Genomic DNA, 56,973 nt, shown 5'->3' on the forward strand with positions numbered 1-56,973 from the left:
GCAAGCGCCATCGCGGCGCCGGCACTCGGCCCGTCCTTCGGAATTGCCCCGGCCGGAATGTGCAGGTGAAAGTCGTGCTCGCGGAAGTAGCCGCTCGGCGTGCCGCGCTCTACCGCAAGCTGCCTTGCGACCACGAGCGCCAATTCCGCAGACTCCCGCATCACGGCGCCCATCTGCCCGGTCGGCCGAAAGAGCCCTCTGCCGACATTGACCTCGACCTCAACCGAGAGTGCCACGCCGCCCGCCGCGGTGTACGCGAGCCCGTGGGCCACGCCGACTTCGTCCCGCCGGTGACTCCGTTTTGCCGGAAAGCGCGCCTTACCGAGGTAGTCCTCGAGATTTCCCGCCGTAATCGCGAAGCGCTCCCGCTTCTTTAAGAGAAGCTGCCTCACGCACTTTTCCGTGAGCGCGCGGAGCTCCCGCTCAACGCCGCGCACCCCCGCCTCCCGCGTGTAGCAGCGAATCAGCGTCCTGACAGCGCCGTCCGTCAGTGAAAACTGCTCTGCCGTGAGACCCGCGTTCCGGCGCGCCCGCGGCAGGAGATAGCGCCGCGCAATGTGAAATTTCTCGGCCTCCGTGTAGCTGCTGAGGTAAATCAGATTCATGCGATCCATGAGCGGCGCCGGTATGCCCTCGGTTGTATTCGCCGTCGCGAGGAAAAAGACCTGTGAGAGGTCCATCGGCAGTTCCACATAGTGATCGCGGTAGCTCCGGTTCTGCGAGCTGTCGAGCACCTCAAGAAGTGCCGCAGCGGCCGCCTGGCCCCGGTAGTCTTTCGAAAGTTTGTCGATCTCATCCAGCAGAATCAACGGGTTCTTGCTGCCCGCGCGCCGGAGAGCCTCCGCAATCCGCCCCGGCATCGCACCGACATAAGTTCTGCGGTGGCCGCGGAGTTCGGCTTCGTCCTGAATGCCGCCGAGGCTGATGCGCACATAACGCCGTCCAAGTGCGCGCGCGATGCTCTCGGCAATCGACGTTTTGCCCGTTCCGGGCGGTCCCACAAGGCAGAGTACATCCTGCGAAGCCGTCGGGTTCAATTTCCGCACGGCGAGGCAGTTCAGTATCTTCTCTTTGACAGTTTCAAGACCGTAATGATCCCGTTCGAGCACGCGCTTTGCCGCGGCGAGATTCGCCGTATCCTCCGTGACGCGGTCAAACGGCAGCGCCAGCACCGTGTCGAGGTAATTCTGCTGCAAGGCAAATTCCTGTGTTCCCTGCGGCAGATGCCGGAGCCGCAAAGTCTCCCGGCGAAGCGCCTGCTTCACCTCGTCCCCGGCGGGCAGCGCGTCAATCTTTTCCGCATAGGCTTTTACATCGTCCGCGGTGCCTGCATCCTCCCCGAGTTCCTCTTCGATGATGCGAAGCTGCTCCCGCAACATGAATTCGCGCTGGCTCCGGTCGAGACGCACGCGAAGCTTCTGCTCATACTCATGGCGCATCCGCACGACATCAATTTCGCGCGAGAGTTCACCGGTCAGAACCTCGTAAAACTCATCGCCCGTATTGCACTCGAGCAGGCGCTGCCCCGTGCCCCAGGCCCAGGGGAGCTGCGAAGAGCTGTCCCTGAGAAGCTGCATGAGTCCGGTCTGCGAGATGAGCCGCGGAAGGTACTTCTCCGCAAAGGCCTTGTCCTCCCGCGCGTAGAGCTGCAGATAACCCTTCAGCGCGCGGAGCATGGCTTCTTTCTCCTTGCTGTCCTTCTCGATTTCCCGAAGCGGCGCGTTATATAATTCCGCCTCGTAGATATCGCCCTCCAGAACCAGCTGTTCCACGCTGCAACGCCGTATACCGAACAGCATTGCGCGCCGCGTATCCCGCGAGGTCCGCGTGAGCGAGCGAATCTGGCACAGCGTGCCGTAGCGGTATGTGCCGCTCACCCCCGGATCCAACGCCTCCGGATTTTTTTGTGCCACCAGAAAAATCAGGCCGTCCCGCACCATGGCTTCCTCGACAGCTGCGACGGTCCGGCTGCGGCTCAGGTCAAAACGAGCCACGCCGCCCGGCAGGACAACCTGCGCGCGCATCGCAACCACAGGATATCTTCTCCTTGTCCTCATGACCTCCTCCTATCTTCGTGCCGCAAATGACTCAAAAGGCGGGCATATGCCCGCCTTCCTGTCACAAGTCTCGTGTTCACACACTATTCTGTTTCTGTACTCTTTTCTTTGGATATGCGCGCCGTCAGGCAATCTCGCCCGGCCGCGAGGGTTTCTCGCGATCCCGCTGAATGCTCGACTCGCGGTGCACAATCTGCGGTCCGGCCTCATGCCGTACCATCTCCTCCGTGACCGTGCAAATGCCGACGGACTCATCGGAGGGCACTTCGTACATCAAATCCATCATCACATCTTCGACAATCGCGCGAAGACCTCTGGCGCCGGTCTTTCGCTCCAGCGCGAGGTGAGCGATTTCGCGCACCGCCCCCTCCGTGAACTCGAGTTTCACATTGTCGAGCTCAAAGAGCTTCCGGTACTGCTTGATCAGAGCATTCTTCGGCGCAGTCAGAATCTGCACCAGTGCATTCTCATCGAGCAAATCCAGCGCGACCGTAATCGGCACGCGACCGATGAACTCCGGAATCAGACCGTACTTCACAAGATCCTGCGGCATGACCTGGTGGAAGAGTTCATCCACCTCCCGCGCATTCTTCGCGACCACCTGGGAGTTGAAGCCCAGACCGCCGCTGCCGAGACGAGAGTCGACAATCTTCTCGAGACCGTCGAATGCGCCGCCGCAAATGAAGAGAATATTGGTTGTATCGATCTGAATGAGCTCCTGGTGGGGGTGCTTCCGTCCGCCCTGTGGCGGCACCGAGGCAATCGTGCCCTCCAGAATCTTTAAGAGCGCCTGCTGCACACCTTCGCCCGAGACATCCCGGGTGATAGATACATTTTCGCTCTTTTTGGTGATTTTGTCAATTTCATCGATGTAAACAATGCCGTATTCGGCACGTTTCACATCATCTCCCGCCGCCTGAATCAGCTTCAGCAGGATATTCTCGACGTCCTCGCCGACATAGCCCGCCTCCGTGAGCGTCGTCGCATCCGCAATCGCAAACGGCACGTTCAGAATCTTGGCCAGCGTCTGCGCGAGATAGGTCTTGCCCGAACCCGTCGGACCGAGCATTAAGATATTACTCTTCTGAATCTCGACGTCGGAGTCCGTATTGGACATGATACGCTTGTAGTGGTTGTAGACCGCGACCGAGAGTACCTTCTTGGCCGTCTCCTGGCCGATGACATACTCATCGAGAAAGGTCTTGATTTCCTTCGGGCGCAGGAGGTTGATGCCTTTTAAGCCGCTCGCCGCCGCGTCGTCCTCCGGAAATTCCTCCTGCAGGATCTCGTTGCAGAGCGCCACGCACTCATCGCAAATGTAGACGCCGTTCGGTCCCGACAGGAGTTTTCTCACATGGTCTTCCGTCTTGCCACAGAAAGAGCAACGCACATGTTCCCCGTTCTTATTGGGCATGTTTCTTTTCTTCTCCTTTTACTCAGTGATGCGCAATGACTTCGTCGATGAGGCCGTACTCCTTGGCCTCCGCCGCCGTCATGTAGTTGTCACGCTCGGTGTCGCGCGCAATCACCTCGAGATCCTTCCCGGTATTCGCCGCGAGAATCTCGTTCAACTTATTGCGTGTCTTCAAAATCTGCTCGGCGACAATGCGGATCTCCGTCTCCTGCCCCTGAGCACCGCCGGAGGGCTGGTGAATCATAATCTCCGCGTTCGGGAGCGCATAGCGCTTGCCCTTGGTGCCGCCGGAGAGCAGGAACGCGCCCATGCTCGCCGCCATACCGATGCAGATCGTCGAGACATCGCACTTCACATACTGCATGGTGTCGTAAATGGCCATGCCCGCCGTCACGCTGCCGCCCGGGCTGTTGATGTAGAGGTTGATGTCCTTGTCCGGATCCTCGGACTCGAGGAACAGGAGCTGCGCGACCACGAGGCCCGCGCTCACATCATTGACCTCCTCATCGAGGAAGATGATTCTGTCCTTTAAGAGGCGGGAAAAGATATCGTAGCTCCGCTCGCCCCGGCTGGACTCCTCCACCACATATGGCACTAAACTCATCTGATTTCTCCTGACTTTCACTGGAGCTTTGCCTCCGCGACGAGGAAGTCGACTGCCTCCTGGATCTTTAAATCCATCGCCAGCTCTTCTCTCTGCTCCGCGCTGACATACTCCTTCATCTTCTCCGGTGCAATCTTGTAAGCCTCGGCCATCTTCGCGATCTCGGCGTCGATTGCCTCCTCGCTGACCGCGATATTCTCGGCCTTGACGACCTCCTCGAGCACCAGTCTGGTCTTTAAGTTTCTCTCGGCCTGCGGGCGGAACTGCTCTTTCAGCTTCTCGACCGTCATGCCGGTGTACTGCAGGTACTGCTCGAGCGGCAGACCCTGGGACTGCATGCGGCGCGCATAGTCATCGAGCATCTGCTCGCACTGCATCTCGACCATCGGTGCCGGAAGCGCGAGCTCTGCGTTCTCGACGACCTTCTCGACGACATTGTTCTCGTTCTGTGCCGCCGCGCTCTTTGCCTTTGCCTCTTCGAGCTGCTTCTTCAGATCCGCCTTGTACTCGTCGAGCGTCTCGAACTGCGAAATCTCGCTCGCGAACTCATCGTTCAGCTCCGGGAGATCCTTTCTCTGAATCTCGAGCAGCTTGCAGGCAAAGACCGCTTCCTTGCCCGCGAGTTCCTTCGCGTGATACTCGGTCGGGAAGGTCACATTGACATCGAAGCTGTCGCCGGTCTTGTGGCCCACAATCTGCTCCTCAAAGCCGTCGATGAAGCTGCCGCTGCCGAGAACCAGCGGATAGTTCTCACCCTTGCCGCCGTCAAAGTGCACGCCGTCAATGCTGCCGTCAAAATCAATCTTGACATTGTCGCCCATCTCCGCCGCACGGTCATCGACCGTCACAAGGCGGGCGTTCTTCTCAAGCTCCTTCTGCAGTGCCTCGTTGAGGTCCTCGTCGGTCACCGTCGCATCCGCCTTCTGCACCTCAACGCCCTTATACTGGCCGAGCTTGACTTCCGGCTTCGTCGCAACCGTCGCCGTATAGACGAGATCCTTGTCCGTGCCGATCTCTGTCACATTGATCTCCGGGCGGGACACAATCGTGAGGCCGCTCTCCTTAGCTGCCTCCGGATAGGTATCGTTGATGCAGCTGTTCACAGCGCTCTCAAAGAACACGCCCTGGCCATAGAACTTCTCAATGACTGCCTGCGGCACATGACCCTTCCGGAAACCCTGCACCTGATACTTGCCCTTCTCGCGGTTGTATGCTGCAGTGACTGCTTTCTGAAACTCTGCCTGCGGCACAGTCACCGTAATCACCGCCATGTTGTTTTCTTTCTGCTCTACCTGAAATCCCATCTGGACGTCCTCCTGGATAATCTGTTCTCTGAATTAGCATATTACTTGCAAAAGAGACATATTCAGTAGAACAGTATAGCACAGAGGCACGCTTGTCACAATGCTTTTCCGGCGTTGCGGGAGAGCATCTTCTCCGCGAGATAAAAGGCGCGCGCCGTGCGCTTCGCGTTGTCGTCGAAATGACCGCCCGGATTCCACTCGAGCACCAGGGTGCCCGGCTGCATGCGCTCCGACAGTTGTTCATGGTACTGCCGCATTAAGTTGCCGCAGCTCGCCATCATTTCGTTCCGGGCCTTTTCCTCCCTGTCGCCGAGACTTAAGGAGAGTACCTTGACGCGCGGGGTTCTGCCCCTCTGGTACTTCATGAACCCCTGAAACCAGAGCGAGGGTGAGGCCGCAGCGACCGCGGCGAACGCATCCGTCCGGTAGGACGCCCAGAGCGAGAAGAAACCGGCGAGCGAATAGCCGCCGAGCAGCACGGGGCAGTCCTCCGGCAAATCGTAGCGCGCGCGAAGCGCCGGAATCAGTGAAAGCAGCTTCTCGAGGAAAGCGGGCGCACCGTCTCCGAAGAGACTGTTGCCCGAGGGCTGGGGCGCTTCCCAGGGGGCAAGCTCACGCATCCAGTCATTGACCCGGACCGCGACCAGCAGGCCGCGATCGGCGAGCTTTTCCTTTTCTTCAAATGCGGCGAGAAACTTTGCCTCTTCTTCCATGCCCTCTAAATCGTGCTCATCTGCCGGCTGCAGGAGCAGATAGGCCGCCCCCGCGCTGCCGCAGGCAAAACACTCGCGCTGTAACAGCGAAAACTCTTCCCGTATGTTTGCCATCCCGCTTCACGCCTCTCCGGCTTCCCGGAGAATGCGCGCCCCCGCCTGGCAGGCGTCACAGAGGCAGTTCGGCTCTCCGTTTGCCTTTGCCGCTTCCGCTGCCGTTTTGGTTGCCGCCGCCGCTTCCTTGCCGAAAACTGCCTCGCCGTCCGGCGAGGACGCAAAAGCAATCAGATCGTCAATGCTGCAGACATCCTCCTTGAGCTCTCCGACCAGTGCTTCGCGCGCCGCCGCTTCGTCTGCCGTTCCGACTGCCTCTAAATAGCGCTTTCCCGCCGCAACGACTTCCGCGCAGGCGCTCGGCGCCTGAATCAGCTTTTCCACATCTTCTCTTACAATCTGCTCTGCCATGACTCTTTCCTTTCTCAAAACGGATCCATCTGTCCGAACTATCGTTCTATTGATATTGTACCCGTAAGCATACAAAATTACAAGACACCGCGGCAACGCGTCCATACAGACAGCGCCGGTCTTATTGTTTTTTGTTCTCCCACGAAAGAGAATCTCTGTCCTCGGTGTACGGCAAACATCTGTCCTCTCCGCTATCTTCTCTTTTCTTTTCCTATCTTCTATCAAACAAAGCACAGAGCGGCCGAACGCTCTGCGCTGTCGGCCCTGCGTCTCCGAAAAAGGCGGAAGAGCAAACACCGACTCAGGATATTGCGGAGGGCACCTCGTGCCTCCGGTATAAACGCCCTCACCGCTCCCGCGATAGGAAGCTGCGCCCTTCACGCTTCGGTCGAGCGGAAAGTCTGCTCATTCGCGCTATGGCTGCTTTGTCCCCTGCGGTGCGGGCAAATCCCCGCCGCAAAGAAAGCGCAAGGCGCACGGAACCGAACTACCGAAGCGTAACTCTCTCTGGAAAAACAGGCGGAAACCCTGTAAGCTGAAAGAAAAAGAACCGGTGTCCCCGTCACGCTGTGCCGGAAGACGGCAGGAAAGGATTAAACTCCATGGAACACATTGAAATCGAGCGGAAGTTTTTGCCGCCCGCTTTGCCGGACGGCCTCGAGCACTATCCGCACAAAGAATTTTTGCAGGGCTATCTCTCAACTTCGCCGACGGTGCGCGTGCGCCGCGAGGGCGAGGCGTATGTGCTCACCTATAAGGGCAGCGGCCTCCTGAAACGGGAGGAATATAATCTGCCGCTCACGGCGGAGAGTTTTGCCCACCTTCTCGAAAAATGCGACGGCCTCCGCATCCGGAAAACCCGCTACTTGATTCCGCTTCCGGGCACTGCTTACACCGCCGAATTTGACCGCTTTCAGGGAGAGCTCGCGGGACTTTTGCTCGTCGAGGTCGAATTTCCGGATGAGGCGAGTGCGCGCGCGTTCACGCCGCCCGCCTGGTTCGGCAGAGAGGTGACCGGCGACCCGCGCTATCAGAATTCGTCGCTCAGCCGTTTCGGGCTTCCCGGGGAGGAGAAAGCATGACACAGAAACGAAAACGGGAACTGATTCTCATCGCTGCTCTCTGCCTTGCAGCGTTACTCTTACTTCTTTGGCAGTGGCTCGGCAGCGGTAAACACGGCATGCGCGTCCTGGTCTCGCAAAACGGCACGGTGGTCGGCGACTATCCGCTCTCCAAAAACCGCGAGGATGTATTTCAAACCTCGGACGGCGGCACAAATACCCTCGTGATTCATGACGGCGAGGCCTGGATCAGCGAGGCCAACTGCCCCGATAAAGTCTGCGTGCACACCGGACGCATCTCCCGCCCCGGCGAGATCATCGCCTGCCTGCCGCACCGCCTGGTCGTGCAGATTTCGGAGCGGTAAATTTCTTTCCCACTGTGACAAGAACGGGAAGCGCTTTCCCCCACGTAGGGCAAAGCGCTTCCCGTTTCTCATTCTTCTCAGTATCAAATGTCAATCGTTTCACGCCCCTGCCCGAGCTGCCTGTGCGTGCCCCACAGCTGTGCCAATAGCACGCCCATCACCGTCAGCAATATCTCCCAGGGATACAGGAGGTATCCCTTCCAAAAACAAACGAGCAGGATGCCGTCCGCAAGCAAAAACGCATACCAGAGCTTCCGATTCAATCTCGCATATTTCACATGTAATGTGAGCAACATGCCGAGAATCAGAAAGCGCAAAAAGCTGTAACGCAAATACGGCCAAGCATTATACCGGTGCCTTCTCCACTGCTGAAAAACACCCATGAAACCACAATCCGCAGCGATAAACAAATGCAGAATCCAGATACTCGCGTTGGCCGGAATCTTGACTGTTTGTTTCATATCCCACCTCCAAGTATTTTGACGATTCCGTCTGAATTTTCAATGCCCTCTGCTTATTATACTGATAGTTTAGCACTTTTTTCTGTGGAATACGCACAACATTTGTCTGGTGATTACCGCCTTTCCTCTAATCGCTCCGGCTGATTCCGGCGCGCAGACTTCTCCCCGCTCCGAAAAAGAAGCGCCCTGTCCGCTCGGGACAGGGCGCTTCTTTGATATGTATGCGATACCGGCTTTTCTTGTTGCCGCAGCGCTTTAGTTGATGACGCCGACCGGGCACTTTCTCGCGCAGGCACCACAGTTCACGCACTTGTCGTAGTCAATCTGGGCCACATTTCCGTTCATGTGAATGGCGTCGAACTTACACTCCTTCACGCAGAGCGTGCAGCCGATGCAGCCCGCCTGGCAGACATCCTTGACTGCCTTGCCCTTCTCCTGCGACATACATCTCACGTGGTACTTTGCCTTGTAGGTCGTCATCTCGATGATGTGACGCGGGCAAGCCTTGACGCAGAGACCGCAGGCCACGCACTTGTCCTTGTCGACCACGGCAATGCCGTCGACCACATGGATGGCGTCGAACTCACAGACCTTCACGCAGGAGCCGCCGCCGAGGCAGCCGAAGTCACAGCCGAGATCACCGCCGCCCGGCATGACCGACATCTGGTTACAGTCGGTCGGACCCACGTTCTTGGCGCGCTTGATTGCCTTGTCGCAGGTACCGGAACAGCGAACCATTGCGACCTTCTTGACAGCCTCGCCAGCCTGGACACCCATGATGTCCGCGATTTTCTGCGCGACCGGCTTGCCGCCGACCGGACACTGGGTGACCGGCGCAGAGCCGCTCGCAATCGCGTGCGCACAGCCGTCGCAGCCCGGGAAGCCGCAGGCACCGCAGTTGTTGCCGGGCAGTGCCTCGCGGACCGCGAGCTCTTTCTCATCTACTTCTACTTTGAACTTCTCACTTGCAACGCCGAGACCCATGCCGCAAATCAGGCCGACGATACCGACAATCGCAAACGAGACAATGACAATGGTAAAATTCATTTCTCTCCCTCCGCTCAGCTGATCATGCCCGAGAAACCGGTGAATGCGATTGCCATGAGACCTGCGCTGATCAGGACGATCGGCAGACCGCGGAAGTACTTCGGAATATCGTTGCCCTCGCATCTCTCGCGGATACCTGCGAGGATGACAATCGAGATTGCGTAACCGACTGCGGTGCCGACGCCCCAGGCGAGGCCTTCCACAAAGTTATACTCCTTCTGCACGTTGTCGAGTGCCACGCCGAGCACGGCGCAGTTCGTCGTGATCAGCGGAAGGTAAATACCGAGGGACGCGTGCAGAGAAGGCATGCTCTTCTTCATGAACATCTCGATAAACTGCACGAGAGACGCAATCAGAAGGATGAAGACAATCGTCTGCAGATAGTCAATCTTGAGCGGGCGCAACACGAGCATGTAGACCAGCGAGGAAAGAATGGTCGCGAGGAAAATCGTGAAGATAACCGCGCCGCCCATGCCTGCCGCCGTGTCCTTTTTCTTCGAGACACCGACGAAGGAGCAGAGTCCGAGGAATCTGGAGAGCACGACATTGTTGACCAATGCACCGCTGACCAGGAGCAATGCTACTTTTGACATCACTTCGCCTCCTCTTTCTTCTCCGTTGCCGGGTTCTTTGCCTCAACCGCTGTGGTTGCAACTGTTGCCTGCGCCGCAGCTGCCGCTGCCGCCGGCTTTGCGACCGGCTTCACAACCTTGGTCTTTGCTTCTTCGAGCGAAATCGGCCTGCTCTTCTTGCCGCGCTTGTCGTCCTGGTAGTACTGCATACCCGCGACAAGGAACGCCATCACGAAGAAAGCGCCCGGGGGCAGGACGAAAATCGAAATGTGGTACGCATCCGGAATCAGCTTGATGCCGAAAATCGAGCCTGCGCCGATGATCTCACGGAAGGAGCCGAGCAGCAGGAGAGCCAGCGTAAAGCCGAGGCCCATGCCGAGACCGTCAAAGAGCGCCGGAATCGGCTTTGCGCCGAGCGCATACGCCTCCGCGCGACCCAGGATGATGCAGTTCACGACGATCAGCGGAATGTAAATGCCGAGTGCCGTGTAAATCGAGGGCGCGAAGCCCTGAATGAGAAGCTGCACTATCGTCACGAGAGACGCGACGACGACAATCTCCGCGGGGAGACGCACCCGTCCCGGAATCACGCCCGAGAGCGCGGAAATAATTAAGTTCGAAAACATCAAAACTACCAGAGACGAAAGTCCCATACCGATTGCATTGACCGCCGAGGTCGTAACTGCAAAGGTGGGGCAAAGTCCCAGCGCCATGATGAAGACCGGGTTCTCGGTGATGAGACCGTTCCTCAGGCGTTCCAAACAAACTTTCACGGAATCTTTTCCCCCTCTCACTGATTTAAGCCGTTGTTCACGAAGTAAAGCGCTGCGTTGACGGAATTGGTCACGGCGCGGGATGTAATCGTCGCACCGGAGATTGCGTTGATCTTGTCGTTGTCGAGCTCACCGTCGCCGGCCTTGGTGACCGTAAACTTCTCACCCTTCTTGCCGTTGAACTGTTTGTACCAGTCGGTGTCGCGCGCATTCATGCCGAGACCTGCCGACTCCGCGATGGTGAGGAACGCAATGCCGTTTACCGTCTTGTTGTCGGACTGGATGCCGACCGAAATCGAGACCAGACCGCCGTAGCCGTCTTTCGAACCTGCGTTGATGATGTGACCGACGACATTGCCGCTCGTATCGACCGCATCGACCACCTTGTCAATCATGACATTGCCGAAGCCCTGCTCCGCGAGAGAGGCCGCATCCGCCGCGATCAGCTTGTCGCTGTCCGGATTCTCCTTAAAGTCCGCGGCATCCGGAAATACCTTCTTGTAAGCCGCGATGGTCGCCGCATTCTGTGCTGCCTGAATCGGCTCGTAGGTCACCGTGTAGACGATGCCGAGCAGAAGACCTGCAATCACCGTGATCAGCATGAGGCGCAGTGCATCGCTCACAAACGAAGTCTCTTTTGTCTTGCTCATGCCTTTTTTGCCTCCCTTCTGCCGAATGCCTTCGGAATCGTAGCGCCCTCAATGAGCGGCGAAAGCATGTTGCCGATGATGATGGAGTAAGAAACGCCCTCGGCACCCGTACCGAAGATACGGAAGAGGCCGGTCAGAATGCCGATGATGACGGCATAAATCATCTGGCCCTTCTTGGTGAGCGGCGTCGACGCATAGTCGGTCGCCATGAAGAACGCACCGAAGATCAGACCGCCGCCGAGCACCTGCGCGAGAACGTAGTTCAGGCTGTGCTCGCCGAAGATGAACACAAAGATTGCGGTCGTCACAATGTAGATGACCGGAATCTCAAAGCTGATAACCTTTCTCCAGAGCAGATAGGCCGCGCCGAGGAGCAGGGCAATCGCGGAAACTTCACCGATGGTGCCAGGAATATGTCCCACGAAGAGCTGGAACAGATTCACATCCGCCGTCGCCGGGGTGCCGGCCTTCAGGGCGGTCTTCATGACAGCGAGCGGCGTTGCGCCCGTCGTCGCATCGAAGTTAATCGACTTCGAGGTGAAGTTGTTCATGTACTTCGCGAGCGAAATCAGCAGGAAACATCTGCCGGCGAGTGCCGGGTTCATGAAGTTCTGGCCGAGGCCGCCGAACATCTGCTTTGCGATGATGATGGCAAAGACTGCGCCGAGCGCCGGAATCCAGAGCGGAATCTCCGGCGGCATGTTGAGCGCGAGAATCAGTCCCGTGACAACCGCCGAGCAATCCGTAATCGTCACTTCTTTTTTCATGCCGCGCTGCCAGAGGTACTCGGAGAGCACCGCCGCCAGAACGGTCACCAGAATCACGAAGAGCGAATGGATGCCGAACTGTACCACGCCGTAGACCGCGGTCGGAATCATCGCGATACAGACATCCAGCATAATCTCCCGCGTCGAAGCGCGGTCTCTCACATGCGGAGAGGCGGAAACATTTAATACATTCATCGCTTACTTTGTCTCCTTTCCGCTCGCTGCCTTCTCTGCGGCAGCCTTCTGACGCCGCTCTTCGCCGATGCGGCGCTTCATCTGCTTGAACGCCTGAGTCAGCGGGCGTCTCGCGGGACAGATGTAGGAACAGCTGCCGCACTCGATGCACTCCATGCCGTAGAGCTTCTCATAGCCTGCGCTGTCGCCGTTCATGCAGCTCTTCATCATGAGCACCGGAACCAGGAACTCGGGACATACCTCGCCGCAGCGTCCGCAGCGGATGCACGGGCTCTCCGGATTCTTCTCGACCTCATCCTCGAGGAAGCAGGTCAGCGAAGAGGAATTCTTTGTGACCGGGACATCGGTCGTGTACATCGCCTGTCCCATCATCGGACCGCCCGAGAGAATCTTCTTCGGGTCCGCCTTGAAACCGCCGGCCGCCTCGATGATGTCGTTGTAGTTCATGCCGGTTCTGACCTTGAAGTTCTGCGGCTCCTTGATTGCGTCGCCCGTAATCGTGATGACACGCTCCAGAATCGGCGTCCGCTTACAGACCGCATCGTAGATTGCCATGACCGTGTTCACATTGTCCACGACACAACCCGCATCCGCCGGAAGCATCGAGGAGTTGATCTCTCTGCCGGTCACCGCGTAAATCAGCGAGCGCTCGCCACCCTGCGGGTACTTGGTCCGGAGTGCCTCCACCGAAATCTTCGGCTCGTCTTTGACGAGCGCGCGGAGCTTCTCGATGGCCTTCGGCTTGTTGTTCTCGACGCCGATCACCGCCTTCGCGTTCTCGAAGAGCTGTAACATGACCTTGAGACCGCCGATCAGCCGCTCCGGCTCCTCGATCATCATGCGATAGTCGCAGGTCAGATAGGGCTCGCACTCTGCGCCGTTCACAATGATGTAGTCGATCTTCGACTCGTCCTTCGGCGTGAGCTTTACATTGGTCGGAAAGCCCGCACCGCCGAGACCCACAATGCCGGCTTCCCGCACAATGTCCCGGATTTCCTGCTTGCTGAGCTTTGTCGCATCCCTGTCTTCGCCGAGACCCTCGACCGCCGTATACTGACCGTCGTTCTCGATCACGATTGAGATGCTCTTCGCGCCGCCTGCCGTGACGCGGGGCTCAATCTTCTTTACTTTCCCCGACACGGAGCTGACCACGACCGCCGAGATAAAACCGCCTGCCTCGGCGATTTTCTGTCCCACCAGCACCTCATCGCCGACCTTGACAATCGCCTTGGCCGGTGCGCCGATGTGCTGCGAGAGGGGATATACCATCTCGCCGGAAGTCGGTTTCAGCACTGTGACAGCTCTGTCCATCGAGAGCTCCTTGCCCTCAAACGGATGGACGCCACCTCGAAAAGTTGCCAATCCCATCTGACTACCCTCTTTCTTTCAGATTCTGTTACTCTCTGCGTTAATATTATAACATGCCGATAACGGCACAATTAGGAAAAACCACGCAAAGCGTGGTTTTTTTTCCATACAAGCGTCGCATTTTTTACATGCGCTCCGGTACTTCCATGCCGAGCACACCGAGACAATATGTAATGACAATCTCGGCGGTCTGAATCAGCGCGAGGTAAGCGCGCTTCTTCTCCTCGTCCGGCTCCTGCAGAATGCGAACCGCGTGGTAGAAGGAATTGAAGTGATTCGAGAGCTCGTAGAGATACTGGCAGATGCGGTGCGGCGCGAGTTCCTTCCAGGCCGCGCGCAGCACTTCCGGATAACGCGCCAAATCGAGGAAGAGTGCCTTTTCGCTCTCGCTCTCCGCCGGTCGTAAATCCGCCGCCGTGATGGCTGCGCCGCCCTGATTCGCATACTTTTTAAGGATGGACTTAATCCGGACCGCCGTGTAGAGAATGTAGGGACCGGTGTTGCCCTCAAACGACGCAAAGCGCTCGAGGTCAAAGACATAGTCCTTCGAGGCCTGGTTCGAGAGATCCGCATATTTCAGCGCGGCGAGCGCGACCGTCTTCGAGGTCTTCTCTGCCTCCTCGGGCGAAATCTCCGGATTCTCCGCAATGCGGGTCGAGACTGCCTCCCGAATCTCCCGGATCAGGGTCTCAAGACGCATCACACCGCCCTCACGGGTCTTAAAGGGCTTTCCGTCCTTGCCGTTCATCGTGCCGAAGCCGATGTAGATGAGTTCGTGTTCCGGCGGGACGATGCCGGCCTTCCGCGCGACGCGGAAAAACTGCGTGTAGTGGAGCTCCTGGCGCTTGTCCGCAATGTAGATATAGCAGTCCGGCGAGAGGGTCGCCTCGCGGTCAATGAGGGTCGCGAGGTCGCTCGTCGCATAGAGCGCTGCGCCGTCCGACTTCCGGACAATGCAGGGCGGCAGTTCCTTCTTGTCGCCGGGCTCCGCGATGTCCACGACAAGTGCGCCCTCGGAGCTTCTCGCAATGCCACGCTTCTCAAGGTCTTCGAGGAGCGCCGGGATAAAGGGCTGCGCGTCGGACTCACCCTTCCAGAGCTCGAACGAGACCGCAAGCGCATCGTAGTTCTTCTTTAAATCCGCCTTCGAGATGCGGAGAATGTGCTTCCAGAGCGCCGTAAAACCCGGATCGCCGCTCTGGAGTTTCACAGTCGCAAGGTGGGCCGCCTCGGCAAAGGCCTCGTCCTCCTTGGAGCGCTTGCTCGCGGTCGGGTAAATCTCCTCGAGCTCGGAAATCGTAAACGGCGCTTCTTCCGGATAGTCACCCGTATGGCTCTCGTCAAAGTACGGGAGTTCCGGCTTCCGGCGGCGCAACTCCTCGATGATAAGTCCCATCTGGAGGCCCCAGTCGCCGAGGTGCACATCGCCTATCATCTCGTTTCCGAAAAATGCGCCCATGCGCTTCAAGGCCTCGCCGATGATGGCCGAGCGCAGGTGTCCCACATGGAGCGGCTTTGCGACATTTGCGCCGCCGTAGTCGACGACAATCTTTCTGTTCTCATCGCGCACGGCGCCGCACTGCGGCTGCTCCCGGAGGGCGCGCACCGCCGTCGCGAGCGCATCCGGGCTCACGCGGAGGTTAATGAAGCCCGGCGGCACGGCGCCGACTTCCGAGAAAAGGCTCTCTTTCTTCAGTTCCGCGGCGACTGCCTCGGCGACCTCGAGCGGCCGCTTGCCGGCCTTCTTTGCGACTGCCATGGCGCCGTTGCACTGGTACTCGCAGAGATCCGGGCGGTTCGAGAGTTGCACAGAAGCCTGCGCCTCCGGATACCCGGCTGCCACAAAGGCGCGCGCCACGCTCTCGTTCATTTCTTCCAGGATTGTTTTCACTGCCATATCTTTCCCCCAATGTGAAGAAGAGCAGCCCGGCAACGGGCTGCCCTTCGCAAGTCTGTCTTTTAGTTCTGCGCTCTGCCGAGATACTCGCCCGTGCGGGTGTCGATCTTGACGCGATCGCCGATGCCGACAAAGAGCGGCACGGAAATCTGTGCGCCGGTCTCGACCGTCGCCGGCTTCTGTGCACCGGTTGCCGTGTTGCCCGCGAAGCCCGGCTCGGTCTCCGTGACCTCCAGCTCCACAAAGAGCGGCGGCTCGACCGAGAACACATTGCCGTTGTAGGAGACAACCTTGACCATCTCGTTTTCCTTGACGAACTTCAGCGCATCGCCGATCAGGTCCTTGTTCAGCGAAATCTGATCGTAGGTCTCGGTGTTCATGAAGTTGTACATGTCGTCGTCCGCATAGAGATACTGCATCTCAACGCGGTCAATGCGTGCAGCGGGGAATTTCTCCGTCGGACGGAAGGTGCGCTCAGTCACAGCTCCTGTCATCACGTTTTTAATCTTGGTGCGCACGAACGCTGCGCCCTTGCCCGGCTTCACATGCTGGAATTCAATGATCTGATAGACCGCGTTGTCAATCTCGAGCGTGATGCCGTTCCTGAAATCACCTGCAGAAATCATAAGTTAACCCTCCATCCATTCGTTCCCAAATAGTCTACTGTATTCTACGATAGGCAAAAACTTTTCGCAAGCCTTTTTCCGCTTTTCCCTAGGCCGGAAGCGCCCCTTTGGCAAGCGTCAAGAGCTCTTCCTCCTGTTCCGCCGTGCACCGCTTGCCCGTCCAGAGCGAAAAGGCGTGCGCGCCCTGGGAAATCAGCATCGCGAGGCCGCCTGCGACCGGCTTTCCCGCCGCGCGGGCAAGCCGCAGAAATTTTGTCTCCTCCGGCGTATAGACAATGTCCGCGGCCGCCGAGAGCTTCTCGAAAAACCGCGGGTCTTCCACAATAGTCTCCTCCGTGTTCGGCCACATGCCGACACTCGTGCACTGAATGCAGAGATAGTCGTTGCCCGGAAGCTCACGCCAGTGCTCGAGTGCCGCCGTCCGCACGGTAAGGAACGGGTTAATGTCCCGCACAGCCTTTGCGAGCGCCTCCGCGCGCGCGGTGTTCCGATTCAGAATCACCAGTTCGGCAGCCCCGCCCGTCGCAGCGAGCACCGCCGCGCTCCGCGCCGCGCCGCCCGCACCGAGCAGCAGGATATGCGCGCCTTCCATCCGCAGATTTCTTCGCGCAAGCATGGTCGCCATGCCGGCAATGTCGGTGTTGTGTCCGACATAGCCCTCCTCCGTCCGGACCAGCGTGTTCACGGCGCCGATCAGTCTCGCCTCTTCGCTGAGACCGCAGAGATGCGGTATCACAGCTTCCTTATAGGGAACGGTCACATTGAACCCTGCAATACCAAGCGCGTGCGCACCGCAGATTGCCGCGCCGAGTTCTTCCGGATTTTTGACTTCAAAGGGCAGATACGCGACATTTTCCCCGCAAACCGTCGCGAGCGTATTCTGAAGCAGCGGGGACAGGCTGTGCCCGATCGGATGCGCGAGCAGTCCGAGAACTTTGGTCTTTGCGTCAATCATTTCTCGGCTCCCTTCTTTCTCCGGTAAAGTGCGAGCACAGGGCGCTCGAGGAGACGCTTCAGACGAATCTGTATCTCTTCGCGCGACTCCATCGGCTGTACGAGAAGACTGTGCATCCCCGCGCGGTTGGCTCCCCAGATGTCCGTGAAGAGCTGGTCGCCGATTGCGATGGTCTCGGCGGGCGCGGTCCCCATGCGCGCCATGGCCTTCCGGTACCCGTAACGTCTGGGTTTTAGGGCGCGCTCCACATACGGGAGGTTCACAGCCGTCGCAAACGGCAGAATGCGCGCGGCCTTGTTGTTCGAGACCAGGCACATCCGGAAGCCCGCGGTCTTCAGGCGCTGAATCAGTGCACGGCAGCGCGCATCAACCGGCGCATCCGGCGGCACCAGGGTATTGTCAATGTCAAAGACAATGCCGCGTATGCCGCGCGCCGTCAGGCTCTCAAAGGGGAAGTCGTAGACAGAGCGCACCTCTTCCTCGGGGAAAAAGACACTCATGCCTGCTCCTTCTGCGAGATGAGCTTGTTGATCTCCGCCATAAAGGTGTTGACATCCTCAAACTCCCGGTAGACCGAGGCAAAGCGCACATAGGCGACCGGATCCACCTTCTTTAACTGCTCCATGACCATCTCGCCGATGACCGTCGAGGGGATTTCTCTCTCCTCGCGATTAAAGAGCGCGGTCTCGACAGCGTCGGTCATCGCCGTGATCTGCGCCGAGCTGATGGGGCGCTTGTGACAGGAACTCACAATGCCGCGCTCAATCTTCGCGCGGTCATAGGCTTCCCGCGAGTTATCCTTCTTGATAATCATGAGCGGCATGGTCTCCGGCTTCTCATAGGTCGTAAAGCGCTTGCCGCAGCGCTCACACTGCCGGCGCCGCCGTATGGTCGCATTTTCGTCCGCGGGGCGGGAATCAATGACGCGCGTATCGGGCGCATTGCAAAACGGGCATTTCATGTTTATTTTTCCTCCGTGAGACCCTGGTCTCGGTAATATCGCAGTGCGCCGTCATGCAGCGGTAACGGCAACTCTCCCAGATAAAATGCTTTGTCGGTGACATTCGCAAACCCCCGGCGCTTTTTTGCAAGTTCGGGCAGTGCGGCATACAGCTGCTCTGTCAGCTGATAGACAAGCGCCTCATCCATATCCGCACGCACGCAGAGCAGACATTTGACGCCGAAGCTCGGAATATCTTCGTCCTGGCCGGGATAACTGCCCTTCGGAATTACGGTCGCAAAATATTGCGGTTCGGCGGCCAGAATTTTTTGAATTTCCGCCGCGTCATAGCGGAGCAAGGTGCTCTTTTTGGCGGTCGCGAGCTTTTCCAGTCCCGGCGCCGGAACGCCGGAGAGCGCGTGTACCGCTTTTGCCCGCCCCGAGAGCACAAGATCGGCTCCCGAGCCGATGCCGCCGTTCATGGTATAGCCCTCTTCCGGTACCTGCAGCGCCTTCAGCGCGGCGCGCGCGGCGTACTCTGTCGCGGATCCCTCGGGCCCCACGATAACCGGCAGACCTTTTAAATCCGAAACCCGCATAAGGCCGCTCTCCTCCAAAGCCATCCACTGGCTCACGCTCGGAAAAACCGCCCCGATGACACGGAGCGTTTCGCCGCCCGGTTCGTTTTTTGCCGCCGCCGCGACATCCGCCGTAATCAGTGCGAGATCCACATCGCCCGCCAACAGCCTCTTCATATTTTCCGGCGAACCGGTCGAAGCTTTCAGATTAAAGCGGAGCGTCTCGCTGCGCTTCTGCAGAGCGTCCGCGATATCCGCGCCGCTCGCATACAGGCTACCACCGGTGTCCCCGGTTCCCATCGTGAGCCAGGTGAATTTCTTCGCTTTTTTCGCGCGCCCGCGCTGCACCGCACAGGCGGAAAAGGCGCATAAAAAAGCAAGGCAAAGCGCTATCACCGCGCGCTTTTTCCTCGCGGCAGACATTTCTTTCATTCCGCGGCTCCTCTCTGTTTTCGGAATCAATATCAATTCGGAAACGCTGAAAAAAGCAAGCAGAATACGGTCGGTGGGTTCAGCGTTTTTTGATTATATCATCTGTATTTCTATGCTTCAAGTTTGCAACAAAAAAACACCTCCCGTCGAAACGGGAGGTGCCGCAGAGTTTCATTTTTTTGATTTACTTGCCGAAGAAGCTTCCCATCAGCGAGAGGCAAATCGGGTTGTAAATATCGTCGATGATGACGGCGAAGGAGGGATAGAGCACCCACGCGACATCGTGGTAACCGTACTGATCCATAACGGCCTTCTCGTTTGCGACGGCGTTCGGACCGGAACCGCAACCCCAGCCGCAGTTACCTGCCGCCATGACCGCTGCACCGTAGTCCTTGCCGAAGAGGTTGAAGGAGATGAAGATCGCAAAGATTGCCATCATGATAGCCTGTGCGACAAGGATGATGCCCATCTGACCCGCAACCGGTGCGAGCTTCGTGATGTCGATCGTCATCAGCACGAGTGCGAGGTAGAGCTCGAGGAACATGTGCTCAATCGCCTCGGTCTCCGGCACTCTCGTGTCGACGCCGAGCGCCTCCATCACGTTTCTGCCAATGGCACCCGCGAAGAGGCAGCCGATGAACTTCGGCATCTCAATCATCGGGATCGAGTCGAGCAGCATGTAAATCGGCATACCGAGTGCCGCGAGCAGCAGGCAGGTCGCGAATGCGTAAATCATGCGCGTGTTGTCGAGGGTCGGCTTCTCGCCGGTTCTCTGTGCCTCCGGCTTGTCGTTCGGGTCGGACTTGAGGCCCTTGCTCGTAATCAGGTAAGCCGCAACCGGGCCGCCGATCAGGGAGCCCATGATGTTGCCGAGCGTACCGGCCGCAACACCGACCGTCGTCGCATCCGCCGCGCCCATCTTCTCGAAAATCGGGCCGAACGCGGAAGCCGTGCCGACACCGCCAGACATCGAAGCCGAGGAGCACTGGAGTGCGAGCAACGGATTCATGCCGATTGCATGTGCGAGTGCAACGCCGAGGATGTTCTGCAACGTAATCAGCAGGCAAGCCGCGAACGCAATCATGATGCAGAGCTTGCCGCCCGCATTCTTCAGCATCTTCGCGCTGAAGCCGTAGCCCACGCAAAGGAAGAAGAGGTTCTGGCAAAGGTCCTTCATGATCTTTGCGTCGAAGGTGAATTCCATAATGCCCGCGCCCTTGATGCCGGAAATCACCAGCGAGAAGATGAGGCCCGAGACAACCGGTGCCGGAATTGCATACTTCTGCAGTGCCTTGGACTTCGACACGAGGAAGCGTCCGAAGAAGATGACCAGCGCTGCGAATCCGAGTGTCGTCAGATACTCGAATTGGAAGCCGGCAAGCTTACCCGCCTCTGCTGCGGCGTACTTGCCAAAGTAACCCATGAGTGTTTCCATAATTTTCCCCTTTCACGTTTGGAAACTGTAGCGGTATAATTATAAAATTTCCATAAATTTTTGCAAGCTTTTTTTTACCGAAAACAAAAAGAGCGGATTTCCCTTCCCGAAAATCCGCTCTTTGCACGATACATCATCCGAATGATTCTGTTTTTTTATTGGAATTCGCGGTATTGATAGAGAATACCGGGTCTGCCGCCGGTCTGATAGTCAATGGTGCTCGTGAGCTCACCGCGCTCCACAAGGAAACTCACATAGCGGCGCACCGTGATGCGGGAAAGGCCTATCTGCGTCGCAATCGCCTCGCTCGTAAAGCGCTGTCCGAGGTGATTCCGAAGATATTCGCGCACCAGAGAAAGCGTCTGGCGGTTCATCCCCTTCGGCAGCGGCTCGGAATCCTGCAGTCGCTCGGCGGCACCGCGGGAGAGCATGCGGTCAATCTCTTCCTGCCGCATTCCCGTTCCGGCGTCCTGCAACACTTCTCTTCTTCTGCGGAAGCGCTCCAGACCCTCGCGGAAACGATCGTACTCAAAGGGCTTTACAAGGTAATCGCTGATGCCGCGGGACAGAAGCTCCTGCACAATCTCCACGCTGTTTGCCGAAGTCACCATAATGACCTCCGGGCGCATACCGGTCTCGTGGAGCTTATCCAGGAACTCATCTCCGTTCATGCCGGGCGTGTAGTAGTCCAGCACGACGAGGTCAATTTCCTCGGTCTGAAAGAGTTCCAGTGCTTCCTCTCCATTTTTACATACAGCGACGACCGTAAAGTCTGCGGTCCTCTCGACATAACTCCGGTCAATGGATGCTACCATCGGGTCATCTTCTACAATCAATACTCGATACATCACTCTACTCCTTTCCGGCGCTCTGCGCTCTGTAAAGCGGTCAGGGTTATTGTAAAACAGCTGCCCTCACCGGGCTCTGTCTCGACGGAGACTTCACCGCCGTACTTATCCGCCACCTGTTTGACCAGGTAGAGACCCGTGCCGTGGTTCTTTCCCTTCGTGCTGACACCCCTTATAAAGATACGATCCAGCATGGCGGGGTCTATGCCCCTGCCGCTGTCCTCGCAACTTATCACATTGACCCCCGGCTTGGCAAAGACGCCGAGGTGAATCTCTCCGTTCTTTTCGTCGCTCTCCTTGAGTTCTTCGATGGCATTTTCCAGCAAATTCCCTATGACGGTCACATATTCGCCGGGTTCCATCAGAAGGTCCCGCTCCATCAGACTGCTGCCGGGCTCGAGACTCAAACGTATGCCGCTCTCGGCCGCATGCATCATTTTGCCGATGACCAGCGCACAGACCTCCGACACGCGAAGTGCATTTGCCGTATCCCGGACAGACTGACTGGAGACAAGATTAGAGTTTATGATAAATTCCTTTGCCTTGTCAATTTCTCCCGTTTGCAAATAGCCCAGAATGATGTGCAGCTTGTTCAGAAACTCGTGATTAAAGGCGCGCAGCGTATCCATCATATTGCGCGCACCGGAGAGTTCGTCGGAGAGACGAAGCGCCTCCGTTCTGTCCTGCAGAATGAGTAGCACCCCGCCGGGCTGCTCGCCGTGCTCGGTCACAGGCACCTCATTGATCAGCAGGGTCTGGTCTCCGTTCACGTACATCTGGTTCATGACGGCGGTACCGTCCTCGAGAATCTGCTCAAAGTGCGTGTCCGGAAACACTTCCTTTAAGGATTTTCCGACCAGCGCGCAGCTCTGTCCGGCGAGCAAGAGCTCCGCCGGCTTGTTGGCAAACAGAATCTTTCCGTTCTGCCCGACCGAGACAATGCCCTCCGCGAGAGAATTGATGACCTCATCCTGTTTCACATAGAGACTCAGAAGTTCCACCGGCTCGTGCCCGAGGAGCATGGTCCGCTGGAAACGGAAAAAGGCACCGGTCAGCAGAATGCTGAGCAACAGCATTGCGAGAAACATCGCGACATAGACCAGCATAATCTGCTGACTCTGTCCCGTGATTTTTGAAACAGCAACCGAAACCATGACGAAACCTTCCGTCACGCCCTCTGCATTCCGAATCGCATGAAAGGCGCAGTGCAACGGGCCGTCCGTACCCTGGACGGTCGTGATGTACGGCGCTGCTCCCGTGAGGATGCGCGTCTCATCTCCGTCCACATACATATCGCCCGCCATATGACGACTAGTCTGATAGAAGCGCAAGCCGTTGCGATCTGCAATCAGAATGGAGTCGATGCCCGAGACGAACTCGGTAATCGCCTCAAGCTGCTCGGTCACCCCCGGATCCGGATACCCCGCTTCGAGCATGTCGTGAACCCCCCGAAGCTCGGCGACATAGGTTGCCGCATCGGTAATCTTACGATCCAACGCCTTCCGCTCTCTGGCGATATCCATCGCAAGGGTAAACCCCAAACTGCAGAGAAGAATCACCGTGACCAAGACTGTCATGGTCAGATAGAGCCGGTGTTCCATGTCTCTTCTGCTACCCTTTTCCCTCATTCTGTCCCACCTTCGCACTGTTTTGGCTGCTCGTTTCTACGAATTCAGCTGGCAAGTCCCGAAGCCGGACGCAAGGCTTACAGGGTGCTAGTTTGTCACAAAACACCAAGAACTGTCAAGTATAACTTCAAAATTTTCTATCTTATTTGCTATTTTCCGACACTTTCGGCGCCTGTTTCCGTATTTTGTTCGTATGGTTCCTTTTTAACACATTTAGCGCTCATTGGAAAGTATTTGCTGCCGTTTTCATCTCCCGCACATAGCGCGCAATTTCCTCGTCGGCCTCGCACCCTTTTTCCGCCATGATGCGGACAATCGCGGAGCCAACAATCACGCCGTCCGCAACCGCCGCCATGCGCTTGGCCTGTGCCGGCGTCGAAATACCGAAGCCGATGGCGGCCGGAAGCGACGGGTTTGCCTGCCGCACCGATGCGAACATGCCCGAAAGATCTGTGTTAATCTCCTGCCGCACGCCGGTCACGCCGAGCGAAGAGACCACATAGAGAAAACCCTCGGCCGCAGCCGCAATTTCCCGAATGCGCGCCATCGAAGTCGGCGCAATCATAGAGATAAAGTCGATGCCGACTGCCCGGAATGCAGGCGCAAACTCCTCCTTCTCCTCAAACGGCACATCGGGGAGGATGATACCGTCAATACCGACTTCCGCCGCGCGCGCCGCGAAGCGCGCAATGCCGTAGGAAAAGACGACATTCGCATAGGTCATGAAGACGAGCGGCGTCGTGAGCTCTTCGCGGAGCTCCGCCACCATCCGAAAGACCGCATCGGTCGTGACGCCGCCCGAGAGCGCGCGGAGATTGGCTGCCTGAATCACAGGACCCTCCGCCGTCGGATCGGAGAACGGGATGCCGAGCTCCACGAGGTCCGCGCCGGCCGCGACTGCCGCCCGCACATTCCGCTTGGTGCTCTCGAGGTCCGGATCCCCGCAGGTGATAAAGGGAATAAACGCTTTGCCGTTTTGAAACGCCTGTCTGATGTTACTCATGGAGATTCTCCCCTCTGTAGCGCGCGATTGCCGCGACATCCTTGTCACCGCGCCCGGAGAGCGTGACGACAATCACCTTGTCCCTGTCCATGGTCGGCGCGAGTTTTCTCGCATATGCCACCGCATGGGCACTTTCAATCGCCGGGATAATGCCCTCGGTCCGCGCAAGATATTCAAATGCATCGACTGCCTCGTCGTCCGTGACCGGCACATATTCCGCGCGGTGCAGATCGTGGAGATAGGCGTGTTCCGGCCCGACTCCCGGATAGTCGAGTCCCGCCGAAATCGAGTAGACCGGCGCAATCTGGCCGTACTTGTCTTGGCAGAAATAGGACTTCATCCCGTGGAAAATGCCGAGCGAGCCCACATTGACGGTCGCCGCCGTCTCCATCGTGTGAATGCCTCTGCCCGCCGCCTCGCAACCGATGAGGCGCACGGACTTGTCGCCGATAAAATGGTAGAAGGAGCCGATTGCATTGCTGCCGCCGCCCACGCAGGCAATCACGGCGTCCGGGAGACGCCCCTCTTTCCGCTGCATCTCTTCCTTAATCTCCTTCGAGATAATTGCCTGAAAGTCGCGCACCATGGTCGGGAACGGATGCGGCCCCATACAGGAGCCGATGCAGTAGTGCGTGTCCTCAATCCGCGCGGTCCACTCGCGCATCGCCTCGGAGACCGCGTCCTTCAAGGTTCTGGTTCCGGTCTTCACTGCCACAACCTCGGCGCCGAGCAGGCGCATGCGGTACACATTGAGCGCCTGGCGCACCGTATCCTCTTCGCCCATGTAGACGACACATTCCATGTTTAAGAGCGCCGCAACCGTCGCGGTCGCGACACCGTGCTGACCCGCGCCGGTCTCCGCAATCAGGCGCTTTTTGCCCATGTACTTGGCGAGCAGTGCCTGGCCGAGCGCGTTGTTGATCTTGTGGGCGCCGGTGTGATTCAGGTCCTCGCGCTTTAAGTAAATTTTTGCGCCGCCGAGGTCCTCGGTCATGTGCTTCGCATAGTAGAGACGGCTCGGCCGCCCCGCATACTCGTTCAGGAGCTCCGTGAGTTCCGCGTTGAACTTCGGATCGTCTTTGTAGCGCTTGTAAGCTTCTTCGAGCTCAATCACCGCATTCATCAGGGTTTCCGGGATATACTGTCCGCCGTGGACGCCGAAGCGCCCGTCTCTCTCTGTCTCCTGTGCCATGGTTTTACCTCTCTGTCTCCGAATCCGCTCTGCGGACAGCTTCCGCAAAAGCTCGCATCTTCTCCGGGTCTTTCTGCCCGTCTGTCTCGAGTGCCGAACTCACATCGACCCCGCGCGGCGAAAGTGTTCTGATTGCTTCGCCGACATTCTCTGTGTCCAAGCCGCCCGCCAGCATATAGGGGCGGGAAAAGTCTCTGAGCCACTCCCAGGCAAAAGTTTTGCCGCTCCCCTTGCCGCTGTCAAAAAGCAGGAGATCTGCCCGGCTCTCCTCAGCCCGCACCAACACTTCGTTCCCCGTGACCTGAAACGCCCGCCATACGGGTTTCCCGGTCAGGGCGCGCACCCGTTCCAAACTCTCCTCGCTCTCGTTTCCGTGTAACTGAATACAATCCAGCGGCACCTGTGCCGCAATCTCCGCGATTTCCTCCGGACTCTGATCCACAAAAACGCCGACCGCCCGTATCCGGGAATCGAGCGCGCCCCGGAGCTCTCTCGCTGTCTCCGGACTCACGGCGCGTCTTGCGCCCGCCGCGAACACAAAGCCGATGTAGTCCGGCAGGCAGGCATTTGCCGCGAGGATATCCGCTTCCCGCCGCATCCCGCAGAATTTCAGTTCTGTCGCCATCTCAGGCCTCCTCATAGCCCTTCCGGAGTGCCTGAAGCAGTTCCGCCTTATTCTCCGCACGCATCAGCGCCTCACCGACCAGAATGCCGTCCGCGCCGACTGTCCGAAGTGCCCGCGTGTCGGCCGGTGTCCGCACGCCGCTCTCCGCGATAAAAATGCAGTTGTCCGGCGCCGCCGCGCGGAGGCGAAGGCTGTTTTCCATATTGACCGAAAAGGACTTTAAGTCGCGATTGTTAACGCCGATCAGGCGCGCCCCGACTTCCGCCGCCCTTCCCACTTCTTCCTCATCGTGCGCTTCGACGAGCGCCGAGAGCCCTAACTCCTCCGCGATGCCGAGGTACTCTTCGAGTTCCGACCGTCCGAGCAAAGCGCAAATGAGGAGCACCGCCGAGGCGCCGAGTTCCCGCGCCTCGTAGATGAGATAGGGGTCCACCGTAAAATCCTTCCGGATACAGGGAAGGGAGACCGTTGCCGCAATCTCGCGGAGATAGCGGTCATCCCCGAGAAACCACTTCGGCTCGGTCAGCACCGAGATACAGGATGCCCCGGCTGCCTCATAGGCCTTTGCGATTTCAAGATAGGGAAAGTGCTCGGCAATCACGCCCTTCGAAGGAGAGGCCTTCTTGACCTCCGCAATCACCGAGAGTCCCGGTTCCCGGAGCGCCGTTTCAAAGGGAAACCCGCTAAGCGCTTCTCTTTCTCTAAGCTGCCGCTTCAATTCCGCGAGCGGCAGCTTTCTCTTCTTCTCTTCGACGCGCTCCCGCGCATGTGCCGCGAGTGCGTCCAGAACGGTGCCCGTCACTTTGCCGCCTCATTCGAGAGACGGATATATTTTTCATAGGTCTCAAGCACCTTGCCCTCGTCAATCAGACGCCCGGCAAGCTGTACGCCCTCTTTGAGGCTCTCGGCTTTGCCGCCGATGTAGAGCGCCGCGCCCGCATTTAAGAGCACTGCCGTGCGGCGCGTGCCTCGCTCCTCGCCGGAGAGAATTTCCCGCGCAATCCGCACATTCTCCGCCGGGTTTCCGCCGACCAGCTCTTCTTTTTTGCCGCGCTGCAGCCCGAAGTCCTCGGGCTTAATGATAGCTGAGTGAAAGCTGCCGTCACGGAGCTCACAGACAGTGCTCGGCGCGCTCGCCGAAATCTCGTCCATCTTGTCCTGACCGTAGACCACAAGTGCTCTCTCGACACCGAGGCGCTTCAGGACATTTGCGAGCGGCCACACAAGGTACTCGTCGTAGACGCCGAGTACAAAATACTGCGGAGACGCCGGATTCGTGAGCGGTCCCAGAATATTAAAGACCGTGCGGAAACCGAGTTCGCGGCGGATTGCGCCGACATACTTCATCGAAGCATGGTAGTGCTGCGCAAAGAGGAAGCAGATATTGATCTCATCGAGCAGCTTCTTGCAGAGTTCCGGGTCCTGGTTGATGTTGATGCCGGAGGCCTCGAGGAAGTCCGCGGAGCCGCAGTCGGAGGACGCCGCGCGGTTGCCGTGCTTTGCGACCTTGATGCCGGCCGCGGCCGCGACCAGCGCGGAAATCGAAGAGATATTAAAGGTCTTGGCGCCGTCACCGCCTGTGCCGACAATTTCCAGGGTCGGCTTGTCGTACTCCACCTTCATGGCGTGGGCGCGCATCGCCGCCGCGCAGCCCGAAATCTCATCCGTCGTCTCCGCCTTTGCGCTCTTTGTGGACATGGCCGCTAAAAAGGCCGCGTTCTGCACCTGCGAGCTCTCGCCGCTCATGACCTCGTTCATCACCGCATAGGCTTCGTCGTAGCTCAGATCTTCTTTGTTGACAATTTTGATAATCGCTTCCTTAATCATCGTCTGGATTCTCCTTTTGCTGTTTTGCTTATGCGAGGATTTTTGCCGCCCGCAGGAAATTTTTGACCATCGCCGTGCCTGTCGGCGTGAGAATGGATTCCGGGTGAAACTGCACGCCGTAGACCGGGTAATTCTTGTGTTCAATCGCCATAATCTCGCCGTCTGCCGTCCGCGCCGTCACGCGGAGCACGGACGGTAGCGTCTCCTCGACGGCGGCGAGACTGTGATAGCGCGCCACCTCGACCTGCTCCGGCAGTCCCCGGAACAAGACGCTGTTGGTGTCCAGCACGGTTCTCGACTGCTTGCCGTGCATCAGCTGCTTCGCATAGCCGACTTTGCCGCCGTAGGCGAGACACATGGCCTGTTCACCGAGGCACACGCCGAGCAGCGGAATTTTTTTGCCGAGTTTCCGTATCACTTCGACCGTGACGCCGGCGTCCTCCGGACGGCCGGGACCCGGCGAGAGAATAATCGCGTCCGGCTGTTTCGCTGCGATTTCTTCGACGGTCAGCGCATCGTTCCGGATGACTTCCATCTCCCCGGTGAGGCTCCCGATTAACTGGTACAGGTTATAGGAAAAGCTGTCATAGTTGTCAATCAAAAGTATCATCTGCCGCCTCCTCAATGGCTCTCAGCACGGCCGCCGCCTTGTTGCGGCACTCCGCATATTCCTTCTCCGGCACCGAATCCGCGACCAGACCCGCGCCGCTCCTCACATAGACCTTGTCCTTCATCCGATAGGCGAGGCGTATGCCGATGCAGGTATCCAGGTTTCCGTTGAAATCGATATAGCCGATTGCGCCGCCGTAAATGCCGCGCTTTTCCTTCTCCATCTCCGCAATCAGCTCCATCGCGCGGTACTTCGGCGCACCGGAGAGCGTCCCCGCCGGGAGCACCGCATCAATGGCATCGAGCGCATCGCAGTCCTCACGGATTTCACCGCGGACCGCCGAACCGATGTGCATGACATGCGAGAAGCGGAGCACTTCCCGAAGTCTCTCAACCGCAACCGTCCCGAAGCGGCTGATTTTTCCGAGGTCGTTTCTGCCGAGGTCCACGAGCATATTGTGCTCGGAGAGTTCCTTTTCATCCGCGAGCAGCTCTCGCTCGAGTGCCGCATCCTCTGCCGCGTTCTTGCCGCGCGGTCTCGTGCCGGCAAGCGGGAAGGTGTGCAGTTCGCCGTCCTCGAGTTTGACCAGCGTCTCCGGCGAAGCGCCCGCAACCTCGAGAGTCGGGCTCGACAGGAAGAAGAGATAGGGCGAAGGGTTCAGGGTCCGGAGCGCCCGGTAGGTATTGAGGAGCGACCCCGAAAAGTCCGCTTCGAGGCGGTTACTCAGCACCAGCTGGAAAATATCACCCTCGTGGATATGATGTCTCGTCTTCTCGACCAGCGCCGCATATTCCTCCGCCGTGAACTGCGGGCGGAAGTCCGAGATGACATGTCCACCCGTCTTCTCGACCGGCGGTTCGCTTTGCAAAAGCTTCCGCATCTCCCGCAAGGTCTCGAGCACCGCCGCATAGTTCTCTTCCAGCTTGTCGAGCGCCACATTGACAATCAGGATGATTTTCTGCCGGTGGTGGTCAAAGGCGATGATCTTCGTAAAGAGCATGAGATCCACATCCCGAAAGCCCTCGCGGTCCCCGTTCGCGAGCCGCAAGGTCGGCTCCGCGTATTTCACATAATCGTAAGCAAAGTAACCGACCAGGCCTCCGGTAAAAGGCGGGAGTTCCGGAATGCGCGGCGCGCGGTACCGATCGAGCAGTGCCCGGATTTCATTCTTCGGGTGCGTCGTGCGGTGCTTTTCTTCTCCGATTTCGATCTCGCCGTCGAGGCAGCGGATCGTGAGTCCCGGATCGTAGCCGAGAAAGCTGTAACGCCCCCAGCGCTCCTTATCCTCCGCCGACTCAAAGAGAAAACAGTGGGAACCCTGTCCGCGCAGTATCCGCAGCACCTCGACCGGGGTTCTCAAATCGGCGTAGAGCTCCGTCGCAAGTGCCGCCATCGTGTACTGTCCGCTGTCCCGGTAGTCTTTCAGCGTCTCCAGACTCGGAAATGTTTTCATGCTTTGCCTCCTTCTTGGTCCGCGCTGTCCGCCGGCACAAAAAAATCCCCGGCAGACATGCGTCAACATGCTGCCAGGGACGAAATCATAAACTCCGCGGTGCCACCCTGTTTTATGGTAAAACCATACCCTTGTCGGGATACCAACATATCCCCGGCAACTGACGTATGCCCTCACGTCGCAGAATACTTGCCCCACGGCTTTCCCTGCGCCCTCAGCGGTCCATTTGACGACTTGTTTTTCATCTGCATCTCAGCATCGCAGACTCTCTGTAGAAGCATCATCGCCGTTATCTCCGCATCAACGGTTTGCAATTTGATTTCCCGCTATTTTAGTCGAATGATGCGCGGCTGTCAAGCCGGATTTTCCGTGATAATCCGGTTCAACTCCCGTTTGACCTTAAATGTGTTCAGCCCGTGCACGCGGCAGGCCTCGGCGAGTGTCTCCGCACCGGCCGCTGCGCAACCGAAACAATGCATGCCGAGACTCGACAAAAAGTCCTGCGTCTCCGGATACATATTCGCAATTTCTCCGATCAGATCTTCGCTGCCGACCGGTCCCTCTTCGTACTCGAAATCTTCCATATCTCTGTTTCCTCTCCGCCGCAGGCGTGCCGCGGCTTTTTTCAAAGTATACCCGTAAGGTCATCAAAAGTAAACGCGCAATTCATCTTTCGCTTGACGACTTTCTCTGTATTAGTGCATAATAACGTTGCATTAGAAGTCGCTAATAGCAAAGCACAACAAAGGGGGATTTTTCTCATGAGAAAACAGCTTTATCGCGTCCTTCCGGCACTCGTGGCGGCAGCGCTCCTCGCGGCCTGCGGCGGCAAGACGGGTGAGACAACGGCGGCAAGCGCGGACAGCAGCGCAGCTTCGAGCGCAGCGGCAGGCACCGAGGCAGCGGCCGAGGTTCCGGCACTTTCGTCCGACGAATATGTCTTCGTCAAAATGAATGTGCCCTACGCGGACTACTACTACGGCGAGCTGAAGGATGTTCAGCCGGAGGCTTACGCGAAGGATGCCAAGGCGCAGCTCGACAAGGCGGATGCCGTCGAAGCGGCAGGCTTCCGGAAAGAAGGCGAGTACGACGCGGTCACCTCTCCGACCGTCGGCAAGTACAAGAAATATAAGGGTGCCTTTGCCGAGGAGCAGGGCGAGACCTCTGTCTACAACGGTGTCGCGGACGTCAATGTCGCAATCGCAAAGCCCCTTTACGAGGATGCCAAGAAGGCCATCGAAGAGAAGAAAGAGGCAAAGAACCCAATTCTGACTCTTGTCGGCAATGTGACCGGCGAGGAGAGCGCACAGCCCGCCGAGTACAAGGTTCTGAATTCCGACGGCACGCTCTCGAAGACCTTCGGCAAGGTCACAAAGGCGGCGGATGTCAAGGCTTCGATCACAACCACCTCGAACTACGGCAACTACGAGCTCGACTTAAAGGGTGTCGATGTCGATCCGGACACGCTGCAGGGCGCTGTGCTCGAGACCTCGGACGGCGCAAAATACGGCTTAAAGCACCTCGATAACCTCTGGTTAAAGCCGGAAGAAATTGCCTTCTCCGCGGCAGCCTTCGAGGACAAGGCGCACAAGGCGGCCAAGCAGTATGAGCGTTTCGCCGACATCGGCGGCAAGACCATCAAGAAGGTCACTTATCTCGTGAAGGACGGCGACGATGTCGAGGTCGACACGGATCTCTTCGTGAAGAACCTCGCTCCGGCCGACTACAAGGTCACCGGCGATGAGAAAGTCACCTACACAGCCGACGGCAGCAAGATTAACTACACGCTCAGCACCGGTTCCGACGAGTACAAGCTCTCCCGCGTGATTTACCGCCGTGCGGATTCCGATGTCAAGGTTGACACCGCAACCGCAGGCGTCCTCACGCTTCCGAAGGAGGCAAAGCCGGGCACCTATCAGTTTGTCTTCTCGAATGACAAGCTCTCGGATGTCTCGTTCAGCTGCACGGTGGATTCGGGACTCACGGCAGATGACTTCAGCTTTGCGGACAACAAGCTCACCCTCAAGGAGAACGCACAGGGCCTCACCGTCGCGGACTACCTGAATACCACTTCCGCGGCAAAGGTCGGCGAGACCGAATATAAGGGCGGCAGAGCGAGAAAGTTCGGCACGACCGCATTCAACGAGGACGGCAGTGTGAAGCTCGACGCGACGACCGCAGGCGACAACGGCGATGTCAAGATCTTTGACGGCGCTTCCTCCTACCCGGTCACGCTCTCCGCAGACGGCTATCCGGAGCTCAGCTTTACCGTGGAGGCAAAATGAGTTTAGTGCTTTGCCTGGCTGTCACCGGCCTCTGCTTCTCCCTTTTGGAGAAGCAGATCCGGCGGCGGCCGGTTTTTTTCTATCTGTTTTTTGTGTTGCTCTCGCTTCTCAGCATCTTTTTGCCGAAACAGCTGACCGTACCGCCGCTCGCCTACCTGGTCAACCGCCTGTTGCGGCGCGGCGTACTCGCCGGCAGCATGTTCCTCTGGGTCATGTATGCAATCGTTCTGCCGCAAAAGAGCCGTCTGCAGCGCGTCATGATGACGCTCCGCGCGCAGATTGCGATCGGCGCCTCGATTCTGACCCTCGCGCACAATATTGCCTACGGACAGCGCTACTTTGTGCTGCTCTTTACGAATGCGGGGAAGCTGAAGAGCTATGAGCTGATTGCGTCCTGCTTCTCGCTCGCCATGATACTCCTTCTTCTGCCGCTCACCGTCACCTCCTTCCAAGTCGTGCGGCGTAAGATGAACGCGAAGCGCTGGAAACAGCTGCAGCGGTTCTCCTATCTCTTTTACGGACTGCTTTACCTGCACATCTGCTTCATCTACACCGGCGGTCTTCGCAAGGGAAAGAGCGAGTATCTCGTGCAGTTTGCGCTCTACACACTGCTCTACGGGATTTATCTCATGCTCCGGCTCACAAAGGCCTTTCTCAAAAAACCGCTGCCGACCGCACCGGACTACGCGGCAAAACGCGCAGCGAGACGGCGCAAAGTGATCTGCCTGCACGGCGCTATCAGCCTTCTGATGCTCCTCGTGCTTCTCTTTGCCTTCCGCACGGTGCAGGCCGGTAAGCAAGGCAGCGCGGACACGGCGCAGGTGCAAAGCACTTCCGCCGCAGAAAGCGCGAACAGCGCTTCCTCCGCTTCCGAGTCGGCAAGCAAAGCCGAAGACACAGGCGCGGCGCCTGCATGCGGCAGCGGCATTGCCGCCGCTGTCCCGGACGGCGAATACGAGGGCAAGGGCGTCGGCTATAACGGCAACATCAAGGTCAAGGTGAGCGTTGCCTGCGGCAAGATTACAGCCATCGAAATCCTGAAGACAGACGACGACGAAGAGTACTTCTACGACGCCAAGAAACAGGTCGTCAACGCCATTTTGGAACAGCAGACCACAGAGGTGGACGCCGCGAGCGGCGCGACTTCGAGCTCCGACGGCATCATGAAGGCCGTCAAGAATGCGCTGCAACCGTAACGAACTTTCATGTTCGGAACGCAAAAAGAGGACAGGAACTCGTTCCTGTCCTCTTTTCTTACATTCCGTTCTTTCGCGCCGTTTTTCGTTCTCGCTTATTCGGATGTGCGGTTGCAGACGCGAATCTTGAATCCGGTCTCATAGCGCGCGAGCGGCAGCGCATATTTCTGGCCGTCGAGTTCCGCCGTGCAGGTGTCCTTGCCCTCATCGAGCACCAGCTCCGCAAAGGCGCGGTAGGTGCCGGGGTCCTTCGGCGCTTCGCTGAGTTCCGCACCGCGCTCTCCGTTCTCCTCCGTGAAGTAGCGAATCCGATACGGCACGGCGACTTCTCTGCCGTTCACATAGGTGTGGAAGTGCGGCGTCAGGTCAACCGGCTCGCCGATGGCCGGGAAGTCCTCCTTGTAGGCATGGCTCAGCACCGGTGCGTAGTCATACTCCTCCCACTCGCGGTACAAAGCCGATAAGAATTCACGCCGCTGCACGGCTCTCTCTTCTTCCGTCACGGCGCGCACGCCCTCGGGCTTGCCGGACAGATAGTTTAAAAGCTCCATCGCCGCAAAGCGCATGCCCTTCTCGTTGACCGGCGCATAGACAATAAAGCGCTTGTTCGTGACCGTGGTGCCGGTCACATCGTAGACGCCGTTCACGAGCACAATGACCGCCTTATAGAACGAGGTCACGCCGTTGTTTGCCATGTACATCGCGGCGCGCGTGCCTGCGTCGGTCTGCACCAGCTTGTCCTCATCGCTGCGGCTCACATGGTAATAGGTGTTGCTCGGCTCCTTGCCGATGTGTGTGCCCTCGGAGACCGCCTGCACCGTATAGTAGTTAAAGTACAGGTCCGCCTCCTTGTAGAGCGGCAGCGCGCGGAAATATTCGACAAACCGTCTCGCATCTTCCTCAAATTTGTCCAGCTCCTCCGCACGGTAGCCCTCTCCCGTGAAGACGATGGTCTGGTTGTTGTAATAGGGCTGTGCGCCCGGATATTTAAGCGTATTATGGTCGGCAATGCAACTCGTGTGCAGCGAAATCTCAAATTCCCGGCTCTTCCGGCTCACCAAACGGCCGCTGCCCTTTTCCGTCGCCGTGACGGTCACAGTATAGCGGCCCGGCAGCACCGGCGGCTCCTCGCTCTCGTAGAGATGCGTGATTTCCGCCGCATAGGGCATGGTGCCGCGGTAAGCATAGTGAAGGTCCGAGGGCGGCGCGTCGTGAAGCGTCGCCTTCACCTCGATCGGCTTGCCGTCGCAGACTTTGTTCTCGACCGTGAGGTCAATGAGATCCGGCGGCTCGATTTCAAAGCTCGTCTCCAGCACAGCGTCACCGTAGACCGCATCGTGAGAAAGCTCTGCGCGCAGGCGGTATGTGCCCGCGGTTTTCGGCTGCGCCGGGAGCGGCTTGCCGTCCGCGTCAAAGAAGCTTAAGGTCAGGCGGTCGCCGAGCTCAGCGCCGGTCTCCTTCTTCTCGCATTTCCGGACAATGACATACTGCTTCAAATCGAGCGGCTCCGCGCTCTCCCGCAGGGTGTCCGCGTACTGCTGCCAGAAAAGTTTCGTCACATTCGCATGGGCCGCAAACTGGTCGCGGAGCGCCTCCTTGCAGACCTCGCAGAACGGGAACTGGCGCCCGAGATAGCGCATCTTGCAGTTCTGGTGCGGCTTATACCAGCCGTCACCGCCGTTGTCGTATTCGTAGACGCCGATACCGTTTTTACCGATGAAGCGGCTCCAACGCACCTTCTTCGGATCCGATTCCGCCGACATATTGACATACTCGCCGGCATAGCTGTTGCCCGCAAAGTACTCGTCCGAGAGAATGCCGATGGTGTGACCGAGCTCATGAAGGAGCATCTCGAGCGACTCATCGTTCCGGGAGACAATGCTGATTTCGCCGCCCGAGCCGCCGTAGACCTCGGAGTTCACCATCACAATCGCGTAGTCCGTATCGGGCAGATACTTCCGGTAGAGGTCACGGATCTTTCCCTTGTCCTCCTCGCCGATTTCCACGAGGCGCTGCATGCCGAAGGTCCAGAAGGATGCGTGGAAATAGCTGTCCCGTGTGTCGGCATCGGCCTCGGCCTGGGTCCGCGCGCGGTCCGCGCGCACGCCGCTCTCGTTCGAGCAGACACCGATTGCGTAGATCTTCACGGCATCCGCGTACTCGTCCCAGGGCGAAGTCGCCATCATGTACTTTGCCATGCGCTTGGCTTCGGCGAAGAAGAGTTCCTGCTCTTTCTCCGTAAATCCATCTCCAAAAAAGGTAAGGAGCAGCGCGTCCTTGTCTTCCAGCTCTTCCCGTCCGTAGACCAGACGCGGCGTCTCATTCAGAATTGCCTTTTCAGCCTGATTCATAATTGCCTCCTGTCGGTGGATGAGATTCGAATGAAAAAGTGCAGGGTGTTCCCCTGCACTTTTCTCTGTCTTGCAAAAGTGCTTTCCCCTCAAAGCGCTTTTCGCTTACATCTTCGTGAACTTGCCTCTCAGATACTCGAGATAGTACTTCGTGTTGACATCCTCGCCGGTCGCCTTGATGATGGTCTCTCTCGTCGTATAGGTCTGGCCGTAGCTGTGGATGTGCTCCGCAAGCCAGCTGTTGATGTCGGAGATATCGCCCTTTGCGAGCTTCTTCCATGCATCCGGATGCGCCTTCAGAATGCTGTTGCGGTACTGGCAGGAGTAGACAAGTCCCAGCGCATACCCCTGGAAGTAGCCGATGAAGCCCGTGCTCCAGTGGACATCCTGCAGAATGCCCTCGGAAGCGTTCTTCGGGGTCACGCCGAGGTACTCCTTGTAGCGCGTGTTCCACGCCTCTTCCATGTCGTCAATCGTGAGCTTGCCCGTAAAGTAATCTCTCTCCATCTCATAGCGGAGAATCAGGTGTAACGGCACCGTGAGCTCGTCCGCCTGCATTCTGGACCAGCCCGGGTTCGGCTTGTTCAGGGCTCTGACAACCGTCTCGACCGGGATTTCGCGGAACTTCGGCACTTCCTTCTGGATTTCCGGATAGAAAGCGGTCCAGAACTCGAGCGAGCGGCCTACCTGATCCTCGTAGAACTTGGACTGGGACTCGTGCATGCTGCCGTCGATGCCGCCCCAGAGGCCCGCATCCACGACTTCCTGCGAGGAGCCGTAGTTGTACATACCGTGGCCGGTCTCATGCGCAGCGCCGAGCAGCGTGTAGAACAGGTTTCTCGAATAATTGGTCGAAGGACGGGAATCTCTCGGGCCCGCGCAGACGCAGCTCGGATGCTCCTCTTCGTAGAGAATTCCCTGGTTCCAGTTGAAACCGTAGTAATCCATGAGCTTTCTGACAATCTTCTCCTTCGTCGCTCTGTCGACATCGCAGTCGATGACGGAGGTGTCAATGCTGTCTCTGTAGCTCTCGGTCTTTTTCAGGAGCTCCACAATCTCCGGCTTCACCTCGCCGAAAATCTTGTCGATCTCATCGAGTCTCCAGTCTGGATCCCAGCAGTTCACGAGAACCTGGAACACGGACTCGTTCGGGTTAATCGCCTCTGCGACGCGCTTCTGCACCTCAAGCTGCTTCTGGAGGTACGGCTTGAAGCTCTGGAAGTCGTTGTTCTTCTTGCATTCGTGCCAAGCCTTTCTGCCGTCGTTGTTGATGCGGCCCAGCTCCTCGCCGAGCTCCAGCGGAATCAGGGTTGCGTTCTTGTAGCGGTCACTCAGGAAGCGCACCATGCCGCGGTCAATGTCGCTCTTATACTGACTTTTATCGAAATCAGCGAAGTCTGCGACCAGCTGCTTCACTTCGTTGTTCTCGACCAGCTGCTGGCTGAGCTCGCTTAAGTACATTTCCACATTGGTGGTCTGGTCAAAACCGGCCTCGGGGCCTGCGTGCCACTGATCGCAGAACATGATGTTGTTTGCGGTCTCCAGCATGCGGAGTCTCACCATGATTTCACGGATTCTCTTGATATTCGCATCGTAATTCATTGCTTTTTCCTCCTGTTGTGACTGTTGTATTCAGGATCAGCGTCTTCCGCTGAGGCTTACCGAAGTGAATCAAACCTGTTTCACTGCTTCTCCCGGAAGCCCATGCCGATTGCAAGCTTCTTCGAGAGCAGGAAAATAATGCAGCCGACCGCGACTGTCACGCCGCCGATTGCGAGAAAATAGCCACTCTCATGGCCTTCCCGGTAGAAGTTCGAGACCAGGGTCGAGAGCGAGGCACCGGTCGAGAGCCCCATTGCCCAGACCGTCATCATCTGTGTCGAAAAGGCAGCCGGGGCGACAATCGACGCCGCCGAGTTGCCCGCCGGATAGGAAATCGCCTCGCCGATAATCACGAGCGCGTAGAAGGCAACGAGCCAGAACGGGCTCGCCTTGACGCCTGGCGCGTACATCTGAAACGGAATCACCATAATCAGCGTGCCGACGCCGTAGAGCGCGGTGCCGATGCCCATCTTGGCCGGCGTCGAGGGCTGCTTGTTGCCGAGCTTGCCCCAGAGACCCGTGACCATCGAACCGAAGAGCACGGCAAAGACCGCCTGCAGGGTCCAGTAGATGGCCGGTGTCACCTTGTGTCCGAAGAAGACCAAGTTCACGCTCGTCTCCGCGTAAATCGAGAGAATCGAGGTCGCCTGATACCAGACCAGCATAGCAATGCTGCTGGAGATAAACATCGGAATCAGATAAAAGATATGCTTTCTCTCCTCCGGCTGTGTCTTCGGACTCGTCAGAATGTAGACCAGATAACCGAACGGGATGAAGAGCGAGACCGTGCTCACCATGTTCGAGAAACTCTTGACCGTAAGGATACCCTGCGTAAAGAGCAGAACCAGCGCTACGGTCACAACGGCAATGATGCCGAGCATCGCTGCGATTGTCGTCTTCCGCGCCTTCGGCGGCAGCGGGTCGTCGGGTTCCGCGCCGATCGGCCCGAACATCATCCGCTCCAGAATCAGGTAGAGGATAGAGCCGAGCGTCGACATCACCGCGCAGAGCGCAAAGGCCGCGTGGTAACCGCTGATCAGGGCAATGGTGCCCGTGACGCTAGGAATCATCGCACCAATGTTAGAGATTACATAGGTAATCGCGAACGCACCGTCGCGGCGCTTATCGCCCTTCGCATACATTTTGCCGGTCAGGGAGTCGAGCGCTCTGCCGGAGATCATGCTGCCAAAGAGCAGGAGCCCCATCGAGAGCGCGTAACCCGGAATTCCGAGTCCCGGAATCGAGAGGACAATGTAGGCAATCGGCAGAACCAGAGCGTTCAGACGCAGCGCGCCGCGAATGCCGAAGACACGGTCCGCCATGTAGCTGCCGACTGCGCTGAACAGAATGACCAGCGCGTTAAAGAGTGACATAAGCTGTGCGGCATCGGTTTTTCCGAGCCCAAGGCCCCCCGGAACCGCGGCGTAAAGGTAGTAGACGAGCACTGCCATCATGCCGTAGTTTGCAAACGAGTTGGTCATGTAGCGGAAACTCAGAACGCCGATGCCCCTCGGATGTCCGAGAAAGCTTCGCTCCGCCTGGATTTTGACCACCGCCTCTTGTCTCTGCGATTCTTCCATAAATCTCCTCCTGAAAAGCCTTGATTTTGCACAAAATGAATGCTGCAAGCATCTTTTTCGTCTATTATATTAGCATAACGACCAAGTGAATTCCACCCCCGCCCCTCTCAGCAGTCATTTCTTTTCGATATAGCAGCGGCGCACCTTGTCATGCAGGGTGCGCCGTCTCCCTTATTCACTCGCCGTTTCCGCGCTGAGTCCCATGCCTCTTGCGAGCCGCCGCTGAAGAGCAGCACAAGCAAGCCGCCGAAGGCCAGAACACCGAGTATCAGGAAGGTAATCGCCTTCTTCTTCTGTTCCGGGGGCAGCGGATCGTCCGGCTCCATGCCGATCGGGCCGAAGGCACGCTTTTCAAGCGCCAGGTAAACCGTGCTTCCGAGAGCACCGACAATGCCAAGGATGAAGAAGGTCTTTTGATAGCCGACCACCAAGGCAATGGAGCCGATGACCACCGGGAACATAGCGCCGATATTCGAGAGCACGTACTGAATCGAGAACGCACCGTCGCGCCGCTTATCGCCCTGCGCGTAGAGTTTACCGAGCAGCGAGTACATGGAGCTGCCGGCGACCATGCTGTTCATGTAGCCGATGCAGCAGTAGAGCACCACGCCGACGATGCCGCGCCTCGGGATCGCGAGTGAAAAATAGAAGAAAGGTCCGGCGATGGTACAAAAACGATAGGCCCTTCGATTTCCGAAGACGCGGTCCGCCATGAAAGAACCGACACTCGAGAAGATGGATGCGAGAGCCGCATCCAGGGTGATAATCTGCGATGCCTGCACCTTCGTCAGTCCGACACCTGCCGGTGCCGCCGCATAGAGGTAATAAATAAAGATGGATGTCATACCCGTAGCCGGTAATCTGTCCCATCATAAACTTGAAGTTCATGACGCCGACGCCAAAGGGATGGCCGATGAAACAGGTTTCGTTTTGCAGCTTCTTAATTTGTTCCTGCCGCTCTCTCTCCTTTTCATCGAGTACTGCTGTTGCAACTGCTTCCATAACAAGAACCTCTCGAAATGAAAAAGTTACTTCAACAGGCAAAAAAGAAACAGACCTCCTTTCCCATCCGATTTTCATCGGCGAAACCGCCGTTGTAACTGTGTCTGATGTCTCGCTGTGATTGGGAAATATTACCTATTTCTAATTGTACTGTATCGCTCTATTATTTAATTTCAAGGATATTTATCCCTCTCCCTCGCCATTATTTATATTAATTTTAACAAATATAAAAATAAAATAGCCCTCTGTCGTATTTTATTGACAGAGGGTTATTTGTCTTATGCTGCTTCCGCGCCTTCGCTTAAGCCCATGCCCTTCGCAAGACGCTTCGAGAAGAGAACCAGAACCAGACCGACCAGCAATGTGCTGCCGCCGATGCCGAGGAAATAGAGGCTCTCCGAGCCCTCATGGTAGAAGTTGGATGCCAGGGTCGAGAGATTTGCTCCCGCCGTGCCGGAGAAGCCCCAGACTGTCATCATCTGCGTCGAAAACGCAACCGGCGCGAGCGCCGAAGCCGCCGCGTTCCCCGAGGGATACGAAATCGCCTCACCGATGATCACAATCAGGTAAAAGCCAATCAGCCAGAACGGGCTCACCTTGACGCCCGGCGCATAGAGCTGGAACGGCAATATCATGAGCAGGGTGCCGAGGCCGTAGCACATGGTGCCGAAGCCCATCTTCCAGGCCGCCGAAGGCTGGTGTCTGCCCATCTTGCTCCAGATACCGGCGCAGAGCGTGCCGATGCCGATGGCAAAGAAAGCCTGAATGGTCATGTAGATGCTCGGCGCCACGCGGTGTCCGAAAAACACCAAGTTGACGCTGGTCTCCGCATAAATCGAGAGTATCGTGGTCGCCTGGTACCAGACCATCATCGCGAACGCACTCGAGATATACATCGGAATCAGGAAGGGCAGACGCTTCCGCTCTTTCTCCGTAATCTTCTTGCTGCGCAGAATGTAGATGAAATAGATGACCGGCAGAATCAGCGTGAAGACGCTGATGATGTTTGCAAAGCTTGTGATGGTCAACACATTGTAGCGGAACAGCAGATAGAGCACACTGCCGAACGCAAGGAAGAACGCGATGAGGAGCGCGACTGCCTTTTTCCGCTCGGCCGGCGGCAGCGGGTCGTCCGGCTCCATGCCGAGTGGTCCGAAGGCGCGCTTTTCGAGAATCAGATAGACAATGCTGCCGAGAGCGCCGATCACGCCGAGGATGAAGAAGGTCACCTGATAGCCCGCGACCAGCGCAATACCGCCGATCACAACCGGGCACATGGATCCGATGTTCGAGAGCACATAAATGACCGAGAACGCGCCGTCGCGCCGCTTGTCGCCCTGTTCATAGAGCTTGCCGAGCAGGGAATACAGCGAGCTGCCTGCGATTGCACTGTTCACATAGCCGATCACACAGTAGAGAATTAGGCCGAGCATGCCGACATTCGGAATCGCAAAGGAAAAATAGTACATGGGCGCCGTAATCGCACAGAAGCGATAGGCTCGCCTGTTGCCGAAGACGCGGTCCGCCATGTAGGAGCCGATTGTGCCGAAAATAGAGCCGAGCGCAATGTCGAGGGTGATGAACTGCGAGGCCTCAAGCTGCGTGAGCCCGAGTCCCTGCGGGGCGGCCGCATAGAGATAATAAATGAAAATCGCGCTGAAGCCGTAGCTCGTGACGCTTCCCATCATGTACTTGAAACTCACAATGCCGACGCCAAAGGGGTGACCGATAAAGCAGGTCTCGTTCTGCAGTTTGCTGATTTCCTCCTGCCGAGCCCTCTCCTTCTCTGCCGTTGCAAGCGCTTCCATACCGAAAACCTCCTGTTCAAAGTTGAATCAATGCCGAACAAAACGCCTGTGAAAAACGAACCTCCTCTCCTCCTTGATGCGCGCCCGGTTTTATGCATAATCCGTGCTGTTTTGCATAAGCGTATCATATCTTTCAGCATTTACAAGTACAACCCCGGCTTTATTTACAGATTTTTGTGTACTATTCCCGAAATATAAAAAAAGAATGTCCGCGCACCAGCATTTCGCCGGAGTGCGGACATTCTTACTCTTATATCTTACTTTGCGGACGGGCTCAGCCCTTCTTGTCGATGCCCATGCCGTGTGCCAGAGGCTTCTGCAGTACCAGGATAATCACAGCTGCCGCGACAACTGCGACACCGATGGCCAGGAAATACATGGACTCACTGCCCTCTTTGTAGAAGTTCGCAGCAAGCGCCGAGAGGCTTGCGCCGGTCGACTGTCCCATGGACCAGATGGTGAGCATCTGCGTTGCGAAGGCCGCCGGTGCGACGATGGTCGCCGCAGAGGTTCCCGCGGACCAGCAGATTGCCTCGCCGACGGTGTAGACCGCGTAGAAGCTGATGAGCCAGAGCGGACTAGCCTTTTCGCCCGGTGCGTAAATCTGGAAGGGCAGGACCATAATCAAAATCGAAATGCCGTAGCAAAGCGTGCCGATGCCCATCTTGCCCGGGGTGGTGGGCTGCTTCTTGCCGAGCTTTGCCCAGAGACCCGTAATCAGAGATCCGAAGAGGATAGAGAAAATCGACTGCAGGGTCACGAAGGAAGCCGGGGTGATCTCCTTGCCGAAGAAGTTCATGTTCACCGAAGTCTCCGCATAGATGCTGAGCACGGTGTTACCCTGGTAAGAGACCAGGTTCGTGAAGCAGTAGGCAATGAAAATCGGAATAATGAAAAGCACGCGGCGCTTCTCTTCCGGCTTGGTCTTCGGACTGGAAATCACATAGACCAGGTAAATCGCCGGCAGGAAGACTGCGACCGAGCTCACCGTATTTGCAAACTGCTTGATGGTGATGATGCGGTTGCTGAAGAGATATGCAAGGATTGCCGCGATGATTGCAACAATGCCCGCAAGCACGAAAACTGCCTTCTTTCTGGTTGCCTCCGGGAAGGGATCCGCCGGCTCCTCGGCGATGGTGCCGAACACGCGGCGCTCCGTCGAGAGGAATATCGTGGAACCGACCACCGATGCCGCCGCGCAGAGCGCGAATGCAGCGTGGTAGCTAAAGAGCAGCGCAATGGTTCCGGTCACGGCCGGAATTGCGGAGCCGATGTTTGCAATGATGTAGATGTACGCGAAGGCGCTGTCTCGTCTCGCATCGCCCTGCTGATAGAGCTTTGCGGTCAGCGTGTTCATGGACTGGCCTGCAATCATGCTGTTGCAGAGCAGAAGGCCGGTCGCAACTGCGTAGCCGATGACGCCGGAGCCCGGAATCGCAAGGATCAGGTAGGGAATCGGCGCAATTATATTCATGAGGCGAAGCGCCTTCCGGACACCGAAGACACGGTCTGCCATATAGGAACCGACCACGCCGCAGATGACCACGAGCGCAAAGTAGAGCGACAAGAGCTGTGCCGCCTCGGTCTTATCGAATCCCAGGCCAACCGGCGCTTCTTTGTAGAGATAGTAAATCAGGATTGCCGTAAAACCGTAGTAGGAAAAGGAGTTACACAAATACCGTAGACATATCGTGAGCAAGCCTTTCGGATGCCCCAGAAAACTGCGATCTTTGAAAATCGCCTCATTGTCAAGCATAGGTCTGCCTGCCATGGTTCTTCTCCTTTCTGTTGGCTCTGCGCCGCGCAGAGCATTGAGGGGTGAAACTCCTGAAAAACAAAGGCTGCCGGACCCAAAGAACGGGCCCAACAGCGCAACTTACATTTTAAATGTGCTGAAGTTTATTTCCGGTTTGTTCGGTTGTTTAAGCCGCCTGCTTCGAGAAACCCATCTCCTTTGCGAGCTTCTTGGAAAGAAGGACGATGACGAGACCGACCACGAGGGTGCTTCCGCCGATGAGCAGGAAGTAGATGGTCTCGCTGCCTTCCTTGTAGAAGTTCGAAGCGAGGTTCGAAAGGCTTGCGCCTGCCGTCATGGACATACTCCAAGTCTGCATCATCTGGGTTGCGAACGCTGCCGGTGCGAGTGCGGAAGCGGATGCGCTACCCGCCGGATAGGAGATACCCTCACCGATGATAACGACCATGTAGAATGCAACGAGCCAGAACGGGCTGACCTTCACGCCCGGTGCATAAAGCTGGAACGGAAGGATCATAATCAAGGTGCCGACACCGTAGAGCATGGTACCGAAGCCCATCTTCCACGGGGTGGACGGCTGCTTGTCACCGAGCTTACTCCAGAGGCCGGTGATGAAGGAACCGAAGACGATTGCCATGATAGCCTGGAGCGTCATGTAGATGGTCGGGGAAACCTCGTGGCCGAAGAAGTTGAGGTCAACGCTGGTCTCCGCATAGATTGCGAGAATCGTGGTAGCCTGGTACCAAACCATCATTGCGAAGGAGCTTGCGATGAACATCGGGATGATGTAAAGGAGCTTGTGCGCCTCTTCTCTCGTGGTCTTCTTGCTCTTGTACATGAAGACGAAGTAACCTGCCGGCAGGAACAGGGTGATGGTGCTGACCGTGTTCGAGAAGTTCGCAATGGTCGCGACGCCGCTCAAGAAGATAGCCGCAAGGAAGCCGCAAAATGCAAGCGTTCCGACAATGAGGTACATGATAGCTTTCTTTCTCTGTGCCGGCGGAAGCGGATCGTCCGGTTCCATACCGATCGGGCCGAAAGCTCTCTTCTCAAAGAGAAGATAAACGAGAGAGCCGAGTGCACCGAGGATACCGAGCACGAAGAAGGTGAAGTGGTAACCCGCAACCTTTGCGAGCGTACCTGCAACGACCGGAGACATAGCACCGATGTTCGAAAGCACGTAGGTGATTGCGAACGCACCGTCACGTCTCTTATCGCCCTTTGCGTAGAGCTTACCCATCAGGGTGTAGAGCGAGCTTCCGCAAATCATTGCGTTGACGTTACCGAGCGCGTACTGCATGATAACACCCGTCATGCCGAGGCCCGGAATCGCAAGCAGGAAGTACAGGAACGGTCCGGTAAAGTTAACAAAGCGATATGCTTTTCTGTTACCGAAGACGCGGTCCGACATGTAGGAACCGATGACACTGAAGATAGAACCCAGCGCCGAGTTCAGGGTGATCATCTGAGACGCCTGAACCTTGGTGAGGCCGAGGCCTTCCGGCGATGTTGCGTAGAAATAGTAAATCAGAATTGCGCTCATGCCGTAGCTCGTGAGCGAGGTCATGAAGAACTTAAAGCTCACAATTCCGATACCGAACGGATGCCCGATGAAGCAATGCTCACTCTGAATCTTATCAATCTGAGCCTGCTCCTCCTTTCTCTTTGCATCCAGTTCTGTGTTTACAGCTGCTTCCATAAAATCCTCCTGTCTGAATTAAAACGGTAATTCTGATAGAAAAACAAAAGTAACTGCAAGTATTACTTGCTCCCCCTCCTAGTTACTCCCTGTCATTTTACGGACAGAGTCGAGCTCGCACCTCGCTGTCCCACAGGGTTATCTGCATTGTTCCTCCTCTCTCGAAATATCATATCGCAGGCAGAGAGCGCCGTAGCGCCCTCCGTACTGCGGATACTGTTGTGTTTATTGCTCCTCTCCGTGACCGGTGCCGATGCCCATACCCTTGGCGAGCTTCTTGCTAAAAATCACGACAATCGCACCGCAGAGCGTCACCGCCGCGCCGATGGCGAGGAAGTAGAGGCTCTCGGAACCCTCGCGGTAAAAGTTTACCACGAGCGAGCTCAGGCTTGCGCCGGTCGACTGTCCCATGGCCCATACCGTCATCATCTGCGTGGAGAACGCCGCCGGCGCCACATGTGAGGCCGCCGACTCACCGGCCGGGGTCACAATCGCCTCACCGATGGTCATAATCGCAAAGAAAACGACCAACCACATGGGGCTCACCTTGACATCCGGCGGGAACAGCTTAATACGGAATAATCATGAAGAGAATCGAAATGCCGTAGAGCGCCGTGCCGATGCCCATCTTGGCGGGTGTGGACGGCTGCTTCTTACCGAGCTTTCCCCAGATTCCGGTCAGAACCGCGCCGAAGATTACGGCGAAGAACGCATTGAGTGTCCAGTACGCCGCCGGGGTGATTTCAAACCCGAAGAGGTTGCGGTTTACGTTGGTTTCCGCATAGATTGCAAGCACCGTGGTCGCCTGATAGTTCACAAGTAACGTAAAACTAACCGCAATAAACATCGGAATGATGTAAACCAGACGAGCCCGCTCCTCTTTCGTAGTCTTTGGACTCAACATAATATACAACAGATATGCCACGGGCGCAACCACACCTACACTGCTCACCGCATTCGCAAACTGGGTGATGGTGATGATGCGGTTTGTGAACAAAAAGCTAAGCAGAGCTGCGACCACCGCGACGCCCGCAATCAGCTTCAGGACTGCCGTGCGGCGCTCTGCTGGCGGCAGCGGATCGTCCGGCTCGGTGCCGATGATGCCAAAGGACTTCTTCTCACTGACAATGAAGAAGATCGAACCGATCAGCGAGAATACCGCGCAGGCAAAGAAAGCGGTGTGGTAGCCTGCAACCAGCGCAATGGTTCCGGTGATACCCGGGACGCAGGCGCCGATGTTGGAAATAACATAGGTAATTGCAAACGCACTGTCCTTTCTCGTGTCGCCCTTTTTATAGAGCTTCGCGGTCAGCGCGTCCATGCTGCGGCCGCCGAGCATGCTCGAGAAGAGCATCATGCCCTGTGCGCCCGCATAGCCCACAATGCCGAGGCCCGGAATTGCGAGCAACAGATAGGCAATCGGCATCACAATGCAGGTGAGCCGGATGGCCATACGCGGTCCGAAGACGCGGTCTGCCATATAGGAGCCGATGACACCGCAGATAATGACCAGTGCATAGTAAAGCGAGAGGAGCTGGGAAGCCTCTGTCTTCGTGAGACCGAGACCCGCCGGAAGTGCCGCGTACAGATAGTAAATCAGAATCGAGGTGAGACCGTAATACGAAAATGAATTGCACATGAACTTGAGACCGATTGTGAGCACGCCGACCGGGTGTCCCACGAATCTCTTGTCCGCCTGAATCTTTTCAATTTCGCGTTGTTTCTCTTCTGCTGTCAGTACCTTGCTGTCCTGCATTTTTCAAGTTCCCCCCTGCGTCCTTTTCTCAGACCTGATGTTCCTTGCACCAGGTTGCCAGCGTATCGGCAATCTCCTTCATGCTGCCCTCGCCGAACGGGTTCCGGAAACCGGCCTGCTGCAGGAGATCGGAGTAAGTCTCGCTACCGCCCTTCTTCACAAGTTCCACATAGCGCTTCCACGCTTCCTTCGGGTCCTTTAAGTGGAGCGCAAAGAACTGGAGCGCCGCGGTTCTCGCGAGGCAGTAGTCGATGAAGTAGAACGGGAACTCATAGATGTGCTTCTGCTTCTGCCAAGCGCCGCCGTCCGCATAGAACGGCAGGCCGTCGTTGTCGATCCACGGGCGGTACTTCTTGTCGAGGTCAAGCCAGATCTGATTCCGCTCCGCGGGCGTGAGCTCCGGCTTCTGGTAGACAATATGCTGGAACTCATCCACCTGGCAGCCGTAGCAGGTTGCGAGCATCGCATCCTCCGCGTGCTGTAACTGGTACTTCGCCGTGTCCTTGCCGAAGAACAGGTGATGGAAGGGCGAGGTCAGGAACTCCATCGAAGTCGAGTGAATCTCGCAAGTTTCCATGGCCGGCTCAACGAGCTCCAAGATGAGGCCCATCTTGTTGCCGACATAGGCCTGGAACGCATGACCCATCTCATGGGTGATGGTCTCGATGTCAAAGGCACTGCCGTTCCAGTTCGCGAATACGAAGGGACCGTAGTCGGTCACATTGTACATGTACGCGCCGAGGAGCTTGCCCGGTCTCGTGAGGACATCGAAGCTCTCGTTTTCAAACATCCAGTCGATAAACTCGGCGGTCTCCGGGCTCAACTCGTCGTACATCTTCTTGCACATGTTGAGCATATAGTCTGTGTTGCCCGCCGGCTCGGGGTTGCCGTCCTTGAAGCAGATGTCGAGATCGTAGAGCTTCGGATTCTCGATGCCGACGCGCTTCATGCGGAGCTCCATGAGCTGCTTTGCGACCGGAACAATATCGCGAGCCACCTGCTCTCTGTAGTTCTCGATGTCCTTCATGTCATAGCCGATGCGGCCCATGCGGAGATAGGAAAGCTCGGAGTAGTCGCGAAAGCCCATGCGGCGCGCCTGCTCGTTGCGGTTCTGAATCATGCGGCTGAAGATATCGTCGAGTTCTTCGTGGTGCGCGTCAAACCACTTGCCGTCGGTCTCGCGCGCCGCGCGGCGGGTTGCCGCGTCCTTGCCGTCCATCATGTAGACAGCGAGCTGCGGAAGCGTGACCTGCTTGCCCTGGAAGTCGACCATGTAGCTCGCATAGAGCTTGTCGTACTCACCGACAAGGGCGTTGTCCTCGCGCTGAAGATCGATGACACTCTCGTCTGCGGCATTCAGCGCGACCTGCATCTTCTCCAGAATAATCTTGCCGAACTTATCGGCGAGAACCTGCTTCTTCGGGTGCTCGAGGAGCGCCTTGTAGAGCTGATTCATCGTGTTGTAATACTCGGGCGAAACGCTGTCAAAGTAGGCCTTCTCGCCCGCATAAAACTCGTCTTTGACATTCATGGTATTGCGGATATAAACCGTTCTGTCCGGGAGATTATACTCTCTGCCGAGGCGCTGGTGTACCTCCCAGATATCCAGAATCTCCTCTTCGGTCTCCGCCTTTTCGGTTCTCTCGACGAGCTCCCTGTAGTCCTTTTGAATGCGCGCGACATCCGGACGGCGATATTCAAGTTCGCTGAATTTCATGCCACTTCTCCTTCCATAAACTATCTGAAGATCCCCATATTGCTGATGACATTCTTACGTCCTCCGGCCTTTTGCTAATTTTTATACAACGGCACACAAAATAAGGCTGTAAGATTTAGGCACATTATAACATTCTTCCCCCCAAAAGCCTAGCCATACTTGCCCGATATGCCGATAGCGGATATGGCGATTTGCGCTATCTGCTATCGGCGCGCGGAATATCCGTTCTAAGTTGGCGCGCACTGCCGTTATAACAGTGCAATCCGCGCACCGTCCTCAGCCGAAATTCATATTTTGGGGGCAGCTGTCGCAGGCATAAAAAAAGAGAACCCGAAGGTTCTCTCTTTTGATATTTGATCCGACAACTGTCAGAAAATCGGGACCACCGCACCCTGATACTTGTTCTCGATGAACTGCTTGATCTCCGCCGTCGTGAGTGCCTTGACCAGCGCCTTGGTCTTGTCGCTGTTCTCATCGCCCTCTCTGACCGCAATGATGTTCGCATAGGTCTTGGCTGCGACCGAGTCAGCGGACTCCGCTGCGAGCGCATCCGAAACCTTTAAGCCCGCTGCGATGGCAAAGTTGCCGTTGATGACACCGAAGTCCACATCCGGCAGGGAGCGCGGAACCTGTGCCGCCTCGACCTCGACAATCTCAATCTTGTGCGGGTTCTCGACGATATCCTGCTTCGTCGCGTTGATGTCGGTGTTGTTCTTCAGCTTGATGAGGCCCTGATCTGCGAGGAGCAGGAGCGCTCTTGCCTCGTTCGTCACATCGTTCGGGACCGCAATCTTCGCACCGTCCTGAATGTTCTTCAGATCCTTCGACTTGCCGGCATAGATGCCGAACGGCTCATAGTGAATCGCCGCCGCGCTGACCAGCTTCGTGCCTCTCTCCTTGTTAAAGTTCTCAAGGTAGGGCAGATGCTGGAAATAGTTTGCGTCGAGGCTCTTCGACTCGAGCGCGAGGTTCGGCTGCACATAGTCGGTGTACTCGACCACCTTGAGCTCATAGCCCTCTGCCTTCAGCGCGTCCTTTGCCGCCGCGAGAATCTCGGCATGCGGAGACGGCGAAGCGCCGACCGTGATGACCTTGTCGCCGGAAGCCGCTGCCGCGCTACTGCCCGCCTCACTGCTGCCCGCTGCGCTGCTGCCTGCCACGCTGCTGTCTCCCGCCGCGCTGCTCTCCGCCTTCTTCTGGCTGCCGCAAGCCGTGAGCAGAGACAGTCCGAGCAGTGCCGCCGCGAAAAATACCTTCTTCTTCATAATAAGTTACCTCCCTGAATTTTTGTTCTGTTTGATCACCCGCAATCTGCGGGAAAGCAAGTTGTTCCGTCAGCGCGCGCGCTTATCCGCGTGCCGCGCCATCCACAAAAAACTCTCCTGAATCAGCTGGACGATAATGACCAGCACCACGACGGTCACGAGCATCACATCGGTCTGATAGCGATAGTAGCCGTAGTTGATGGCGAGCGTGCCGAGACCTCCGCCGCCGACGAAACCGGCCATTGTCGAGTAGCCGAGTATCGTCGTGATGGAAATCGCCGCGCCCATGAGAAGCGACGGTTTCGCCTCGGGCAACATGACCTTCCGGACAATCTGGAAATTGCTCGCGCCCATCGACTTTGCCGCCTCGACCACCCCCGCGCCGACTTCTTTTAAGGAGCTCTCGACCATGCGGGCAATGTAGGGCGCCGCCGCGAGAACGAGTGGCACGACGACCGCCTTCGGGCCGAGCGTGGTTCGCACGATGAAGCGCGTGAGCGGCAGAGCCGCGAGCAGCATGATGATGAACGGCACCGAGCGCATCAGGTTGATGATGATCCCGAGTACGGTATTGATGATGCCGTTCGGCTGAATTCCGTCCTTATCCGTGACAATCAGGAGTATGCCGAGCGGAATGCCAATCAGATACGAGAGCAGCGAGGAGAGCGCGACCATAAAGACGGTCTCCTGTAAGCCCGTGAGTAACATCGTTAGAATCTGCGAATCAAAACTCACTGTTCTTCACCTCCTCCAGATTGACACCGTGCTCCCGGAGATAGTGAATGACTTTCATCGCATCCGCCTCATGCTCGGGAAGCTGCAGAACCATCTGACCCGCGGCTTGTCCGCCGATCTCCTTAGTCGCCGCGAAGAGAATGTTCACCGGCAACTGACAACTGAGAATCATGTTCGCAATCACAGGCTCAAAGGCCGAGCGCCCGTCGAAGGTCACGCGTATCTTTTTCGAAGCACCGAACTGTTCCTGCCGCACATCGCCGCCCAGAATGAGCTCGCGCCCGATCTTCGACTGCGGCGCGGAAAAGATGCGCTGTACCTCTCCCTCCTCCGCAATACGGCTCTGATCGATGATGGCGACGCGGTCGCAGATAGACTCGATCACCGACATCTGGTGCGTGATGATAACCACCGTAATTCCGAGATTCCGGTTGATGTCGCGAAGCAGGCCAAGGATAGACTCCGTCGTGTTCGGGTCCAGGGCCGAAGTCGCCTCGTCGCAGAGCAGAAGCTTCGGCTCGGACGCTATGGCTCTCGCAATCGCGACGCGTTGCTTCTGTCCGCCCGAGAGCTGCGAGGGATACGCTTTCTCCCGGTTGGCAAGCCCGACGAGCGTCAAAAGCTGTCTGGCTCTCGCCTCCGCCTCCGTCCGCCGGACGCCAATCAACTCGAGCGGAAAACAGATGTTTCGAAGCACCGTTCTCTGCTCCAGCAGATTAAACTGCTGGAAAATCATGCCCATCGAGCGGCGCACTTCGCGCCGTTCTCTCTCCTTCATCTCCGAGAGGCTCTGCCCCTCGAAAAACACATCGCCCGAGGTCGGGCGCTCCAGATAATTGATGCAGCGGACCAGGGTCGACTTGCCGGCGCCCGAGAGTCCGATGATACCGTAAATCTCACCGCGGCGTATGCTCAGGTTGACATCGTCGAGCGCATGGACTGTGCCGCCCGCTGTCTTGAATTCCTTTACAAGGTGGCTGATCCGTATAATTTCGTCTGACATCTCCGCCTCCTCTCTTCAACTGATATGTGGCATTGTAAGGAAATACGCGCGCCCTGTCAACGCGGACGCGCGTATTTCCTCATACTATATCTCTATCCGATTCTATTACTTTTTTTGATAGCTCATTCAGGCGCAGAGATCCACAATGACCTGCGCGAAAATCTTCGCAGAAGTCAGAAGCTCCTCGAGATTTGCCTGCTCATCCGGCGCGTGCATCCGCGTGTCGCTGCCCGGGTAAAACGCGCCGAAAGCAACGCCGTTCTTCAAGTCGTGGACATAGGTGCCGCCGCCCATTGCGACTGTGCCGCCCTGCAGTCCCGTGTAGGCCTCAAAGACGCGGTTTAATTCCCGCACGAAGGGGGAATCCGCCGAAACCGCATGCGGCGCGCGGAGCCGTCTGCCGTCAAAGACGAGGCCGTAGCGCCCGAAGGCTTCCTCGCAGGTCTTCACGAGCTTCTGTCCGTCCATCGTGACCGGATAGCGGCAGTCAAAGAGACCGTGCAGAGAGGTCTCGTCAATCGAAAGCTTGGAGAAAGCCAGCGTCAGCGGGCCGCTCTCCTTATCCTCAAATGCAATGCCGAGCGACTTGCCGTCGGTCTCGCCGTAGGGCATGAGCGCCACAAGTCCGTGAATGGCCTCCGTGAGCTTGTTCTTGGCAAGCGGCAGCTGGGAGAGGAAGAGAAGAAGCCCGGTCAGAGCGTTCTTGCCGGCTTCCGGCGCGGCCGCGTGGGCGTTTCTGCCGCTGACCTCGACTTTCTGCAGTGTCACATGTCCCTGCTCCTCGGCCGCCGAACCCTCTTTCGCGCCGAGCGCCGAAATTTCGATTTTTAAGCCGGTCTGTTTTCGCACCGTATCCGCGGTCATATCGAGCACCATGCGCGGCACACCCGCGAGCACGGCAGTTGCGCGCGGCGGCACCGCGTTTTCAATGCTGCCGCCGGTCAGCGAAATGAGGCGCGCACCGCTCTCCTCCGCCGGAAAGTCGAGAGAAAACTCGCCCGCAAGCCGTCCCTTCTCCATGTTGACTACCGGGTACTCCGCGTCCGGCGAGAAGGTGCAGGGTGCTTCCTTCTCGGTCGCATAGTAGTGGGCAATGCAACCGGAACCGCTCTCCTCATCGGTGCCGAGAATCAGGCGCACGCTTTTCTTTAACGGAATGCCGAGCTCCTTGACCGCGCGCAGCGCATAAATCGCAGCGACCGCCGGTCCTTTGTCGTCCGCAACGCCGCGACCGTAGAGAACACCGTCCTTTTCAATCGGATTGAAGGCCTCGGTCACGGTCCAGTCGCCCTGTCCCGGCACCACATCGAGATGCGCGAGAATGTCAAGCTCGCGCTCGCCCTCGCCGAGATCCGCCGCGAGCACATAGTTCTCGTAGTTCTTTGTCGCAAGGCCGTAGCCCCGAAGCATCTCCTCCGCCGCGCAGAGCGCGCGGTAAGGTCCGTCGCCGAACGGCTTGCCCGGCTCTGCCTCTCCCTTACTCGAATCAATACGGCAGAGGGTCTTCACATCCTCCAAATACGCCTCTCTGTGCGCATCCACCCACGCCGAAATCTGTTCCTTGTGATTCATACCAGCCGCCTCCTTCTCTTTGCTTTTCTCTTACTTCTTTAGGATTTGCCGAACTCGAGAAGCTTGAGCCCCGGATTCCGCTCTTCCACCATTCTGACACTCCAGGGGTGTGCAAAGAGCAACAGGGGTTCACCCTTCAGGTTCTGAATCAGTTTCATGTCACTGGTGCCCTGAATCTTGTCGACATCCACAGTTTCCGGCTCGTCAATCCAGCGGATGTACTCGTAGGGCAGGGTATCCAGCCTCACCTCTACATTATACTCCGCCTTCAGGCGATAGGTAAGCACCTCAAACTGCAGCACGCCGACCGCACCGACGATGATCTCCTCCATGCCGGTATTGCGCTCCTGGAAAATCTGAATCGCACCCTCCTGCGCAATCTGCTCGATGCCCTTCGTGAACTGCTTGCGCTTCATCGTGTCAATCTGGCGAACGCGCGCAAAGTGCTCCGGCGCGAAGGTCGGAATGCCCTCGAACGCAATCGGTTCCCGCGCATTTTCGAGCGTGTCGCCGATGGCAAAAATACCGGGATCGAAGACACCGATGATATCGCCCGCATAGGCGGTCTCGACAATCTTCCGCTCGTCCGCCATCATCTGCGTCGACTGGTTCAGGCGTATTTTCCGCTTGCCCTGCACATGCGTGACCTCCATGCCGGCCTGATATTCGCCCGAGCAAATACGCATAAAAGCAATGCGGTCGCGATGCGCCTTGTTCATATTCGCCTGAATCTTGAAGACAAACGCCGAGAAGAACGGATCTTTCATCGGGTTCACCTCACCGCTCTTGGTCTTCCGCGGAAGCGGCGGCGTGGTCATTTTGAGGAAGTGCTCAAGGAAAGTTTCGACACCGAAGTTCGTGAGCGCCGAGCCGAAGAAGACCGGCGTCAAATCGCCGCGAGACACACGCGCCATATCGAGTTCGTCGCTCGCACCGTCGAGAAGTTCGGTCTCTTCCGTGAGCTGTGCGAGATAATCCTCACCGATTACAGACCCGAGCGCCGGATCCGAGAAATCGATTTCCTTCGTTGCAATTTCCTGCATGCCGGCATGTGCCGCCTGGAAGGTCGTGATTTTCTTTGTGTTCCGATCAAAAACACCCTTAAAGTTCTTGCCGGAACCGATGGGCCAGTTCACCGGGCAGGTGCGTATGCCGAGCAACTCTTCGATCTCATCGGTCAGCGCGAAGGGATCCCTCGCTTCGCGGTCCATCTTGTTGATAAAGGTGAAAATCGGAATGTGGCGCAACGTACAGACCTTGAAGAGCTTCCGGGTCTGCGCCTCCACGCCCTTCGAGGCATCAATCACCATGACCGCCGAATCCGCTGCCATCAGGGTGCGGTAGGTATCCTCCGAGAAGTCCTCGTGTCCCGGCGTGTCCAGAATGTTGATGCAAAAGCCCTCATAGTTAAATTGCAACACCGAGCTCGTGACCGAGATACCTCTTTCTTTCTCAATGTCCATCCAGTCACTGACCGCATGCTTGCCTGTCTTTCTTCCCTTGACCGATCCCGCCAGATTAATGGCGCCGCCGTAGAGCAATAATTTCTCGGTCAGTGTCGTCTTTCCCGCGTCCGGATGGCTGATAATTGCGAACGTCCGCCGCTTCTGAATCTCCTCAAATTCGCCTGCCACTTGCGCCTCCTGTCGTTGTTTTTCCCGCCGAACTATGTTATAAAACCCTAGAATATACTGTTTTTGCGCGGGAAATTATACCATATTTCGGCGCGGAAAGGAAGAAAGCATGATACTCGCCATTGATATGGGCAACTCCAATATCGTCATCGGCGGCATAGACGAGGCCAGTACGCACTTTATGGAGCGCATCACGACCGACACGCGGAAAACAGACCTCGAGTATGCGGTGAGCTTAAAGAGCATCCTGGACCTCCATCACATCGCGGCCGAGGAGCTCGAGGGCGCCATTTTGTCGAGCGTGGTTCCCCCGCTGAACGCCGTGATCACCGAGGCGGTTCGCAAGGTCACCGGCCTCTCCTGCAAACTCGTGGGCGCCGGCATGAAAACGGGTATGAACATCCGCATGGACGACCCGAAGCACATCGGCTCCGATCTGATTGTCGACTCGGTCGCCGCGAAGGCGAACTACCCGCTGCCGATTATCGTAATCGATATGGGAACCGCGACCTCGATTACCGCGCTGGACCAAAACGGCGACTATGTGGGCGGCATCATACACCCGGGGCTACGCGTCTCGCTGAATACCCTGAGCGGCAGTACCGCCCAGCTCCCCTCGATCGATCTCGAGTCCCCCGGCCGGGCGCTCGCAAAAAATACAATCGAGGCCATGCAGAGCGGCATTCTCTACGGCACCGCAGGCATGCTGGACGGCATCATCGCCCGCATGGAAGCGGAGCTCGGCAGCAAGGCGACCATTGTCGCGACCGGCGGCCTCGCGCGCTTCGTGACGCCGCTCTGCGCCCACCGGATTGAGATTGACGATCTCCTGCTTTTAAAGGGTCTTTTGATTCTGTACCGGAAAAACAGCTGATCGCTCCTGTATCCCGGTGCTTTCCGCGAAACAAAAAAGAGAGCCAAAGCTCTCTTTTTTTATGCTCACTTCCGGCTCTTTAAGAAGTCCGGGATATTAATCGACACATTCTTATTCTGGCGCGGCTCAAAGCTGTAAGCTCCCTGCTGCGGCTGCGCTGCCTGCTGGTACTGCGGCTGTGCCTGCTGCTGGTACTGCGGCTGTGCCTGCTGCTGATACTGCGGCTGTGCTTGCTGCTGGAACAGCGGATTCATCGTACCGTTGTAACCTGCCGTCTGCTGCGGCTGCACTTCCGGCTGTGCCGCTGCCGGCTGCTGTGCGACATGAATCTGGGCGCTCTGCTTTGCGGTGCCCGCCGTCTGCTGCTGGGTCGCGTTTCTGCGGTAACCGCCCGTGGTCGCCGTGCGCTGCTGTGCGTTCTGGCTCGCCGTCTGGTCGAGACCGGTTGCGATGACGGTAATCGAGCACTCATCCTGCGCGTTCTCATCGTACATCGCGCCAAAGATGATGTTGGCGTCATCGCCCGCCATCTCCTGCACATAGCTCGCCGCTTCATTTGCCTCGATGAGGCTGATGTCACCCGAGATATTGATGATGATATTGCTTGCGCCGTCAATCGTGGTCTCAAGCAGCGGGGACGCGCAGGCAATCTTGACTGCCTCGAGCGCCTTGTCGTCGCCGTGCGCCTTGCCGATACCGATGTGAGCGATGCCCTTGTCGGTCATGACCGTCTGCACATCCGCAAAGTCGAGGTTGATGAGACCCGGCATATTGATGAGATCCGTGATGCCCTGCACTGCCTGCTCGAGCACTTCGTCCGCCTTGCCGAAAGCCTCCGGCATCGAGGTGCGGCGATCCACAATCTCAAGGAGTTTGTCGTTCGGAATCACAATCAGCGTGTCAACCGCCTCTTTGAGGTGCTCAATGCCTGCGAGCGCATTGTTCATGCGCTGTCTGCCCTCAAAGTTAAACGGCTTCGTCACGACGCCGACGGTCAGAATACCGAGTTCCTTCGCGATGCGCGCAATGACCGGTGCCGCACCGGTGCCGGTGCCGCCGCCCATGCCGCAGGTCACGAAGACCATGTCCGCATTTTTCAGCGCCTCGGTTAAATCCTCTGTGCTCTCCTCTGCCGCCTTTTCGCCGACCTCCGGCTTTGCGCCGGCACCGAGACCGCGCGTCAGCTTCTCGCCGATCTGCATGACGGTCGAGGCCTTGCAGAACTGGAGAGCCTGCTTATCGGTGTTGATACCGATAAACTCTACCCCTTCGA

Annotated in this window: 51 protein-coding genes and 1 other annotated feature (2 of these 52 running past the window's edge); of the genes, 5 read left to right on the forward strand and 46 right to left on the reverse strand. The window is 57.4% G+C overall.

From position 1 onward, the window contains the following. The 6 genes from lon to HMPREF9623_RS03190 all read right to left on the reverse strand — a co-directional run. A protein-coding gene (lon, locus tag HMPREF9623_RS03165; protein ID WP_009532446.1) for an endopeptidase La crosses the window boundary here: on the reverse strand, positions 1 to 2,057 show its 5' portion. 376 nt of this gene lie to the left of the window's left edge; only the first 2,057 of its 2,433 coding nucleotides appear in the window; its start codon is at positions 2,055 to 2,057; its stop codon lies off the left edge, out of view. Positions 2,058 to 2,181: 124 nt separating this feature from the next. Beyond that, positions 2,182 to 3,471 carry an ATP-dependent Clp protease ATP-binding subunit ClpX gene (gene clpX / locus HMPREF9623_RS03170; RefSeq protein WP_009532447.1) on the reverse strand — a complete coding sequence of 430 codons (1,290 nt, stop codon included), beginning with the start codon at positions 3,469 to 3,471 and terminating at the stop codon, positions 2,182 to 2,184. A gap of 22 nt (positions 3,472 to 3,493) precedes the next feature. Next, positions 3,494 to 4,075, reverse strand: coding sequence for an ATP-dependent Clp endopeptidase proteolytic subunit ClpP (clpP, locus tag HMPREF9623_RS03175; RefSeq protein ID WP_009532448.1), 582 nt, complete (start codon positions 4,073 to 4,075; stop codon positions 3,494 to 3,496). 17 nt (positions 4,076 to 4,092) lie between these two features. Next, entirely contained in the window at positions 4,093 to 5,379 is a 1,287-nt protein-coding gene (gene tig, locus HMPREF9623_RS03180; protein ID WP_009532449.1) for a trigger factor, read from the reverse strand. A 95-nt stretch (positions 5,380 to 5,474) separates the two neighbouring features. Then, on the reverse strand, positions 5,475 to 6,206 hold the full coding sequence (locus tag HMPREF9623_RS03185; protein WP_009532450.1) for a hypothetical protein: 732 nt from the start codon (positions 6,204 to 6,206) through the stop codon (positions 5,475 to 5,477). Positions 6,207 to 6,212: 6 nt separating this feature from the next. Continuing rightward, positions 6,213 to 6,557 (reverse strand): hypothetical protein, encoded by a 345-nt coding sequence (locus tag HMPREF9623_RS03190; protein ID WP_009532451.1) that lies wholly within the window; start codon positions 6,555 to 6,557, stop codon positions 6,213 to 6,215. Positions 6,558 to 7,159: 602 nt separating this feature from the next. On the opposite strand from HMPREF9623_RS03190, the gene HMPREF9623_RS03195 reads away from it, so the two are divergent. Together HMPREF9623_RS03195 and HMPREF9623_RS03200 are read left to right on the forward strand one after the other, a co-directional pair. Continuing rightward, positions 7,160 to 7,639: a CYTH domain-containing protein gene (locus tag HMPREF9623_RS03195; protein WP_009532452.1), complete on the forward strand. Its 480-nt coding sequence runs from the start codon at positions 7,160 to 7,162 to the stop codon at positions 7,637 to 7,639. Next, positions 7,636 to 7,983 carry a NusG domain II-containing protein gene (locus HMPREF9623_RS03200; protein WP_009532453.1) on the forward strand — a complete coding sequence of 116 codons (348 nt, stop codon included), beginning with the start codon at positions 7,636 to 7,638 and terminating at the stop codon, positions 7,981 to 7,983. The genes HMPREF9623_RS03195 and HMPREF9623_RS03200 overlap by 4 nt, the downstream gene beginning before the upstream one ends. Before the next feature lie 83 nt (positions 7,984 to 8,066). Here HMPREF9623_RS03200 and HMPREF9623_RS03205 read toward each other — a convergent pair whose 3' ends face one another. From HMPREF9623_RS03205 to HMPREF9623_RS03320, 24 genes are all read right to left on the reverse strand, one after another. Then, positions 8,067 to 8,444 carry a hypothetical protein gene (locus HMPREF9623_RS03205; RefSeq protein ID WP_009532454.1) on the reverse strand — a complete coding sequence of 126 codons (378 nt, stop codon included), beginning with the start codon at positions 8,442 to 8,444 and terminating at the stop codon, positions 8,067 to 8,069. Between the two features lie 255 nt (positions 8,445 to 8,699). Next, the gene (locus tag HMPREF9623_RS03210) at positions 8,700 to 9,491 is read right to left on the reverse strand and encodes an RnfABCDGE type electron transport complex subunit B (RefSeq protein WP_009532455.1); all 792 of its coding nucleotides are present in this window, start codon (positions 9,489 to 9,491) and stop codon (positions 8,700 to 8,702) included. Between the two features lie 14 nt (positions 9,492 to 9,505). Next, entirely contained in the window at positions 9,506 to 10,084 is a 579-nt protein-coding gene (locus tag HMPREF9623_RS03215; protein ID WP_009532456.1) for an electron transport complex protein RnfA, read from the reverse strand. Beyond that, positions 10,084 to 10,836 carry an electron transport complex subunit RsxE gene (rsxE, locus tag HMPREF9623_RS03220; RefSeq protein ID WP_009532457.1) on the reverse strand — a complete coding sequence of 251 codons (753 nt, stop codon included), beginning with the start codon at positions 10,834 to 10,836 and terminating at the stop codon, positions 10,084 to 10,086. Before rsxE ends, HMPREF9623_RS03215 begins: the two co-directional genes overlap by 1 nt. A gap of 17 nt (positions 10,837 to 10,853) precedes the next feature. Beyond that, entirely contained in the window at positions 10,854 to 11,486 is a 633-nt protein-coding gene (locus HMPREF9623_RS03225; RefSeq protein ID WP_009532458.1) for an RnfABCDGE type electron transport complex subunit G, read from the reverse strand. Beyond that, positions 11,483 to 12,448 (reverse strand): RnfABCDGE type electron transport complex subunit D, encoded by a 966-nt coding sequence (locus tag HMPREF9623_RS03230; RefSeq protein ID WP_009532459.1) that lies wholly within the window; start codon positions 12,446 to 12,448, stop codon positions 11,483 to 11,485. The genes HMPREF9623_RS03225 and HMPREF9623_RS03230 overlap by 4 nt, the downstream gene beginning before the upstream one ends. 3 nt (positions 12,449 to 12,451) lie before the next feature. After that, entirely contained in the window at positions 12,452 to 13,816 is a 1,365-nt protein-coding gene (gene rsxC, locus HMPREF9623_RS03235; protein WP_009532460.1) for an electron transport complex subunit RsxC, read from the reverse strand. A gap of 124 nt (positions 13,817 to 13,940) precedes the next feature. Further along, positions 13,941 to 15,713 (reverse strand): arginine--tRNA ligase, encoded by a 1,773-nt coding sequence (gene argS, locus HMPREF9623_RS03240; protein WP_009532461.1) that lies wholly within the window; start codon positions 15,711 to 15,713, stop codon positions 13,941 to 13,943. 62 nt (positions 15,714 to 15,775) lie between these two features. Further along, positions 15,776 to 16,339, reverse strand: a complete 564-nt coding sequence (efp, locus tag HMPREF9623_RS03245) for an elongation factor P (RefSeq protein WP_009532462.1) — start codon at positions 16,337 to 16,339, stop codon at positions 15,776 to 15,778. A gap of 88 nt (positions 16,340 to 16,427) precedes the next feature. Next, positions 16,428 to 17,294, reverse strand: coding sequence for a shikimate dehydrogenase (aroE, locus tag HMPREF9623_RS03250; protein WP_009532463.1), 867 nt, complete (start codon positions 17,292 to 17,294; stop codon positions 16,428 to 16,430). Then, a complete protein-coding gene (locus tag HMPREF9623_RS03255) occupies positions 17,291 to 17,794 on the reverse strand; it encodes a YqeG family HAD IIIA-type phosphatase (RefSeq protein ID WP_009532464.1) in 504 nt (167 codons plus the stop codon). Before HMPREF9623_RS03255 ends, aroE begins: the two co-directional genes overlap by 4 nt. Beyond that, positions 17,791 to 18,255, reverse strand: coding sequence for a transcriptional regulator NrdR (gene nrdR / locus HMPREF9623_RS03260; protein WP_009532465.1), 465 nt, complete (start codon positions 18,253 to 18,255; stop codon positions 17,791 to 17,793). The genes HMPREF9623_RS03255 and nrdR overlap by 4 nt, the downstream gene beginning before the upstream one ends. Before the next feature lie 2 nt (positions 18,256 to 18,257). After that, positions 18,258 to 19,244 (reverse strand): TAXI family TRAP transporter solute-binding subunit, encoded by a 987-nt coding sequence (locus HMPREF9623_RS03265; protein WP_009532466.1) that lies wholly within the window; start codon positions 19,242 to 19,244, stop codon positions 18,258 to 18,260. Between the two features lie 184 nt (positions 19,245 to 19,428). Beyond that, positions 19,429 to 20,679 carry a sodium/glutamate symporter gene (locus HMPREF9623_RS03270; RefSeq protein WP_009532467.1) on the reverse strand — a complete coding sequence of 417 codons (1,251 nt, stop codon included), beginning with the start codon at positions 20,677 to 20,679 and terminating at the stop codon, positions 19,429 to 19,431. A 155-nt stretch (positions 20,680 to 20,834) separates the two neighbouring features. Beyond that, positions 20,835 to 21,527 (reverse strand): response regulator, encoded by a 693-nt coding sequence (locus HMPREF9623_RS03275; protein ID WP_009532468.1) that lies wholly within the window; start codon positions 21,525 to 21,527, stop codon positions 20,835 to 20,837. After that, positions 21,527 to 23,155 carry a sensor histidine kinase gene (locus HMPREF9623_RS03280; RefSeq protein WP_009532469.1) on the reverse strand — a complete coding sequence of 543 codons (1,629 nt, stop codon included), beginning with the start codon at positions 23,153 to 23,155 and terminating at the stop codon, positions 21,527 to 21,529. The genes HMPREF9623_RS03275 and HMPREF9623_RS03280 overlap by 1 nt, the downstream gene beginning before the upstream one ends. Before the next feature lie 220 nt (positions 23,156 to 23,375). Continuing rightward, on the reverse strand, positions 23,376 to 24,158 hold the full coding sequence (trpA, locus tag HMPREF9623_RS03285) for a tryptophan synthase subunit alpha (protein WP_009532470.1): 783 nt from the start codon (positions 24,156 to 24,158) through the stop codon (positions 23,376 to 23,378). Beyond that, the gene (trpB, locus tag HMPREF9623_RS03290; RefSeq protein ID WP_009532471.1) at positions 24,151 to 25,350 is read right to left on the reverse strand and encodes a tryptophan synthase subunit beta; all 1,200 of its coding nucleotides are present in this window, start codon (positions 25,348 to 25,350) and stop codon (positions 24,151 to 24,153) included. The genes trpA and trpB overlap by 8 nt, the downstream gene beginning before the upstream one ends. A 4-nt stretch (positions 25,351 to 25,354) precedes the next feature. Continuing rightward, entirely contained in the window at positions 25,355 to 25,975 is a 621-nt protein-coding gene (locus tag HMPREF9623_RS03295; protein WP_009532472.1) for a phosphoribosylanthranilate isomerase, read from the reverse strand. A gap of 1 nt (position 25,976) precedes the next feature. After that, entirely contained in the window at positions 25,977 to 26,777 is an 801-nt protein-coding gene (gene trpC / locus HMPREF9623_RS03300) for an indole-3-glycerol phosphate synthase TrpC (RefSeq protein WP_009532473.1), read from the reverse strand. Then, positions 26,774 to 27,802: an anthranilate phosphoribosyltransferase gene (gene trpD, locus HMPREF9623_RS03305; RefSeq protein WP_009532474.1), complete on the reverse strand. Its 1,029-nt coding sequence runs from the start codon at positions 27,800 to 27,802 to the stop codon at positions 26,774 to 26,776. The genes trpC and trpD overlap by 4 nt, the downstream gene beginning before the upstream one ends. Before the next feature lie 28 nt (positions 27,803 to 27,830). Then, positions 27,831 to 28,412 (reverse strand): anthranilate synthase component II, encoded by a 582-nt coding sequence (locus HMPREF9623_RS03310; protein ID WP_009532475.1) that lies wholly within the window; start codon positions 28,410 to 28,412, stop codon positions 27,831 to 27,833. Continuing rightward, positions 28,396 to 29,865, reverse strand: coding sequence for an anthranilate synthase component I family protein (locus HMPREF9623_RS03315; protein ID WP_009532476.1), 1,470 nt, complete (start codon positions 29,863 to 29,865; stop codon positions 28,396 to 28,398). The genes HMPREF9623_RS03310 and HMPREF9623_RS03315 overlap by 17 nt, the downstream gene beginning before the upstream one ends. 72 nt (positions 29,866 to 29,937) lie before the next feature. Next, positions 29,938 to 30,178: a binding site (T-box leader), on the reverse strand. Between the two features lie 40 nt (positions 30,179 to 30,218). Next, the gene (locus HMPREF9623_RS03320) at positions 30,219 to 30,449 is read right to left on the reverse strand and encodes a DUF1858 domain-containing protein (RefSeq protein ID WP_009532478.1); all 231 of its coding nucleotides are present in this window, start codon (positions 30,447 to 30,449) and stop codon (positions 30,219 to 30,221) included. 177 nt (positions 30,450 to 30,626) lie between these two features. Here HMPREF9623_RS03320 and HMPREF9623_RS03325 point away from each other — a divergent pair, with 177 nt between their 5' ends. Beyond that, a complete protein-coding gene (locus HMPREF9623_RS03325) occupies positions 30,627 to 32,150 on the forward strand; it encodes a hypothetical protein (protein ID WP_009532479.1) in 1,524 nt (507 codons plus the stop codon). Further along, entirely contained in the window at positions 32,147 to 33,346 is a 1,200-nt protein-coding gene (locus HMPREF9623_RS03330) for an FMN-binding protein (RefSeq protein WP_009532480.1), read from the forward strand. The genes HMPREF9623_RS03325 and HMPREF9623_RS03330 overlap by 4 nt, the downstream gene beginning before the upstream one ends. A 95-nt stretch (positions 33,347 to 33,441) precedes the next feature. On the opposite strand, the gene HMPREF9623_RS03335 is transcribed toward HMPREF9623_RS03330, so the two are convergent. The 15 genes from HMPREF9623_RS03335 to HMPREF9623_RS03400 all read right to left on the reverse strand — a co-directional run bounded on the left by HMPREF9623_RS03335 (position 33,442) and on the right by HMPREF9623_RS03400 (position 54,826). Further along, positions 33,442 to 35,697 carry a M64 family metallopeptidase gene (locus HMPREF9623_RS03335; RefSeq protein ID WP_009532481.1) on the reverse strand — a complete coding sequence of 752 codons (2,256 nt, stop codon included), beginning with the start codon at positions 35,695 to 35,697 and terminating at the stop codon, positions 33,442 to 33,444. Between the two features lie 105 nt (positions 35,698 to 35,802). Next, positions 35,803 to 37,299 carry a carboxypeptidase M32 gene (locus HMPREF9623_RS03340; protein WP_009532482.1) on the reverse strand — a complete coding sequence of 499 codons (1,497 nt, stop codon included), beginning with the start codon at positions 37,297 to 37,299 and terminating at the stop codon, positions 35,803 to 35,805. 80 nt (positions 37,300 to 37,379) lie between these two features. Beyond that, on the reverse strand, positions 37,380 to 38,879 hold the full coding sequence (locus HMPREF9623_RS03345) for a peptide MFS transporter (protein WP_009532483.1): 1,500 nt from the start codon (positions 38,877 to 38,879) through the stop codon (positions 37,380 to 37,382). A gap of 107 nt (positions 38,880 to 38,986) precedes the next feature. Continuing rightward, positions 38,987 to 39,724 carry an MFS transporter gene (locus tag HMPREF9623_RS03350; RefSeq protein ID WP_009532484.1) on the reverse strand — a complete coding sequence of 246 codons (738 nt, stop codon included), beginning with the start codon at positions 39,722 to 39,724 and terminating at the stop codon, positions 38,987 to 38,989. 435 nt (positions 39,725 to 40,159) lie between these two features. Further along, positions 40,160 to 41,689, reverse strand: coding sequence for a peptide MFS transporter (locus HMPREF9623_RS03355; protein ID WP_009532485.1), 1,530 nt, complete (start codon positions 41,687 to 41,689; stop codon positions 40,160 to 40,162). Positions 41,690 to 41,963: 274 nt separating this feature from the next. Beyond that, positions 41,964 to 43,460: a peptide MFS transporter gene (locus tag HMPREF9623_RS03360; protein WP_009532486.1), complete on the reverse strand. Its 1,497-nt coding sequence runs from the start codon at positions 43,458 to 43,460 to the stop codon at positions 41,964 to 41,966. Between the two features lie 151 nt (positions 43,461 to 43,611). Further along, positions 43,612 to 45,144 carry a peptide MFS transporter gene (locus HMPREF9623_RS03365; protein WP_009532487.1) on the reverse strand — a complete coding sequence of 511 codons (1,533 nt, stop codon included), beginning with the start codon at positions 45,142 to 45,144 and terminating at the stop codon, positions 43,612 to 43,614. Between the two features lie 225 nt (positions 45,145 to 45,369). Beyond that, a complete protein-coding gene (locus HMPREF9623_RS11985; RefSeq protein ID WP_009532488.1) occupies positions 45,370 to 45,681 on the reverse strand; it encodes a hypothetical protein in 312 nt (103 codons plus the stop codon). A 31-nt stretch (positions 45,682 to 45,712) separates the two neighbouring features. After that, positions 45,713 to 46,900 (reverse strand): peptide MFS transporter, encoded by a 1,188-nt coding sequence (locus tag HMPREF9623_RS03370; RefSeq protein WP_009532489.1) that lies wholly within the window; start codon positions 46,898 to 46,900, stop codon positions 45,713 to 45,715. Positions 46,901 to 46,928: 28 nt separating this feature from the next. After that, entirely contained in the window at positions 46,929 to 48,617 is a 1,689-nt protein-coding gene (locus HMPREF9623_RS03375) for a M3 family oligoendopeptidase (protein ID WP_009532490.1), read from the reverse strand. A gap of 368 nt (positions 48,618 to 48,985) precedes the next feature. After that, a complete protein-coding gene (locus HMPREF9623_RS03380; protein ID WP_009532491.1) occupies positions 48,986 to 49,882 on the reverse strand; it encodes a MetQ/NlpA family ABC transporter substrate-binding protein in 897 nt (298 codons plus the stop codon). Positions 49,883 to 49,951: 69 nt separating this feature from the next. Then, a complete protein-coding gene (locus HMPREF9623_RS03385; RefSeq protein ID WP_408640645.1) occupies positions 49,952 to 50,590 on the reverse strand; it encodes a methionine ABC transporter permease in 639 nt (212 codons plus the stop codon). Between the two features lie 16 nt (positions 50,591 to 50,606). Next, entirely contained in the window at positions 50,607 to 51,620 is a 1,014-nt protein-coding gene (locus HMPREF9623_RS03390; protein ID WP_009532493.1) for a methionine ABC transporter ATP-binding protein, read from the reverse strand. 126 nt (positions 51,621 to 51,746) lie between these two features. After that, positions 51,747 to 53,192: a Sapep family Mn(2+)-dependent dipeptidase gene (locus tag HMPREF9623_RS03395; protein ID WP_009532494.1), complete on the reverse strand. Its 1,446-nt coding sequence runs from the start codon at positions 53,190 to 53,192 to the stop codon at positions 51,747 to 51,749. 38 nt (positions 53,193 to 53,230) lie between these two features. Next, on the reverse strand, positions 53,231 to 54,826 hold the full coding sequence (locus HMPREF9623_RS03400; RefSeq protein ID WP_009532495.1) for a peptide chain release factor 3: 1,596 nt from the start codon (positions 54,824 to 54,826) through the stop codon (positions 53,231 to 53,233). A 109-nt stretch (positions 54,827 to 54,935) separates the two neighbouring features. Between HMPREF9623_RS03400 and HMPREF9623_RS03405 the strand changes: the two genes are divergently transcribed. Next, positions 54,936 to 55,700, forward strand: a complete 765-nt coding sequence (locus tag HMPREF9623_RS03405) for a type III pantothenate kinase (protein ID WP_009532496.1) — start codon at positions 54,936 to 54,938, stop codon at positions 55,698 to 55,700. Between the two features lie 65 nt (positions 55,701 to 55,765). On the opposite strand, the gene ftsZ is transcribed toward HMPREF9623_RS03405, so the two are convergent. After that, on the reverse strand, positions 55,766 to 56,973 hold the 3' portion of the coding sequence (gene ftsZ, locus HMPREF9623_RS03410) for a cell division protein FtsZ (RefSeq protein ID WP_009532497.1). 106 nt of this gene lie beyond the right edge of the window; only the last 1,208 of its 1,314 coding nucleotides appear in the window; its start codon lies beyond the right edge, outside the window — the gene reads right to left on this strand; it ends in the stop codon at positions 55,766 to 55,768.

It is taken from the genome of Stomatobaculum longum, from assembly GCA_000242235.1.
Taxonomy (GTDB): domain Bacteria; phylum Bacillota; class Clostridia; order Lachnospirales; family Lachnospiraceae; genus Moryella; species Moryella longum.

What these genes read in the sequence shown, in the direction of transcription:
- clpX (WP_009532447.1), bottom strand. Translation starts at nt 3,471, where the DNA reads ATGCCCAATAAGAACGGGGAACATGTGCGTTGCTCTTTCTGTGGCAAG.
- clpP (WP_009532448.1), bottom strand. Translation starts at nt 4,075, where the DNA reads ATGAGTTTAGTGCCATATGTGGTGGAGGAGTCCAGCCGGGGCGAGCGG.
- tig (WP_009532449.1), bottom strand. Translation starts at nt 5,379, where the DNA reads ATGGGATTTCAGGTAGAGCAGAAAGAAAACAACATGGCGGTGATTACG.
- HMPREF9623_RS03185 (WP_009532450.1), bottom strand. Translation starts at nt 6,206, where the DNA reads ATGGCAAACATACGGGAAGAGTTTTCGCTGTTACAGCGCGAGTGTTTT.
- HMPREF9623_RS03190 (WP_009532451.1), bottom strand. Translation starts at nt 6,557, where the DNA reads ATGGCAGAGCAGATTGTAAGAGAAGATGTGGAAAAGCTGATTCAGGCG.
- HMPREF9623_RS03195 (WP_009532452.1), top strand. Translation starts at nt 7,160, where the DNA reads ATGGAACACATTGAAATCGAGCGGAAGTTTTTGCCGCCCGCTTTGCCG.
- HMPREF9623_RS03200 (WP_009532453.1), top strand. Translation starts at nt 7,636, where the DNA reads ATGACACAGAAACGAAAACGGGAACTGATTCTCATCGCTGCTCTCTGC.
- HMPREF9623_RS03205 (WP_009532454.1), bottom strand. Translation starts at nt 8,444, where the DNA reads ATGAAACAAACAGTCAAGATTCCGGCCAACGCGAGTATCTGGATTCTG.
- HMPREF9623_RS03210 (WP_009532455.1), bottom strand. Translation starts at nt 9,491, where the DNA reads ATGAATTTTACCATTGTCATTGTCTCGTTTGCGATTGTCGGTATCGTC.
- HMPREF9623_RS03215 (WP_009532456.1), bottom strand. Translation starts at nt 10,084, where the DNA reads ATGTCAAAAGTAGCATTGCTCCTGGTCAGCGGTGCATTGGTCAACAAT.
- HMPREF9623_RS03225 (WP_009532458.1), bottom strand. Translation starts at nt 11,486, where the DNA reads ATGAGCAAGACAAAAGAGACTTCGTTTGTGAGCGATGCACTGCGCCTC.
- HMPREF9623_RS03230 (WP_009532459.1), bottom strand. Translation starts at nt 12,448, where the DNA reads ATGAATGTATTAAATGTTTCCGCCTCTCCGCATGTGAGAGACCGCGCT.
- rsxC (WP_009532460.1), bottom strand. Translation starts at nt 13,816, where the DNA reads ATGGGATTGGCAACTTTTCGAGGTGGCGTCCATCCGTTTGAGGGCAAG.
- argS (WP_009532461.1), bottom strand. Translation starts at nt 15,713, where the DNA reads ATGGCAGTGAAAACAATCCTGGAAGAAATGAACGAGAGCGTGGCGCGC.
- efp (WP_009532462.1), bottom strand. Translation starts at nt 16,339, where the DNA reads ATGATTTCTGCAGGTGATTTCAGGAACGGCATCACGCTCGAGATTGAC.
- aroE (WP_009532463.1), bottom strand. Translation starts at nt 17,294, where the DNA reads ATGATTGACGCAAAGACCAAAGTTCTCGGACTGCTCGCGCATCCGATC.
- HMPREF9623_RS03255 (WP_009532464.1), bottom strand. Translation starts at nt 17,794, where the DNA reads ATGAGTGTCTTTTTCCCCGAGGAAGAGGTGCGCTCTGTCTACGACTTC.
- nrdR (WP_009532465.1), bottom strand. Translation starts at nt 18,255, where the DNA reads ATGAAATGCCCGTTTTGCAATGCGCCCGATACGCGCGTCATTGATTCC.
- HMPREF9623_RS03265 (WP_009532466.1), bottom strand. Translation starts at nt 19,244, where the DNA reads ATGAAAGAAATGTCTGCCGCGAGGAAAAAGCGCGCGGTGATAGCGCTT.
- HMPREF9623_RS03270 (WP_009532467.1), bottom strand. Translation starts at nt 20,679, where the DNA reads ATGGAAACACTCATGGGTTACTTTGGCAAGTACGCCGCAGCAGAGGCG.
- HMPREF9623_RS03275 (WP_009532468.1), bottom strand. Translation starts at nt 21,527, where the DNA reads ATGTATCGAGTATTGATTGTAGAAGATGACCCGATGGTAGCATCCATT.
- HMPREF9623_RS03280 (WP_009532469.1), bottom strand. Translation starts at nt 23,155, where the DNA reads ATGAGGGAAAAGGGTAGCAGAAGAGACATGGAACACCGGCTCTATCTG.
- trpA (WP_009532470.1), bottom strand. Translation starts at nt 24,158, where the DNA reads ATGAGTAACATCAGACAGGCGTTTCAAAACGGCAAAGCGTTTATTCCC.
- trpB (WP_009532471.1), bottom strand. Translation starts at nt 25,350, where the DNA reads ATGGCACAGGAGACAGAGAGAGACGGGCGCTTCGGCGTCCACGGCGGA.
- HMPREF9623_RS03295 (WP_009532472.1), bottom strand. Translation starts at nt 25,975, where the DNA reads ATGGCGACAGAACTGAAATTCTGCGGGATGCGGCGGGAAGCGGATATC.
- trpD (WP_009532474.1), bottom strand. Translation starts at nt 27,802, where the DNA reads ATGATTAAGGAAGCGATTATCAAAATTGTCAACAAAGAAGATCTGAGC.
- HMPREF9623_RS03310 (WP_009532475.1), bottom strand. Translation starts at nt 28,412, where the DNA reads ATGATACTTTTGATTGACAACTATGACAGCTTTTCCTATAACCTGTAC.
- HMPREF9623_RS03315 (WP_009532476.1), bottom strand. Translation starts at nt 29,865, where the DNA reads ATGAAAACATTTCCGAGTCTGGAGACGCTGAAAGACTACCGGGACAGC.
- HMPREF9623_RS03320 (WP_009532478.1), bottom strand. Translation starts at nt 30,449, where the DNA reads ATGGAAGATTTCGAGTACGAAGAGGGACCGGTCGGCAGCGAAGATCTG.
- HMPREF9623_RS03325 (WP_009532479.1), top strand. Translation starts at nt 30,627, where the DNA reads ATGAGAAAACAGCTTTATCGCGTCCTTCCGGCACTCGTGGCGGCAGCG.
- HMPREF9623_RS03330 (WP_009532480.1), top strand. Translation starts at nt 32,147, where the DNA reads ATGAGTTTAGTGCTTTGCCTGGCTGTCACCGGCCTCTGCTTCTCCCTT.
- HMPREF9623_RS03335 (WP_009532481.1), bottom strand. Translation starts at nt 35,697, where the DNA reads ATGAATCAGGCTGAAAAGGCAATTCTGAATGAGACGCCGCGTCTGGTC.
- HMPREF9623_RS03340 (WP_009532482.1), bottom strand. Translation starts at nt 37,299, where the DNA reads ATGAATTACGATGCGAATATCAAGAGAATCCGTGAAATCATGGTGAGA.
- HMPREF9623_RS03345 (WP_009532483.1), bottom strand. Translation starts at nt 38,879, where the DNA reads ATGGAAGAATCGCAGAGACAAGAGGCGGTGGTCAAAATCCAGGCGGAG.
- HMPREF9623_RS03350 (WP_009532484.1), bottom strand. Translation starts at nt 39,724, where the DNA reads ATGACATCCATCTTTATTTATTACCTCTATGCGGCGGCACCGGCAGGT.
- HMPREF9623_RS03355 (WP_009532485.1), bottom strand. Translation starts at nt 41,689, where the DNA reads ATGGAAGCGCTTGCAACGGCAGAGAAGGAGAGGGCTCGGCAGGAGGAA.
- HMPREF9623_RS03360 (WP_009532486.1), bottom strand. Translation starts at nt 43,460, where the DNA reads ATGGCAGGCAGACCTATGCTTGACAATGAGGCGATTTTCAAAGATCGC.
- HMPREF9623_RS03365 (WP_009532487.1), bottom strand. Translation starts at nt 45,144, where the DNA reads ATGGAAGCAGCTGTAAACACAGAACTGGATGCAAAGAGAAAGGAGGAG.
- HMPREF9623_RS11985 (WP_009532488.1), bottom strand. Translation starts at nt 45,681, where the DNA reads ATGTGGTTGGTCGTTTTCTTTGCGATTATGACCATCGGTGAGGCGATT.
- HMPREF9623_RS03370 (WP_009532489.1), bottom strand. Translation starts at nt 46,900, where the DNA reads ATGCAGGACAGCAAGGTACTGACAGCAGAAGAGAAACAACGCGAAATT.
- HMPREF9623_RS03375 (WP_009532490.1), bottom strand. Translation starts at nt 48,617, where the DNA reads ATGAAATTCAGCGAACTTGAATATCGCCGTCCGGATGTCGCGCGCATT.
- HMPREF9623_RS03380 (WP_009532491.1), bottom strand. Translation starts at nt 49,882, where the DNA reads ATGAAGAAGAAGGTATTTTTCGCGGCGGCACTGCTCGGACTGTCTCTG.
- HMPREF9623_RS03385 (WP_408640645.1), bottom strand. Translation starts at nt 50,590, where the DNA reads ATGTTACTCACGGGCTTACAGGAGACCGTCTTTATGGTCGCGCTCTCC.
- HMPREF9623_RS03390 (WP_009532493.1), bottom strand. Translation starts at nt 51,620, where the DNA reads ATGTCAGACGAAATTATACGGATCAGCCACCTTGTAAAGGAATTCAAG.
- HMPREF9623_RS03395 (WP_009532494.1), bottom strand. Translation starts at nt 53,192, where the DNA reads ATGAATCACAAGGAACAGATTTCGGCGTGGGTGGATGCGCACAGAGAG.
- HMPREF9623_RS03405 (WP_009532496.1), top strand. Translation starts at nt 54,936, where the DNA reads ATGATACTCGCCATTGATATGGGCAACTCCAATATCGTCATCGGCGGC.